At 60.5% G+C, this 57671-nt stretch carries 46 protein-coding genes (2 of these 46 running past the window's edge); 16 read left to right on the top strand and 30 right to left on the bottom strand.

Going from position 1 to position 57671, the window contains the following annotated elements:
* A protein-coding gene (locus ACYZTY_RS13455; RefSeq protein ID WP_461958900.1) for a type I secretion system permease/ATPase crosses the window boundary here: on the bottom strand, nucleotides 1-1226 show its 5' portion. The gene continues 496 nt to the left of window position 1, outside the view; 1226 of the gene's 1722 nt are visible here — the first part of the coding sequence; the start codon lies at nucleotides 1224-1226; the stop codon falls past the left edge of the window.
* A gap of 336 nt (nucleotides 1227-1562) precedes the next feature.
* A complete protein-coding gene (locus ACYZTY_RS13450; RefSeq protein WP_461958899.1) occupies nucleotides 1563-2240 on the bottom strand; it encodes a dTMP kinase in 678 nt (225 codons plus the stop codon).
* A 459-nt stretch (nucleotides 2241-2699) separates the two neighbouring features.
* On the opposite strand from ACYZTY_RS13450, the gene ACYZTY_RS13445 reads away from it, so the two are divergent.
* Both ACYZTY_RS13445 and ACYZTY_RS13440 read left to right on the top strand, forming a co-directional pair.
* Nucleotides 2700-4142 (top strand): DUF3300 domain-containing protein, encoded by a 1443-nt coding sequence (locus ACYZTY_RS13445; protein WP_461958898.1) that lies wholly within the window; start codon nucleotides 2700-2702, stop codon nucleotides 4140-4142.
* A gap of 26 nt (nucleotides 4143-4168) precedes the next feature.
* Nucleotides 4169-5056, top strand: coding sequence for a DUF2950 domain-containing protein (locus ACYZTY_RS13440; protein WP_461958897.1), 888 nt, complete (start codon nucleotides 4169-4171; stop codon nucleotides 5054-5056).
* Between the two features lie 78 nt (nucleotides 5057-5134).
* On the opposite strand, the gene ACYZTY_RS13435 is transcribed toward ACYZTY_RS13440, so the two are convergent.
* The 6 genes from ACYZTY_RS13435 to ACYZTY_RS13410 form a co-directional block, all read right to left on the bottom strand.
* Complete coding sequence (locus tag ACYZTY_RS13435) at nucleotides 5135-6916, bottom strand: acyl-CoA dehydrogenase C-terminal domain-containing protein (protein ID WP_461958896.1); 1782 nt, start codon at nucleotides 6914-6916, stop codon at nucleotides 5135-5137.
* A 7-nt stretch (nucleotides 6917-6923) separates the two neighbouring features.
* The gene (locus ACYZTY_RS13430; protein ID WP_461958895.1) at nucleotides 6924-9443 is read right to left on the bottom strand and encodes an efflux RND transporter permease subunit; all 2520 of its coding nucleotides are present in this window, start codon (nucleotides 9441-9443) and stop codon (nucleotides 6924-6926) included.
* A gap of 15 nt (nucleotides 9444-9458) precedes the next feature.
* Entirely contained in the window at nucleotides 9459-10547 is a 1089-nt protein-coding gene (locus tag ACYZTY_RS13425) for a WD40/YVTN/BNR-like repeat-containing protein (RefSeq protein WP_461958894.1), read from the bottom strand.
* A gap of 149 nt (nucleotides 10548-10696) precedes the next feature.
* Nucleotides 10697-12055 (bottom strand): DUF1329 domain-containing protein, encoded by a 1359-nt coding sequence (locus ACYZTY_RS13420; RefSeq protein WP_461958893.1) that lies wholly within the window; start codon nucleotides 12053-12055, stop codon nucleotides 10697-10699.
* A gap of 41 nt (nucleotides 12056-12096) precedes the next feature.
* On the bottom strand, nucleotides 12097-14109 hold the full coding sequence (locus ACYZTY_RS13415; RefSeq protein ID WP_461958892.1) for a DUF1302 domain-containing protein: 2013 nt from the start codon (nucleotides 14107-14109) through the stop codon (nucleotides 12097-12099).
* A gap of 126 nt (nucleotides 14110-14235) precedes the next feature.
* Nucleotides 14236-14802, bottom strand: coding sequence for an RBBP9/YdeN family alpha/beta hydrolase (locus ACYZTY_RS13410; RefSeq protein ID WP_461958891.1), 567 nt, complete (start codon nucleotides 14800-14802; stop codon nucleotides 14236-14238).
* 355 nt (nucleotides 14803-15157) lie between these two features.
* Here ACYZTY_RS13410 and ACYZTY_RS13405 point away from each other — a divergent pair, with 355 nt between their 5' ends.
* A complete protein-coding gene (locus ACYZTY_RS13405; RefSeq protein WP_461958890.1) occupies nucleotides 15158-16207 on the top strand; it encodes an AraC family transcriptional regulator in 1050 nt (349 codons plus the stop codon).
* A 126-nt stretch (nucleotides 16208-16333) separates the two neighbouring features.
* Here the strand turns inward: ACYZTY_RS13405 and ACYZTY_RS13400 are convergent, their stop codons facing one another.
* The 8 genes from ACYZTY_RS13400 to ACYZTY_RS13365 all read right to left on the bottom strand — a co-directional run bounded on the left by ACYZTY_RS13400 (nucleotide 16334) and on the right by ACYZTY_RS13365 (nucleotide 24709).
* Complete coding sequence (locus ACYZTY_RS13400; protein WP_461958889.1) at nucleotides 16334-17344, bottom strand: YeiH family protein; 1011 nt, start codon at nucleotides 17342-17344, stop codon at nucleotides 16334-16336.
* Nucleotides 17341-17667, bottom strand: a complete 327-nt coding sequence (locus ACYZTY_RS13395; RefSeq protein WP_461958888.1) for a Rieske (2Fe-2S) protein — start codon at nucleotides 17665-17667, stop codon at nucleotides 17341-17343. Before ACYZTY_RS13395 ends, ACYZTY_RS13400 begins: the two co-directional genes overlap by 4 nt.
* Entirely contained in the window at nucleotides 17664-18326 is a 663-nt protein-coding gene (locus ACYZTY_RS13390; protein WP_461958887.1) for a DsbA family oxidoreductase, read from the bottom strand. Before ACYZTY_RS13390 ends, ACYZTY_RS13395 begins: the two co-directional genes overlap by 4 nt.
* A complete protein-coding gene (locus ACYZTY_RS13385; RefSeq protein ID WP_461958886.1) occupies nucleotides 18323-19642 on the bottom strand; it encodes an MFS transporter in 1320 nt (439 codons plus the stop codon). The genes ACYZTY_RS13390 and ACYZTY_RS13385 overlap by 4 nt, the downstream gene beginning before the upstream one ends.
* A gap of 90 nt (nucleotides 19643-19732) precedes the next feature.
* Nucleotides 19733-20785: a beta-keto acid cleavage family enzyme gene (locus tag ACYZTY_RS13380; RefSeq protein ID WP_461958885.1), complete on the bottom strand. Its 1053-nt coding sequence runs from the start codon at nucleotides 20783-20785 to the stop codon at nucleotides 19733-19735.
* Between the two features lie 86 nt (nucleotides 20786-20871).
* A complete protein-coding gene (locus tag ACYZTY_RS13375) occupies nucleotides 20872-21720 on the bottom strand; it encodes a TauD/TfdA dioxygenase family protein (protein WP_461958884.1) in 849 nt (282 codons plus the stop codon).
* A 14-nt stretch (nucleotides 21721-21734) separates the two neighbouring features.
* Nucleotides 21735-22715: a quinone oxidoreductase family protein gene (locus tag ACYZTY_RS13370; protein ID WP_461958883.1), complete on the bottom strand. Its 981-nt coding sequence runs from the start codon at nucleotides 22713-22715 to the stop codon at nucleotides 21735-21737.
* A gap of 218 nt (nucleotides 22716-22933) precedes the next feature.
* Nucleotides 22934-24709, bottom strand: coding sequence for a SulP family inorganic anion transporter (locus tag ACYZTY_RS13365; RefSeq protein ID WP_461958882.1), 1776 nt, complete (start codon nucleotides 24707-24709; stop codon nucleotides 22934-22936).
* 305 nt (nucleotides 24710-25014) lie between these two features.
* On the opposite strand from ACYZTY_RS13365, the gene ACYZTY_RS13360 reads away from it, so the two are divergent.
* Nucleotides 25015-25659, top strand: a complete 645-nt coding sequence (locus ACYZTY_RS13360) for an MliC family protein (RefSeq protein ID WP_461958881.1) — start codon at nucleotides 25015-25017, stop codon at nucleotides 25657-25659.
* A 15-nt stretch (nucleotides 25660-25674) separates the two neighbouring features.
* On the opposite strand, the gene ACYZTY_RS13355 is transcribed toward ACYZTY_RS13360, so the two are convergent.
* From ACYZTY_RS13355 to ACYZTY_RS13300, 12 genes are all read right to left on the bottom strand, one after another.
* Complete coding sequence (locus tag ACYZTY_RS13355) at nucleotides 25675-26115, bottom strand: CBS domain-containing protein (RefSeq protein WP_461958880.1); 441 nt, start codon at nucleotides 26113-26115, stop codon at nucleotides 25675-25677.
* A gap of 30 nt (nucleotides 26116-26145) precedes the next feature.
* Nucleotides 26146-26532, bottom strand: a complete 387-nt coding sequence (gene nirD / locus ACYZTY_RS13350) for a nitrite reductase small subunit NirD (protein WP_461958879.1) — start codon at nucleotides 26530-26532, stop codon at nucleotides 26146-26148.
* Nucleotides 26532-29093 (bottom strand): nitrite reductase large subunit NirB, encoded by a 2562-nt coding sequence (gene nirB, locus ACYZTY_RS13345; protein WP_461958878.1) that lies wholly within the window; start codon nucleotides 29091-29093, stop codon nucleotides 26532-26534. The genes nirD and nirB overlap by 1 nt, the downstream gene beginning before the upstream one ends.
* Nucleotides 29094-29428: 335 nt before the next feature.
* Complete coding sequence (locus ACYZTY_RS13340; protein ID WP_461958877.1) at nucleotides 29429-30769, bottom strand: glutamine synthetase family protein; 1341 nt, start codon at nucleotides 30767-30769, stop codon at nucleotides 29429-29431.
* Between the two features lie 20 nt (nucleotides 30770-30789).
* Nucleotides 30790-31344, bottom strand: a complete 555-nt coding sequence (locus tag ACYZTY_RS13335; RefSeq protein ID WP_461958876.1) for a helix-turn-helix domain-containing protein — start codon at nucleotides 31342-31344, stop codon at nucleotides 30790-30792.
* A gap of 25 nt (nucleotides 31345-31369) precedes the next feature.
* On the bottom strand, nucleotides 31370-32659 hold the full coding sequence (locus ACYZTY_RS13330; protein ID WP_461958875.1) for an NAD(P)/FAD-dependent oxidoreductase: 1290 nt from the start codon (nucleotides 32657-32659) through the stop codon (nucleotides 31370-31372).
* A gap of 68 nt (nucleotides 32660-32727) precedes the next feature.
* On the bottom strand, nucleotides 32728-33870 hold the full coding sequence (locus ACYZTY_RS13325; RefSeq protein ID WP_461959314.1) for a patatin-like phospholipase family protein: 1143 nt from the start codon (nucleotides 33868-33870) through the stop codon (nucleotides 32728-32730).
* A gap of 145 nt (nucleotides 33871-34015) precedes the next feature.
* The gene (locus tag ACYZTY_RS13320; protein WP_461958874.1) at nucleotides 34016-34480 is read right to left on the bottom strand and encodes a MaoC family dehydratase; all 465 of its coding nucleotides are present in this window, start codon (nucleotides 34478-34480) and stop codon (nucleotides 34016-34018) included.
* Between the two features lie 21 nt (nucleotides 34481-34501).
* Entirely contained in the window at nucleotides 34502-35233 is a 732-nt protein-coding gene (locus ACYZTY_RS13315; protein ID WP_461958873.1) for a hypothetical protein, read from the bottom strand.
* Nucleotides 35230-36318 carry an AI-2E family transporter gene (locus ACYZTY_RS13310; protein ID WP_461958872.1) on the bottom strand — a complete coding sequence of 363 codons (1089 nt, stop codon included), beginning with the start codon at nucleotides 36316-36318 and terminating at the stop codon, nucleotides 35230-35232. The genes ACYZTY_RS13315 and ACYZTY_RS13310 overlap by 4 nt, the downstream gene beginning before the upstream one ends.
* Nucleotides 36319-36396: 78 nt before the next feature.
* Nucleotides 36397-37032, bottom strand: coding sequence for a response regulator transcription factor (locus ACYZTY_RS13305; RefSeq protein WP_134421877.1), 636 nt, complete (start codon nucleotides 37030-37032; stop codon nucleotides 36397-36399).
* Between the two features lie 4 nt (nucleotides 37033-37036).
* Entirely contained in the window at nucleotides 37037-39313 is a 2277-nt protein-coding gene (locus tag ACYZTY_RS13300; protein WP_461958871.1) for a PAS domain-containing sensor histidine kinase, read from the bottom strand.
* Nucleotides 39314-39543: 230 nt separating this feature from the next.
* Between ACYZTY_RS13300 and ACYZTY_RS13295 the strand changes: the two genes are divergently transcribed.
* From ACYZTY_RS13295 to phaR, 6 genes are all read left to right on the top strand, one after another.
* Nucleotides 39544-41166: an acyl-CoA synthetase gene (locus ACYZTY_RS13295; RefSeq protein ID WP_461958870.1), complete on the top strand. Its 1623-nt coding sequence runs from the start codon at nucleotides 39544-39546 to the stop codon at nucleotides 41164-41166.
* Nucleotides 41167-41288: 122 nt separating this feature from the next.
* Complete coding sequence (locus ACYZTY_RS13290; RefSeq protein WP_461958869.1) at nucleotides 41289-41615, top strand: DUF485 domain-containing protein; 327 nt, start codon at nucleotides 41289-41291, stop codon at nucleotides 41613-41615.
* Nucleotides 41615-43285 carry a cation acetate symporter gene (locus ACYZTY_RS13285; RefSeq protein ID WP_461958868.1) on the top strand — a complete coding sequence of 557 codons (1671 nt, stop codon included), beginning with the start codon at nucleotides 41615-41617 and terminating at the stop codon, nucleotides 43283-43285. The genes ACYZTY_RS13290 and ACYZTY_RS13285 overlap by 1 nt, the downstream gene beginning before the upstream one ends.
* 63 nt (nucleotides 43286-43348) lie before the next feature.
* A complete protein-coding gene (locus tag ACYZTY_RS13280) occupies nucleotides 43349-45121 on the top strand; it encodes an acyl-CoA dehydrogenase C-terminal domain-containing protein (RefSeq protein ID WP_461958867.1) in 1773 nt (590 codons plus the stop codon).
* 129 nt (nucleotides 45122-45250) lie between these two features.
* Nucleotides 45251-46519 (top strand): OprD family porin, encoded by a 1269-nt coding sequence (locus ACYZTY_RS13275; RefSeq protein ID WP_461958866.1) that lies wholly within the window; start codon nucleotides 45251-45253, stop codon nucleotides 46517-46519.
* A gap of 235 nt (nucleotides 46520-46754) precedes the next feature.
* The gene (gene phaR, locus ACYZTY_RS13270) at nucleotides 46755-47276 is read left to right on the top strand and encodes a polyhydroxyalkanoate synthesis repressor PhaR (RefSeq protein ID WP_461958865.1); all 522 of its coding nucleotides are present in this window, start codon (nucleotides 46755-46757) and stop codon (nucleotides 47274-47276) included.
* Nucleotides 47277-47313: 37 nt separating this feature from the next.
* Here the strand turns inward: phaR and phaP are convergent, their stop codons facing one another.
* Complete coding sequence (gene phaP, locus ACYZTY_RS13265) at nucleotides 47314-47883, bottom strand: TIGR01841 family phasin (RefSeq protein ID WP_461958864.1); 570 nt, start codon at nucleotides 47881-47883, stop codon at nucleotides 47314-47316.
* A 242-nt stretch (nucleotides 47884-48125) separates the two neighbouring features.
* On the opposite strand from phaP, the gene ACYZTY_RS13260 reads away from it, so the two are divergent.
* Nucleotides 48126-50591 carry a DUF3141 domain-containing protein gene (locus ACYZTY_RS13260; protein ID WP_461958863.1) on the top strand — a complete coding sequence of 822 codons (2466 nt, stop codon included), beginning with the start codon at nucleotides 48126-48128 and terminating at the stop codon, nucleotides 50589-50591.
* 184 nt (nucleotides 50592-50775) lie between these two features.
* Here the strand turns inward: ACYZTY_RS13260 and ACYZTY_RS13255 are convergent, their stop codons facing one another.
* Nucleotides 50776-51813: an AraC family transcriptional regulator gene (locus tag ACYZTY_RS13255; protein ID WP_461958862.1), complete on the bottom strand. Its 1038-nt coding sequence runs from the start codon at nucleotides 51811-51813 to the stop codon at nucleotides 50776-50778.
* Between the two features lie 438 nt (nucleotides 51814-52251).
* Between ACYZTY_RS13255 and phbB the strand changes: the two genes are divergently transcribed.
* The 5 genes from phbB to ACYZTY_RS13230 form a co-directional block, all read left to right on the top strand.
* Nucleotides 52252-52998 carry an acetoacetyl-CoA reductase gene (gene phbB, locus ACYZTY_RS13250; RefSeq protein WP_461958861.1) on the top strand — a complete coding sequence of 249 codons (747 nt, stop codon included), beginning with the start codon at nucleotides 52252-52254 and terminating at the stop codon, nucleotides 52996-52998.
* Between the two features lie 57 nt (nucleotides 52999-53055).
* The gene (locus ACYZTY_RS13245; protein ID WP_461958860.1) at nucleotides 53056-54234 is read left to right on the top strand and encodes an acetyl-CoA C-acetyltransferase; all 1179 of its coding nucleotides are present in this window, start codon (nucleotides 53056-53058) and stop codon (nucleotides 54232-54234) included.
* A 98-nt stretch (nucleotides 54235-54332) separates the two neighbouring features.
* Nucleotides 54333-56036: a class I poly(R)-hydroxyalkanoic acid synthase gene (phaC, locus tag ACYZTY_RS13240; RefSeq protein WP_461958859.1), complete on the top strand. Its 1704-nt coding sequence runs from the start codon at nucleotides 54333-54335 to the stop codon at nucleotides 56034-56036.
* 339 nt (nucleotides 56037-56375) lie between these two features.
* Nucleotides 56376-57029, top strand: coding sequence for a hydrolase (locus tag ACYZTY_RS13235; RefSeq protein WP_094467459.1), 654 nt, complete (start codon nucleotides 56376-56378; stop codon nucleotides 57027-57029).
* A 66-nt stretch (nucleotides 57030-57095) separates the two neighbouring features.
* Nucleotides 57096-57671: the beginning of an OprD family porin gene (locus ACYZTY_RS13230; RefSeq protein WP_461958858.1), read on the top strand. 735 nt of this gene lie beyond the right edge of the window; 576 of the gene's 1311 nt are visible here — the first part of the coding sequence; the start codon lies at nucleotides 57096-57098; its stop codon lies off the right edge, out of view.

Below are 57671 nucleotides of genomic sequence, written 5' to 3'. Positions count from 1 at the left end.
CCAAGGTGCGGGCCCAGGGCGTCGTGGGACCATTGACTGATCTCGGCGTCGTCGAGGCGCACCGACCCGCCCATGGCCGGCCATACCCCGACCAGCGCCTTGGCCAGCGTTGATTTACCACTGGCGCTGGGGCCAACGACGGCGAGCACATCACCTTTGGTCAGGCTGAAATTGATGCCCCTCAGGATCGGTTGCGAGGCGCCGGGCGGGCCGACATACACCTGATCCAGGCGTAGCGCGCCGGTGGGCGGTGGCAACGACATGCGCAGGCGCTCGCGCGGTTGCTGAGCAAGCAGTTGGCCCAGGCGCTGGTAACTCTGGCGGCCAGAGTTGAATTGCTTCCACGAACCAATGGCGATTTCCACGGGTGCCAGGGCACGCCCCAGCAGCAGCGACATCGCAATCATCATGCCCGCAGATAATTGGCCTTCCAGCACCAGCAGCGCGCCCAGGCCCAGGGCCAGCGACTGTCCGGAGATACGCACGAAGCGGGTCGTCGCGGTGATACGCGCGCCGCGGTCGCTGGCATGGGACTGGGCGGCAATGATGCGTTGCTGCAGCAGGCTCCAGCGCTGGCGCAACGGCCCGAGCATGCCCAGAGCCCGGATGACTTCGGCATTTTGTAGCGTGCTGTTTACATAGATCGACGACTGCACGCCCAGGCGATTGGCTTCGTCCAGGCGTGTGCGAGTCGCTAACTCGCCCCACAGCGCCAGGCCGATCAGTATCAGCGCCAGAACCAGCGTCAGTACACCGAACCAAGGATGAAAGATGAACGCCACCAGCACGAAGATGGGCAACCACGGTGCATCCAGCAAGGCGATCAGGCCCTGGCCGGTGATTAACTGCCGTAGCGTTGCCAGATCGGTGAGCACCTGCGCCGGGTTCGCGTTGTGCTCACGCAGGCTGCGGGCGAAGGCGGCGTCGAAAATGCGCTCGCCCAGGGCCTCGTCCAGCCCGGCGCTCATGCGAATCATCACCTCGCCGCGTGCCCACTCGATCAGGGCGCTGAACATGAACAGTCCCAGGGCGATCAAGGTGAGCATGAATAAGGTGGTTTCGTTGCGACTGGTGAGGACCCGGTCGTACACCTGCATCATGTAGAGCGACGGCACCAACACCAGCAGGTTGATCACACCACTGAACAGCGCCAACGACCAGAACACACGGCGATAGCTTAATAAAGCGGCATCAATGTCATGCCGTGGATCGAGAAGCAAACCCATAGAGTGTCGCCCGCAAAAGGAATGGTCGGTCCAAGACGCAATCCATCGCGAGCTTTTTGCCCTCAGGCATTGGAAAAAATAGACGTAGTCTGACGTGCCGCTATCAGAGACGATCCTCGTCGCTAGGCGTGAAATACTGACAGCGCAACCTCGGGTTAGTGCGGGCCGGGTTGTTGGGGGTGACGGGCGGGTATGTTGCACAACGCCACGAGGGAGAAAGCATGGAAGACCGCGACATCTTCGGAGGTTCCTTCAAGTTACCAATCCCCGATCACTGTTCGAGCCAACTCAATACCCCGGCTCCAGTGCGGCGACAAATCACCCCCTTCTATCCTGCTAACGATCTATATCTCCGGCTATCTCAACTGCATCAAGACCTGCGCAACGAACTTCGTCTACGGAGCATCGAAGGACTCTATAAATTTCAGAAACCACCTGCATCGTTGCGTCTTCGATCGTTCCTTCATTACGGCATAAGACCCAGCCGTGATCCGCAATCGCTTGCTCGAATGCCTGGGTACAAGCGACCTGTTCTTCCAGCTTATGGATCACAGTACTGCTCAGCCCACGTCCTCGTGCCGCGGCCCTCGCCCATGAAATTTCAGGGGCGGTGACAACCCCGACATGCAGGTCTGGCACTCGCACGTTTCGATCGATGTTCAATTGCAGAATCTCTGCAAACGGGACTATCCGGCGAAACGCGGCATCGGACGGGTACCAGCGATCTATCAAGATGATGCTGTCTGGTGGCTGTTTGGTCAGCACGTGCCGGGAAATCCAGGTACGGCTATCAGCAAGGCGCTCACAAACCCGCAACTCCAAATCCCGGGTGGGATTTCTGACGAGCTTGTTAACAAGGGCCATTGTTTCACCCCTACAGGGATCGCTTTTCTTCTCGCAAAGCCGGATCACCTTCTTGTTGTCTGCCCTCAGTACTTTCGTAACGGCTTCCAACAGTGTGGTTTTGCCGGTTCCCTTGGGCCCATCTAGAGAAACAAACAGCGGACGATTCATTCTTCACATAACGATTGATATACGGTTTTTTTTTGCCCTGTTCGTTCGCTGGAACCGCTTGGCGCGACTACGCGAATCGAGTGGAGGGACCTTATGTACAGACATTGATGAACACTCTAACCCGGATTCTGGCCAACGGGTCTCAACATCCAGGGTAACAACCGCTTATGAACATCGGTCGTCGCCCATAAGAATAGTGCTGTGTCAGGGCGGCACTTCTGTCACAACCCGACCCGCAGCAAAGGACAGACCGCTGGTCGCATCAGTTTCCTTCCTCAAGCCGTTGCCTGTGGGCGCACAGATCCAAAACTACACTTCGCTTGATAAAGCGGCTGCACTGAACTCATGAAAAAAAATATGTTTGCTACCCTTAGTGGGAAGTATCGAAGCAACCTGCTTTCACCGTCCCGACATTGACCCAGTCATTCCAAACCTGCCCGGCCACAAAGAGGTAAGGCAATGCGTATTTCGTTATTTTACGCGGTGTCAGTCGTACTGGTTTTAACGGGGCCTTCGTGTCTGGCGCAGACACCGGACGCGCCCGCAAACGTTGCTGAAACAGCGCCCGTCACGACAGCGGGCAAAGACGCCGTGTTTACCCAGGAACAGCTTGATCAAATGCTGGCTCCCATTGCGCTCTACCCCGATCCATTGCTTGCACAGGTCCTCATGGCGACCACGTATCCCGGGGAAATCGCCGAAGCGGTGACCTGGTCTAAAGCTCACCCCGACGCCAAGGGCGATGAGGCGGTCAAACAAGTGGCGAGCCAGCCTTGGGACCCAAGCGTTCAGGCGCTGGTCGCCTTCCCTCAGGTCCTGGTAACGCTGGGGCAGGATCCCGTGTGGGTGCAGCGTCTGGGTGATGCTTTTCTGGCGCAACCCGACGATCTCATGAACGGCGTGCAACGCTTGCGTCGTCAGGCACAAACAGCAGGCAACCTTCAGAGCAACCAGTACCAGAACGTGACCGTTCAGGCGGCACCCGCGCCCGCTGCTTCGGCCCCTGCCCCGGCCAATAGCACCTCCACCATCATCATTCAGCCCTCTGATCCGCAGGTGGTGTACGTTCCCACCTATAACTCGACAACAATCTACGGCACCTGGCCCTACCCTGCTTCGCCGCCCGCGTACTACCCACCGCCACCCGCGTATTACCCCGGTCAGGCTTTGATGGCCGGGCTGGCGTTTGGTACCGGTGTGGCGATCGTCGGCTCGTTGTGGGGTAATTGTGACTGGGGCAATAACGACGTAGACATCGACGTCAACCGCTACAACAACATCAATCGAAACAATCAAATCACCAATAACAAGTGGCAGCACAACGCCGCTCATCGCGATGGCGTCCCCTATCGGGACAATCGCAGCCGCGAACAATTCGGCCGGCAACTGGACGGTGCCAATCGGCGCGAAGCCTTTCGGGGTGACGATGCACAGCGAGCCCAGGCTCGTGAAAAAGCCCGTGGTTCCATGGACAGGGCCGGTATCGAAAGACCTGCCACCACTAATCGCGAAGCCCGTGACCGAGCTCGCGCAGCCCAGTCTGGAAACTCGGCAGGCAATCGAATGCAGGCGGGTACGGACAGACAGAGATCGCCTGACAGAGGCCAAGGCACTGAGAGAAACACTCGGGATAATCAGCCGTCAGGCAGACAAAACGCTCAGGTCAATCAACGCAGACAGGACTCCGCACAGCCGCGCCAGGCTGCGCAAAATCGCTCTTCCGCCGGCAGCGCCCGCAACAATGCATTCGCCGGCGCGCGCTCGCCGTCCCAGTCCAACGCACAAGCCAGCCGTGGCCGGGCCAGTCAGGTTTCTGCCCAACGCCCCAGCGCCGCGCGATCTGCCGGTCATCAGATCAGCAGGCCGTCCAGTGCACCACGTTCAAGGGGGGGCCGTCGTTGAAAAACCAGTATCGAGTCAAGTCACTCATGGGCAAGCTTTATCCCATAGTGGCGATAGCGGCCGGTGTGGCATGGTCGTGCATGGCTACGGCGCAGCAATCCTTTCCAACGCCGGAAAAGGCCGCTGAAGCGTTCGTCGAGGCACTGGGCACGGAACACGCTGATCAGGCTCGCCTCACCGAGTTGCTGGGTGATAAATGGCACAGTTACATCCCGCGCGAAGGTGTGCAGCGCAGCGATGTCGACGCGTTTTTGAAGGAATACCGCGAACAGCATCGCATTGAAAAAACCAGCGACAAAAAGGCGCTACTGGCGGTGGGCAGTAGCCACTGGACATTGCCCATTCCCCTGGTAAAAGTCGAAAACGGTTGGCGCTTCGACATCAAGGCCGGTAACGCAGAAATCCGGGCTCGGCGAATCGGTCGCAACGAACTCGACGCGGTGCAAGCGGTGCTGACGTATCACGATGCCCAGATGGACTACGCATCAGTGGATCGCGACGGTGACGGCGCACTCGAATATGCGCAGAAAATTTTCAGCACGCCCGGCAAGCACGACGGGCTCTATTGGGCAGAGGACGATAGCGACCAGATCAGCCCGTTGGGACCTTCGTTCGGCAAAGCCATTGCCGGGGAAGATTGGCATGGTTACCACTTTCGTATCCTTGAAGGCCAGGGGCCTTCAGCCCCTGGCGGAGCCTTCAGCTACCTCATCGGTGACAAGATGAGCCGTGGTTTTGCACTGATCGCCTGGCCGGCAAAGTACGACGACACCGGGGTGATGAGCTTCATGATCAGCCATGAAGGACAAGTATTTGAGAAGGACCTGGGACCCAATGGCGCCAAACTGGCCCAGTCGATGAAGCGCTTTGATCCAGACGACAGTTGGAAGGCGGTGAAAACAGATCCCGAATAGCCGTTTTACCCGGACCCCACCGGTGATGGTCGGCGAGGCCCGCTGGCGCACTTCAGCTCGACTCCCCTCCCGGATGAGTTACTTGAACTGCTCGGCTTGCAACGCATAAAGGCACTCGCTGCCTGCCTTGGCCGAGGCGCTCAACGAGTGAATGCGCGGTAGCAGACGGGCGAAGTAAAAACGCGCGGTCGCCAATTTGCTTGCGTAAAAATCATCCGTCGAGTGCGTGCTCATGGAGGCCTTGGCCATACGCGCCCAGAGGTAGGCATACGCGGTGTAGCCAAAGACATGCAGGTATTCGACCGAGGCCGCACCGATTTCATTCGGGTTGTTCCGCGCTCTATCAAGCAGCCACTCAGTGAGCTCATCGAGGGTGTCCACGGCCGTATTCAACGGCCTGGTGAACTCGCCGAGGTCAGCGCAGGCATTGGCGGTGAAGTGACGGATCTCCGACGCGAACAGCCGGTACAACGCCCCGTTGCTGGCGACAATCTTGCGCCCGACCAAGTCCAGCGACTGGATACCGTTGGTGCCTTCGTAGATCTGGGTGATGCGCACATCACGCACCAATTGCTCCTGGCCCCACTCGCGAATATAACCGTGTCCGCCGAAGATCATTTGGCCGTGCAAGGTGCTTTCCAGGCCCATGTCGGTGAGGAAAGCCTTGGCTACCGGGGTCAGCAGTGCCACCAGGTCCTGGGCACGACTGCGTCGGGTCGCATCCTCGCTGTACTTGGCGGTATCCAGTTGCAGCGCGACATAGCTGGAAAACGCGCGGCCGCCCTCGTTCAGTGCTTTCATGGTCAGCAACATACGCCGAACGTCCGGGTGAGCAATGATCGGGTCGGCGGTTTTGTCCTTGTGCTGCGCACCCGTTGGCGCACGGCTTTGGAGGCGGTCAAGAGCGTACGCGACAGCGTTCTGGTACGAGCGCTCGCCTTGGGCCAGGCCCTGGATACCGACGCCAAGACGCTCGTAGTTCATCATCGTAAACATCGCCGCCAGGCCTTTGTCCGGTGCGCCGACAATCCAGCCGGTGGCGCCGTCAAAGTTCATCACGCAGGTGGCGGAGGCCTTGATCCCCATCTTGTGTTCGATGGAGCCGCACGACAATGCGTTGTTTTCGCCCAGCGAACCGTCGGCATTGATCAGCACTTTCGGCACCAGGAATAGCGAAATACCTCTCGGCCCGGATGGCGCATCTGGCAGTCGTGCCAGTACCAGATGGATGATGTTCTCGGTCAGATCGTGCTCGCCGCCGGTGATGAAAATCTTGCTGCCACTGATTTTGTAACTGCTGTCGGCCTGTGGCTCGGCACGTGTGCGAATCAGGCCGAGGTCGGTGCCAGCGTGGGCTTCGGTCAGGCACATCGAACCGGTCCAGCTGCCGGCGTACATTTTTGGCAAGTACTTGGCTTTCAGTTCTTCGCTGGCGTGGGCGTTGATTGCCAGACAGGCGCCAGCCGTCAGCATCGGGTACAACCCAAACGACAGACTGGCCGCGTTGACCATCTCTTCGACCTGCGCGCCGATGACCTTGGGCATGCCCATGCCACCGAACTGCGGATCGCCGCCCACCCCCACCCAACCACCTTCGGCGAAGGCTTGATAGGCCTCGGCAAAACCGTCGGGGGCGGTGACCGAGCCGTTGCTCCAGGTGCAGCCCTGTTCATCGCTGACGCGATTCAAGGGGGCGATGACTTCATCACTGAACTTGCCGGCCTCCTCCAGGATGGCGGCGGCGGTTTCGTCATCAATCACTTCGACAAGGCCGGGCATTTTGGCCCACAGCCGGGACACCTGGAAAACCTCGTTGAGTACGAAGCGCATGTCGCGCAGGGGAGCTTTGTAATCAGACATAGTTGGCTTACTCGGAAGTCGTCAGGGCATGGGGCATGCCGGGACGTTCAGTGGTTTCGAAGTTGTCGGGTGCCGTGACAGGCCCACGTTCGGATGACCGCTCGCGCAGCAGAAAGTAAGAAAGGGCCGGGATCAGAATCAGCGCGCCCAGCATGTTCCACAGGAACATGAAGGTCAGCAGGATGCCCATGTCGGCCTGGAACTTGATCGGCGACCAGACCCAGCACACCACGCCTGCCGCCAGGGTGATGCCGACCAATCCCACCACCCGACCGGTAAACGACACGGCGTTGCGGTAGGCCTGAGTCAACGGCAATCCCTGGCGCTGGTAATGCAGCTGCACGCTGAGCAGGTATAAGGCGTAGTCGACGCCGATCCCCACCCCCAGTGCGATCACGGGCAGGGTCGCGACCTTCACCCCGATACCCATGGCGACCATCAGTGCCTCGCAGAGGATCGATGTCAGGACCAAGGGCAACAGGGCGACCAGCGTGGCACGCCAGCTGCGGAACGTGATCAGGCAGAACAACGTGACCGCCGCATAGACGTAAAACAGCATGGTGTGATTGGCCTCGCGCACCACAATGTTGGTCGCTGCCTCGATCCCCGCCGACCCGGCCGCCAACAGGAACTGGCGCTCATCGCTGTTGTTCTCACGGGCGAATCGTTCGGCGATTTCCACCACAGCATCCAGGGTCTCGGCCTTGTGATCCTTGAGGAAGGTAATCACCGGCATCAGCGAACAATCGGTGTTGAACAGCTCCGGGGAATTGACCGAGGCCTGTTGCGCGGCGTAGTTCAGGACGTCCTGGTTGCGCTGGATGCTGTTGAGCTTGGGATTACCTTCGTAGGACCCGGCCGTGATCTGGCGCACCGCATTGACCAGCGACGCCGTCGCTTGCACCCCCGGGCTCTGTTGCAGTTCCCAGGCCAGACGATCGGCGAGGATCAGCGTCTTGTAGTTCAGGCAGCCTTCCGGTGCGGTCTTGATCATCACCGCGAACAGGTCGCTGGACAGTGCGTAATGGCTGGTGATGTAGGCGTTGTCACGGTTATAGCGAGAATCGGCGCGCAGCTCTGGCGCACCGCTTTCCAGGTCGCCAATCTTCAATTGCAGGCTGACCATGAAGCCGCCAACGCCCATCAATACCGCGACCAGCACGGCGCCCGTGGCCCACTTGGCCGTGGTGAAGCGGTCGAGAAAGTCCCACAGTTTGCCGAAGCCCTTGTGCACATCGGCGCGGGAATCGATTTTCAGTGCGCGTTCGGCCGCCTTGGCACCGACACCGACGTAAGACAACGCGACCGGCATCAACAACAGCGAGGTGAAAATCAATACCGCCACACCGATACTGGCGGTAATGGCCAGGTCGCGGATCACCGGGATGTCGATCAGCATCAGTACCGCGAACCCGACGGCGTCGGCCAACAGCGCGGTGACCCCGGCAATGAACAGGCGGCGAAAGGTATAGCGGGCGGCAATCAGCTTGTGGGTGCCACGGGCGATGTCCTGCATGATCCCGTTCATTTTCTGCGCCGCGTGGGACACACCGATGGCAAAGATCAGGAACGGCACCAGCACCGAATACGGATCGATGGCATAACCCAGCCAGGCGACGATGCCGAGCTGCCAGACCACGGCGATCAGCGAGCAGCCGACCACCAGCAAAGTGCTGCGCACACAACGGGTGTAGGCGTAAATAATGACCAGCGAAGTGACCACGGCCAGGCCGAAAAACATCATCACCTGGATCAAGCCGTCGATCAGGTCACCCATCAATTTGGCGAAACCGATCACTCGGACCTTGTACTGGCCCTTGCCCTCCTCCCCTGACTTGCGCGCGGCGCTGTCACCGGCGAATTCGATCTGGTCGCGCAATTGCTCTTCGAGCACCTGCGAAAAGGCGTGGTAGTCGATGCGCTTGCCGCTGGCCGTGGCCTTGTCCAGCAACGGCACGATCAGCATGCTCGACTTGAAGTCGCTGGCCACCAGACTGCCGACGATGCCGGCGCGGGAGATGTTCTGGCGCAACTGTTCGATTTCTTCCGGCTTGCCCTGATAGGTATCGGGCATCACCGGGCCACCCTGGAAACCCTCTTCGGTGACTTCTGTCCAGCGCACCGCCGGGCTCCACAGCGACTTCATCCACGCACGGTCGACGCCTTCGGTGAGGAACAAACGGTCGTTGACCTGTTTGAGCACGTCCAGGTAACCGGGGTCGAAGATATCGCCCTGGGTGTTCTCGACCACCACCCGCACCGAGTTACCCAAACCGCGCAACGACTGGCGGTTTTCCAGGAAATTCTTGATGTACGGCTGACTCTGCGGAATCATTTTTTCGAAGCTTGGGCGCAGCTCCAGGCGCGTCGCGGCCATGTAGCCCAACACCACGGTAGCCAGCGCCATCAGCAGCATGAACAGCGGCCGGTAGTTGAACACCAGCCGTTCCAGCAGGTTGCCGGATTGGCGGTCAAAGTCCCGCAGATCGCGGATCACCGGCATGGCATCTTGTTTGATATTGCCCATGTCTGGGTTCTCGCTCTAAAGGTTCGGGGACTTGTTCACGGACAAAGTCCGCACACCACGGCTGCCAACCACCACCAGCGCACCGTCGGTGGAGCGCGCGACGCCCGTGACCGGTGCCGGTTCGATTTGCTGCATGAAGCGCATTTGCGCGCCGCTGCCCTGGCTGACCAGCCTCTGTCCGCCCTGGGTAAACAAGCGGTAATTGCCCTGAGCATCGATGATGCCGGCGGTGATGCTGACGTGCAGGCCGCTGTCCAGTGCTGCCCAGCTTTGGCCGCCATCCGTACTGCGCAGCACATTGCCGCGCAGGCCGTAGACCAGCACTTCGCCGGGCTTGCCGAGAACGCCAAAAAAGCTCCCTTGATAGGGTGTCTGCACGGCGGCGAAGCGTTGCCCGATGTCATCCCACTTAAGCAACAGGCCCTGCTCTCCGGCGATGTACAGCGCGTCGCCGGTTGAAGCGATGGCGTTGAGGTGAAAGTTCTGCGGGTTGTCGGTGCGATCCTGGAGAGGCGTCCAACTCTGGCCGCCATCCTCGGTGCGCAGGATCAAGTTGAACACCCCGACCACATAGCCGACGCGATCGTTGGCAAACCAGACATCGAGTAAGGGTTTGTCGGCGCCCTGCTCCGCCAGGCGTTCGCCTTCGGCGACCAAAACCGGCCATTGCTGGTTGTCGGGTTCGGCACTGGCCAACGCTTGGTAATGCTTGACCAGCAAGGCACCGATTTCACGACCGTCCAGCTGCTTTCGCCAGGTCATGCCGGCGTCATTGCTGTGCAACACCACGCCGTCGCCACCCACCGCCCAGCCGTCTGTGGCTGAAGGAAAAGTCACGGCATTGAGATCAGCGCTGACCGGCACCGCAGCCTGTTGCCAGTGCTTGGCGCTATCGTCGGAAAAGACAATATGGCCACGCTGGCCGACGGCGATCAGGCGGTCGCCTGCGCGGGCCAACCCGGATAACGGGCTGCTGATCGCCAGGGCACTGGCCTTGGCCGGCAGATCCAGCACGTCGACGTAAGTGGATGCGTGACCCAGGCCCTGCAACATCGCAAGCAGTGCGCCAAGCGCCAGCTGCAGGTAATTTTTGTACAAGCACATACCGCGTCCTCTTCGGAAAAACGCGCCAGAACACACATCCGTGTGCCCGACGTTCAAACCCCGCACCCGCAACGATCGGCATGCGCCGACCGTTGTGCGGTCACGCAGCCTTGCAGCGGCGGACCGAACGGACGATTTTCTCGGTTTGTTTAGCGAATCCCGCTACCGGCCAGGGATTCCGCCGACCATTGCGCCTTGGAAAGCGGATCGATGTACTTGATGCCGCCGTAAGGCCCTACGACACCGTTGATGTTGTACGAGCCGCCGACCAGGTCGTAGATCATGAACGGCGTGGAGTCCGGGACCTGCTTGTCGTAGCTCTGGCTGAGGAAGGCGAAAGAGCCACGGTACAGCTGACCACGGGCGTCGTACTGGTCGGAGGCCACAGCGGTCCAGCTGTCTTCGTCCAGGTAGAAGCGGCGCTTCTGGTAAATGTGACGGGCGCCGGCCTTGAGGTTGCCCTCGACCACCCACACGCGGTGTTTTTCCCAACGCACGTAATCCGGTGCCAGGTGATTGGCCGTGGTCAGCGACTTCGGATCCTGGGCGTAGGTCAACTTGTAGGTGTTGTAGGGCACGATCATTTCCTGCTTGCCCACCAGCTTCCAGTCATAGCGGTCCAGCGCACCGTTGAACACAAAAACATCGTCGTAGGTGCCCGCGCCGGCGGTGCCAGGGTTAGGCGTGTCGTAGGCCAGGTTCGGCGCCAGCTTGACCCGGCGCTGGCCAGGCAGGTATTGCCAGGCGCGGCGCGGTTGCTGCAGTGGGTTGGCGGCGTCTTTGAGCATCACCGCTTCGCCGGCCCGACGTGCAGGGCCGGTGTAGGACAGCTTCATCTGGTAGTACACATCGTCGCTGCGGATCGGCTGTGTCAGGTTTTCATAGATCGGATAGGAGATGTTCGCCTGTCCGGTGATCGCCAGGCTCGGCACGCCAGCGGAGTCGACGTTCCAGGAGTCGTACTTGGAACTGATGTTGACGCCCTGATAACGCAGCAGGAAGTTCCACATCGCTTCATTGCCAGACTGCGGGATCGGAAATGGCACGCCAGGCAGTACGTTGTCGATGGCCAGCCCGCCTTCGAGAGACTTGGCGCCAGTGGCATTTTTTACCCCGTTGTCCAGCACGGCCTTGGGCAGTGTGACGGTGCGATGAGTCGGGTAGACGTTGACATGGAAGCTGGGGAAACGCTTGGCCAGTTCTACCGTGGTCGCGGTCAGCGCGCCCTTGTATTGGTCGACGTTCTTGCCGTCGATCACCAACAGAGGTTTCTCGTCGGCGAAAGGGTCCGGGCGCATGCTGTCACCGGCCTTGAACGAAGCTGGTGGCGTGGTCAGGCCGCCGGTGTAGGCGGGAATCGAGCCATCGGCGTTCCCGGCTTTTTCAGCGCCGACCAGCGTCAGGCTGCTGCCCAGCTTTGCGGCTTCGCCTTCGGATACAGCGGCCTGTGCCTGGGCGGCGATGGCCATGGCCAGTGATGCGGCCAACACGGTGTGCATGAATTTCATCTTGTTATTCTCCTGCTTGCGCTGAGCAAGCCAGTGGTGAATCAAAAGGTGGTTTTCATCGTCAGGTAAACAGCGCCACGGTCCGCCGTGGTCGCGCCGCCACCTGAAAATGCTGAGTAACCACCGGCGTAACACGCGTAGTTTTCATTACCGCTGAACGCGTTGGGTGTGGAACCGTCACCGCTGCTGGCGTTGGCCGCGCCAGTGCTCGAACCGCTGACGTTGCACTTGTCGGTTTTGCCGAAAGCGTCCACGTACTTCAGATCGACGAAGTACTTGTTGTACACAACGGCACCGATGCCCACGGCATAGTTGCCCGTGTCTTTGGCACCGCCACCGGAGACCGGTGACACGCCGTCGAGACCGACGTTGACGGACATCGGCGCGTTGAGATCGACGCCGGGGAACACCTGATACCAGGTCGGTGTGAAGTTGATCGCGAGGCCCCAGTTGTCCCGGGTCGGCGCGTCGATACCGCGATAGGTGTCCTTGCCTTTGTAGAGTGCCTCGTTCTTGCTATCGAGCTTGAGCAAGTTGCTGTAATACAGCTCGGCCAGCAGGGTCGCCGAATCGAACACCGGGGTTTTCGGCAGGGTCATCAGGCCGTTGAGCGTCCAGTGCAACGTGTCACCGGTGGCGCCCATGCTGTCGCCCTTTTCCGGGGTGTCATAGATCACGCCAGTGGCGGCCGTGCGCGCCGGCAACAGTCCCAGGCCGGCGCCCAATCCCAGTGGGCTCGTCGAGCTGACAATCGCCGGAATACTCGCCAGCGGCATGTTGTGACGTATGTTCAGGTCCGACCCCACGCTCACACCACCGACATCTTTGGAAAGGCTCAAGCCGACGATGTGAATGTTGTCCGCATACGCCAGTTGATAAGTGCTGGTGCCCAGCGAGTTGAGCGTGTTGACGACAGCAGGCACTTGCCCGGCCGGACGCGTTCCGTTCGGGTTGGCCGACGTCAGTCCGGTGGCGTTCAGCCAGGCTTGCGGCAGGATTTCCGACGTGTTGCGGTAGTAAACGCCGAGGGTGCCGTCCAGCCAGGCAGGCGACCACTTGGCCATGACGCCCCAGTCGCCGCGTTTGTCCGGCGTCAGGTCATGCCCCCGACGCACGTTGGTCAAACCATTGCACGGCGCCAGACCACAGCCCAGCGGGCTGCCTGGAACCACGGAGTTGGTGTTGCCGAGCAGGAACGACTGCGCACCGAAACCGACGAGGTCGGAACCGCCATAGTAGGTGCCGGCTTCCGGCAGTCGGGCGGCATCCCAGTCGAGGAAATACTGGGCTCCCACTGTCAGTTCGGGATTGATGGTGAACGACATCGACAGCTGGTTACGCGGGACGAACAGCTCTTTGGCTTCAGTACCCGGCGACGCGGCGAGTTTGGCCAGGTCGAGGCCGGACTGGCCGTAGCTGACCGAGTGCACCGGATTGAGAAGGGTCTCGCCCCAGAACACGTTGTGCTGGCCAGCCTTGACGCTCAGCAACGACTCCTCGCCCACTTCGGTGCTGTAGAACACGAAGGCATCAAGAATTTCGCCGGAAGGACCGGTGTAGTAACGCTGGGCGTAGTTGCTCAAGTGCGGGCTGCCATTGCCCACGTTGTCACCGGTGACGCCGGCAAGACGCGGATCGTTGGCAACCAGGCCCGAGCGTGCATCGTTGCCGTTGACGAACGGGTTGGAATTCGAACCGGTGTTCTCATACGCCTTGTCGTACCAACTGGCGGCGCTGACACGAAAACCCATGTGGTTCTGGTAGACCACATCCATCTCGGTCAACAGGTCGACACGGTTGGTGATGTTGGTGCCGGACCTGCGAAAGTTGTAGTCACCGTCGTTGTTGTTCGGTGTTCCCAACAGGCGCTTGTCGGCGCTTTCAGTGCGCACACCGTAGTTGTACTTGACGGTGTTATCCAGACGCGCGGTCCAGTCCGGGTTGCCGGTGTCGAGCTCTATCGCCTGGGCGACTGGCATGCTTGCAGCCAGAATGGCCATCGCCAACACGCTGTAAGACGATGGTGCGAACCCGTGACGCTTGGTGTTGTGCATTGCGTTGTCTCCGCCTTTTTGTATTTGTTTTAAGCGCAGCTTCCCTCACGCACGCCCTTGTTCCAGGGGTTTGCGTTTCAGGAATGAGGGTAAATGCCGGCAGGCTTGCGCCAGCCGACGCCTGAACTAGCGATCCAGCTCTTGAATCAGGGCTTCGGCTTGCGGCCAATGTCCATAACCTGCTGCCGGATTGAGATGGCCAACTTCGCCCAGATTGAGCAGTTCGCTACCCCAGCCGTCTGCCATGCGCGTCACAGCGTCAAGGCTGGCGAGATGATCGTTGGTGCTGCCGACCACCAGGCTGCGAAATGGCAGCGGGCCAGTCGGCAGAGGATCCCAACCATTGGTGCGCAGGGACTCGGCAGACGGGTAGCCTTGCGGCCACTGGGCATCGAGGTCCGGCGGCGCAGCCAGCAGCGCGCCTTTGATTGGATGGCTGTGCGTTGCTGCCCAGTGCGCGACCATCAACACGCCGGCACTGTGAGCCACCAGAATCACCGGGCCATCGATCTGCGACAGTTCGTGCTGGATCGCCTCGACCCGCTTGCCGCAGTCGAGCTTGTCGGTCTGAAGCGGCGGCACACTGCACACTTTGCACAGTCTGGCTTCAAGCAACGTTTGCCAATGCTCGGCAACGTGCTCGCGCAGGCCCGGTACGATCAGAATGGTTGCGGCAGTTTGCAGTTTGTCCACGTCAACACCTTCGCTTTCACGGTGACTCGACTGACTCTGTGGTCAGCGCTTTCTTGTAGGACTGACATTAAAGAGCGCCCACCCCAAGCGCTTTTCATTGGACGTCATGCACTTTTCTTTTGATGACACGTTGGGGGGTGCTGGACGGTGCACGACCGCTGGTCAAAAAATCCCACAGGTCCGTTGCAGGCCGCTGTAATCAATGGATGCAGGCCGACTGACGCGTTTGAATATGATGTTTGCGGGCTGCGCAGGCGCGCCGTCGTCGATGACATCGCAACTGTTCAAGTGACGAAGTGCTGGATATAGTCGCCACGCTGATTTCCACCGCAACTGGCCCAGGAAGGTCCTTCGCATGACCAAGCTCGTTCGCGCCGCTGTCTTGACCAACTACCTGGAGGTCACTCAGTACCTGTCGTTCAACCCGCGAGATGTACTGGCAGCCGTCGGCTTGAGCAAGGCCCAGCTGCAAGCTCCTGAACACCGGATCCCTATTGATTCCGCCGTGCGGCTGCTGGAAGACTCGGCGGCCGCCAGCGGTTGCCAGACCTTCGGCCTGGGCATGGCCGAGTCGCGCCAGCTTTCAGACTTCGGCGTGGTCAGCCTGCTGCTCAGCCATCAGCGCACGCTGCGTGAGGCTTTGCAGGTGGTGGTGAACTACCGGCACCTGATGAACGATTCGCTGGCCATCTTCATTGAAGAGGCTGGCAAGATGGTGATCATTCGCGAAGAGGTGGTCACCGAGAGCCCCATGCCCAGCCGGCAAGCCAATGAGCTGGCGATCGGCGTGATGTTCCGGCTGTGCGCGGCCCTGCTCGGTTCACACTGGCATCCGTACAGCGTCAATTTCACTCATCAGCCCCCCGACAACCTGCAACTGCACCGTCGCCTGTTCGGCTGCACGCTGGAGTTCGGCAGCGAGTTCAATGGCATTGTCTGTTCCAACGCCAGCCTCGACATGACCAACCCCCATGCCGATCCGGCCATGGCGCGCTACGCCCAGAGTTACCTCGACTCGTTGCAGAGTCACGAAGGCTCGTCAATGCTGTTCGAGGTGCGTAAAGCCATTTACCTGCTGTTGCCCATGGGCCGCGCCACCATCGAGCAGATTGCCCAAAGCCAGGGCATGAACGTTCGAACCCTTCAGCGCCGGCTCAAGGACGATGGCTGCGCCTTCAACGACCTGATCAACGACGTGCGCCGCGACCTGGTGTTGCGCTACCTGGAAAACCCGAATTACTCGCTGGGCCGTATCGCCGACATGCTCGGCTACTCGATGGCCAGCTCCTTCACGCGCTGGTTCATCACCCAGTTCGGCATGCCGCCCGCCGTCTGGCGCGCCGCGCAAAAACAGCCAAAGGCACCGACCCCGCCGACCACCCTGCCCGACCCCGCCGACTCCTGAACACCCACAAGTACCTTCAACAAAAAAAACGGCGGCTGCTGGTGCAGTCGCCGCAAAGAACCGGTGTTTGTGACACCGGTCGGAAGCCTCGTTACGCTAGGAGTAAACGTAACAAGGCCCTGCCATTCAAGCCCCCCAGTGCAGCAACAACAGCACCAGTACGACGAGGAAGATCGTCTCTCCCACCATCAATAGAATCGGTTTGATACCCACTGACGCCAGCTCCTTGAGCTGGGTTTTCATGCCCAGGGCGCTGATCGACACCACCAGGCACCAACGCGACAACTCATTGACCGAACTCTGCACGACTGGCGCCACCCACCCGGTGCTGTTGATACAGGCCAGCATCAGAAAGCCGACGGCGAACCACGGCAACAGCGGCGGCCGCTTGCCGGTGGGGTCGGCGCCCTGCATTCGGGTGATCATGGCCGCGGTGACGATCACCGGCAGCAACATGGCCACGCGCATCAACTTGACCACCGTGGCCGTGTCGCCGGTCTCGGTCGACATGCTGTATCCGGCGCCGACGACCTGGGCGACATCGTGGATGGTGGCCCCGAGGAACACGCCGGCCACCCGGGGCGACAACGACAGCCAGTTGGCGATCATCGGATACAGGATCATCGCCAGGGTCGACAGCGCCGACACCCCGATCACCGTGAACAGCGTGGCGCGTTCTTTTTGCGGATGGTTGGGCAGTGCCGCCGCCAGCGCCAGGGCCGCCGATGCACCGCAAATCGCCGTTGCGCCACCGGTGAGCATGCCGAACAGACGCTGGAACCCCAGCGCCTTGGCCGCGACCACCGACACGCCGATGGTCACCACCACCAGAATCACCACCAGGGCAACGGGTTTCCAGCCCAGCGCAGCCATTTGTTCAAGGGTAATGCGCATGCCCAGCAGTGCCACGCCGATGCGCAACACACTGCGTGCGGTAAATTCGATGCCGGCCTTGCAAGGGCCATCACCGGCCAAAAAATTCAGCGCCATGCCCAGCAACAAAGCAAACAACATGACTGGGGCACCGTAGTGCTCGGACAAAAACGACGCGGCGGCCGCCACGATCAGACTGACGATAAACCCCGGGGCCAATTCGCGCGTGCGGCTATGGATACGGGTAAGAGCGATGGCGCTCATGGCGCGGACTCCTCGGGAACAATGACGATGAACGCCTGGCCGTTGATGATCTCGACCGGGTAGTTGTTGACTTTGACCTGCCTGGAATTGAGCAGGTAGCCGCTGTGCAGATCGAAACGCAAACCATGGGCGCAACATTGAATCACCCGCCCCTCAAGACGCCCGCCACACAGCGAGGCGCCCTGGTGGGGGCAACTGTCGTCGATCGCGAACAGGTGCCCGTCGACGTTGAACAACGCCAGGCTTTTGTCTTCGAACTCGAACAGCGCACGGCCACCGGCCTGCGGGTGTTTGCCGGCAGGTACGGGAATGCGCCGGGTCATGCCGGTTGCCGCTCGCGCTGACTTTCCTTGAGTGCTTCGTGCATGGCCCCGAGCAGCGCCTGCGCCGGCTGTGCACCGATCACCGTCATGCGGCGATCGAACTGGAAACTCGGCACGCCACTGGTCGCGTTGGGGGATCCTGCAAATGGCGTGGCGTCGCCCGTCAGGCAATCGAGTAGTGCGTCGGCATCGACGCCGCAGGAGCGGGCAATCGCAAGCAAGGTCTCGCGGCATCCAAGGTTTTCGCGTTTGCGGAAATAAGCGGCGAACAGCCGTTCGAGCAACATTTCACGCTGGGCAGCATTGCCCAGTTCGCTGACTCGCTCGAACAGGCGATGGGCGTCTGCGGTGTTGGGCATCGTCTCGATCTGGCTGAGGTCGATGGTCAGTCCAACCGCCGCGGCAGCCTGTTGTACCTGGGCCTGACGCATGGTCATGGCGTCGGCATTGCCCAGGCGCTTGCGGTAGAAATCGGCGAAGGGCTCACCTTGTACCGGCAACTGAGGCAACAACTGCACGCCATGCCACACCGTAGTGATCTGCACATCCGGATGGCGACTGCGAAACTGTACCTTTGCATGCTCCAGTTGGCGTTTGCCGATCAGGCACCAGGGGCAGATAAAATCAAAAAAAACATCAATATCTAAACGACGACTCACAACTTCACCTCTAACCCGGCTTGACTGACGGTGTCAGGCACGCGCTGACCCTGAAGACGGGCAATATCTTTGTGGTAGTGACACTTGGCGTAAAAGAACACGGCCGCCGCCGCGATACTGACCAGCGGCACCAGTTGGAAAGCGGCATGCAGGCCGATGAGGTCCGACACCCTTCCTGTGATGAACGGCCCCGGCGCCAGTCCCAGCATGTTGTTGGCCAATGTCAGCGTGGCGAAGGCCGTGCCATGGACCGAGTAATGGGTCAAATTGGCAACCATCGCCCCGGCGGGGCCCGTGGTGCCGGCGGCGATCAGCATGCCCAGGCAAATCAGAGCCAGTTGCAAAGGCCCTGCCGTGAGCGCGAACGCCGCCGACAGCAGCACGCAACTGCCCAGACAATAGGCAATGGCCAGGGCGACCTTGCGCTCCGGCGACTGGCGACATAGCCGGTCACTGAGCATGCCGCACAGGATCATCCCCGCACCGCTGCACAGCACAATGATCGCCGCGACACCGCCCGCCTTGTCCGTCGCCATGTCGTAATAACGATTGAGGTAACTGGGCATCCACACAATCACGGTGCCACCGACAAACAATTGCAGCCCACTACCCACGTAGGTGGCAATCACTGAAGGGCTGGACCACAACGTGCGCAACGGACGCTTGACCGTCGCAACCGCCTTGTCCGCGACGCGTTTGGGAGCGATGCGTGCTTCCTTGACGATGATCGGATAAAGCACCGCCAGCAGCAGGCCGAACAGCGACATGCCGGCAAACGACCAGCGCCAGCCCAACTTGGCGGCGATTGCCCCGCCCAACGCCATGCCCAAAACCGAACCGAACATGCCGCCCGCCATGAAGGCGCTGGCCAGCGTCGCCCGCAGGTGTTTGGGAAACACTGAAATCACCACGGCGATGCCGACGCTGCCGTATGCGGCTTCACCGACTCCGACCATGAAACGGGCAATGAACATCTGCTGATAGTCCTGCGCCAGCGCACAGCCCAATGTGGCGATGCTCCAAAGCAGCGCCATCAACGCCAGGCTCTTGACCCGACCGAAACGGTCCGCCAGCAAGGACAGAGGAAATGTCAGCAAGCCCACCATCAGGGCGACGATGCCGCTGAGCAGGCCCAACTGGCCGTCACTCAGGGCCCACTCGCCCTTGAGCATCGGAAATACGGCGTTGAGCACCTGGCGCGACATGTAATCGGAGATCAACAGGCCGAACGTCAGCGCAAAGACGATCCAGGCATACGGGCGCGCAACAGCGACGGCACAGTCGTCATCGTCTGCGGCGATTGGGTGAAAGGCCATTCAGCCTCCTCGAATCTCTGTTTTATTGTTGTTATCGAGCGTGTAGCCAGTCAGCGAGCGGGAGGCCATCGACCTCCCTCTCACCTTCGGTCAGCCGCGTTGTGGCACGCCTTTCTGTCCAGCCTTGCGGTTGGGGGCCATGCCGTTGGCCAGCAATGTTTCTTCGATGCTTTGGTACTGCACACCGATGCGGTAGATCTCACGAGCTTCCTTGCCGCTGGCGATTTCACGACCCAGTTCGTGGGCAATGCGTACGGTTTGCTTGATCTGCGCCACGGAGCCGAAACGGTCACCCTTGTGATCAATGATAGTGTCTTCATTGCCTACGCGCGGGTGCATACCCATGGCCATCGACATGGTGTTAAACGGCATGACGTTCTTGAGTAGCGACTCGGAGGTCAGGGTGCAACCGTCCGGCGCGCGGTGAATGAAGTTGAAGAAGTTGAACGGGTTGGGGCCATCGAAACCGCCACCGATACCGATCCAGGTCAGGTTCAGCGGTCCCATGTACACACCCTTTCGCACCAGACGCTCAAGCGTCTCCATGGCGTGCATGCCGGTCAGCTGAAAATGTGGCTGCACGCCAGCGGCTGTCAGGCGTCGCAAGTGCTCTGCAACCCACGCCGGGCCCGCCGGCACGGTCATTTCGCTGTAGGCGGCCTGATAAAGCGGGTTCGCCAGGGACGTGCCTTCCAGGTATTCCGGGTACAGCAGTTCCATGATGTTCATCTGGGTGGTGTTGATCGCCACCGTCACCTGATCAGGCTTGGGCGTCAGCTCGGCCAGCATGTGGCGCGTGTCGTCCGACAGCCACTTGGCCGCTTCACCGTCGCTTTCAGGGGCGAAGGAAATCGAACCGCCGACCTGGATGATCATGTCCGGAACGGCTTCACGCACGCCGGCGATCAGTTCGTTGAACTTGGACAGGCGCTTGGAGCCCTTGCCGTCCAGCTCACGTACATGCAGGTGCAGGACGGTGGCCCCGGCTTCATAGCAATCGACCGCTTTCTGCACCTGCTCATCCATGGTCAGGGGGATGTCTTCAGGAAAATCTTCCGGCATCCATTCCGGGCCGTACGGGGCCACGGTGATGACCACTTTTTCCATGTTTTCCGGGTGCAGGGAATCGTCAAAAAATTGCATGAGGTACTCCTGTTTTTATGGTTTTCCACCCAGCCGGGAACCTGCCCGGAGGGCGCATTTACGAGTTCGAATGCAGAAGGGGTCGGTCAGAACGTCTTGTCACCGATGATCCCGGCACGTTCCATCTTGCGATGGCACGGCGGATAGTCCATGACGGCGTAATGCTGGGTACTGCGGTTGTCCCAGATGGCGATGCTGTTCGGCTTCCAGCGCCAGCGCACCTGGTATTCAGGGATGTACGCCTGGCTGATCAGGTAACGCAGCAGCTCGCCGGCACCCGGGTTGGCGTCCTGTCCGAAGCGCACCCGGTCAGGGGTGTGGTAGTTGCTGAAATGGGTCGCGAAGGCGTTGACGAACAGCACTTTCTCCCCGGTTTCCGGGTGGGTGCGCACCACCGGGTGCTCGGCATCCGGGTACATCGCCTTGAGTGCCAGGCGTTTCTCGATCGGCATCGCCGCACCGAAGCTCGCTTCAATGCTATGGCGGGCGCGCAGGTCGGCAATTTTCACTTTCACGTCATCCGGCAACTGCGCATACGCCTCAACCATGTTGGCCCACATGGTGTCGCCTCCGACTGGCGGGCACTCCACGCAGCGCAGTACGCAGCCCATCGGCGGCGCCTCGCGCCAGGTAGCATCGGTGTGCCAGGCGTTCTCGTAGCGGTCCATCGGCTGGTCCGGGTTCTTGTAGATACGCACCAAGCCCGGATGGTCCGGATCGCTGCCGGCGACCGGATGATCCTCCAGTTCGCCGAAGCGACGGGCGAAGGCCACGTGCTCGGCACGGGTGATGTCCTGATCGCGCAGGAACACCACTCGATGCTTGAGCAACTGAGCACGAATCTCGGCGAAAAGACCGTCGTCGTGAACCGCATCAGCGAGGTTCACGCCGATCAGTTCCGCGCCGATGTTGCAGGTCAATTGTTCGACTTTCATGGCGGACAACTCCCTTAAATGACGAAAATCGACGAGCCCGTGGTCTTGCGTGACTCCAGGTCGCGATGGGCCTGTACGGCATCTTGCAAGGCGTAATGCTGGTTGATTTCGATCTTGATCTTGCCGCTGCCGACGAGGTCGAACAATTCGCCGGCCAGGGCGGCTTTTTCCGCCGGGTCGGCAATGTAGTCAGCCAGCGCAGGACGGGTCAGGAACAGTGAGCCCTTCATCGCCAGTATCACCGGATCGAAGGCCGGGATCGGTCCGGACGCCGTGCCGACGCAGACCATCAGGCCGCGCCGTTTGAGCGAATCCAGCGAACCCATGAAGGTGTTTTTGCCGACACTGTCGAACACCACGTTGACGCCCACGCCGTCCGTCAACTCACGCACGCGCTGGGCCACATCTTCGTGGCTGTAGTTGATGACATGGTCGCAGCCATGGGCCTTGGCAATTTCGCCTTTGACATCGGTGGATACGGTGCCGATGACGTTCAGACCGAGCAGTTTGGCCCATTGCGAAACGATCAGGCCGACACCGCCCGCAGCGGCATGCAGCAGAATGCTGTCGCCGGCCTTGAAATCATAAATGCGCCGCATCAGATACGACGAGGTCAGGCCGCGCATGGTCATGGCCGCGGCCGTCTCGAAACTAATGGTTTCCGGCAGCTTGATCAGCGGCGCGGCCGGGATCAGGCGCTCGGTGCTGTAGGCACCCAGAGTATTGAGGAAACCGGTGTAGGTGACGCGATCCCCCACTTGAACGTTGGTCACGCCCTCGCCAATGGCCTGGACCACGCCGGACGCTTCGACACCCATGCCGTTGGGCATCGGGATCGGGTAGGTGCCGTTGCGAAAGTAGGTGTCGGCATAGTTCAGGCCAACGGCTACCTGCTTGAGACGTACCTGGCCTGGACCGGGATCACCGACTTCGACCTCTTCATAACGAAGTACGTCGGGACCACCAGTTTCGTAGAAGCGTACGGCTTTGGCCATTTTTGTTATTCCCCAGTCTGCTTTATTGTCGAGCTGCGTCGAATTGCGCTGATTGGACTGTAGGACGACGTCTGACCAGCCGCTTCTCATCAGACGACAATGGCTTTTCATTTCATGACAGCTGGCGTGTCCTGTACGCGCCTGCGGCGGATGACTGACTCGGTGGTGCTTTCACGCTTGTCTCGTTGGTTCAACGCGATCGAGATTGGCTGAATCGCTCAGCAATCTTCCTCCTCCCCACCCATCGAATACGTCATCAGATAGCGGCTGACCGCGGCATTTATAGTGGGGAAAAACGCCTCTTCGCCAAGCCGCGCGTACAAGCCGAATCGCTTGAGCTTGTCCTTGACCGGGTCCTTCATTTCGGCGATGCACAGCTTGATCTGCGCTGCCTTTAGGGTATCCGCCAAGTCGGCCAGCATGTCCGCAGACGTCACGTCCACGCTGGTCACCGGTTCCGCCGTGACGACCAGCCAGTTCACAGGCGTCGGCGATGCCGCCAGGGCATTCAGCACACGGTCCTGGAACAACTCGGCGTTGGCAAAAAACAGCGGTGCATCCCAGCGAAACAGAACCAGCCCGGGAATGACGCGCGAGTGGGGATAACGCTGGATGTCGTGGTAACCCCGGATGCCCTCGACGCGACCCAGCACCGCCGAATACGGTCGCCAGCCATCCCATAGAAATTCGATGACAGCAATCAGAATCGCGAGCCCGATGCCCTGAATCGCGCCGAAAACGGCCACGCCAATGGTGCAGGCGATCGATAGCCAGAATTCCCAGCGTTGCATGCGATAGATTCGTCGCAGGTCGCTGATCTCGATCAAGCCAATCGCCGATGCGATCACCACCGCAGCCAATGCGCTGGTCGGTAGATGCTGCAGCAGGTTCGGCGCCACCAACAGCAGCAAGGCGACACACAGGGCGCCGACGACTCCGGTCACTTGGCTTCTGGCGCCGGCGGCCTCTGCCACCGGGGTACGTGAAGAACTGCTGGAAACAGCGAAGCCCTGAAAGAGTCCAGCGGCCAGATTGGCGATGCCAAGCCCTACCATTTCCTGATTCGGGTCGACATAAGTACGCGTCCGTGCCGCATAGACACGGGAAAGCACGCTGGTGTCGGCGAACGAAATGAGGGCAACGGCGCAACCGCCGACCAGCACAGGAACAATATCGGCGGTGGTGATCCAGGGGATGGCGAACGCCGGCAAGCCTTGCGGGAGCGCGCCGAGGACGGATACGTTCGCGCGCGCAGCGAGGTCCAGCACACCCACGGCGATGGTCGCCCCTGCCACGGCGATCAGGATGGTCGGCAGGCGCTTGTAGCCCCTGAGCAGCAGGATGACCGCCAGAGTGGCAGCACCGACCATGAACGTCACCCCGTTGGTCTTTCCCTCCATGATCGCGGTGGCGATTGCCCACAGGTTTCTCAGTGGTCCGTCGGTTTCGATGGAAAAACCGAAGAGCTTGGGCAGTTGGCTGATCAACACGGTCAGCGCTATCCCGTTCATGTAACCGTAGCGGATCGGTTTGGAAAGCAGCTCGGTGATGAAGCCGAGACGTGCCAATCCGGCCAGGATGCATACCGTCCCTGAGACAATCGCCATCATGCCCGCTAGTGCCACAGCACGCTGCGGATCGCCACCGGACAGTGGCAGGACGACGGCGAGGATAACGGCAACCAATGAGGAGTCCGGCCCCAGCACCAGAATCCGGCTCGGCCCGAACAATGCGTAAGCGATGAGCGGGACGATGGTTGCGTAGAGCCCATAGATACCGGGAATGCCCGAAGCTTGCGCGTAAGCGATACCGACGGGCACCAGCATAGTGGTCAGCACCAGGCCGGCCACGATGTCGTGCCGCAACCAGGCTAATGGGTATTCGCGCAGCGCATGGAGCCCCGGCATCCAGCGCCCCCACCTCGTCTGATCGCCCGCCTTCACTCGCACAGCAATCCGACCCGGCTCCGGAGGTGAGCTATTGGAACCGTTCATAGGTTTGGCCTCCGTGTCGGATAAGCCTGAGACGGTTGAAGAAAGGTAATGGCGCTTGAAATCGGTAAAAAAAGCATAGCTGCTGGGAGAACGTTGCGTGCCCTCCTCCTGCCATTCAGCCATCTCCGGGCGGAGTGGTCAGCGGCGTGACATAGGACGTTGAGCGACATCCGCCGCCAGGCGGACATGGCAAGTTCTGAGCGCTGACTTACACTGCGTACACCCTATGCAAACGAATGACTGTGCAACGGATGATAGGTCCCACGGCAATCCGGGCATCACGAAATGATCTGGTTGAAGCCAGCATGAAAACGGTCACGGCCCCTTTCACCTGTCTGCTCGCTGCCTGCCTGTGCGCGGCGGCGAGTCTCTGTGCGAATGCAGCGTCCCCTCCCAGCATCGACTGCGCTCAGGCCAAGGCATCCGTCGAGAAGCTGATCTGTCGCGATCCGCAACTGACGCAGATGGATATCGAACTGACGCGTCTTTATCGCCTGGCGCTTACGGATGAACGTTCAGTTCCGCCCCCGGACAAAGTCATGATCGACCAGCAGTTCTGGATCGATGCCCGCAATGATTGTGCCCCTGGGCCGGAACTAAAGACGTGCATCATCCGCAGTTATGCCGAGCGCGCGCACCAGCTGCGCCAAGGCTCGGCCATCGTTCGAACCAAGGACCCGGACCGACTCACCGAAGGCCCGCTGGCGTTTCGTTGCGCAGGGCTAAACGCGCTGATTGCCGCCACCTTCTTCAACACGCAGCCGGGTGTCGTTTACCTGAAATGGGCGAACACCGCGATCACCCTGACTCAGGTGCAGAGTGACTATGGAACCCGATACACCGGCAAGGACAACCAGGGCACCTACAGCTTCTTGCAAGACGGTGGCGCGGTGCTGTTTCAGAAGCCTGGCTCACGGGAAATGAGCTGTACGGTTGAGCCGACCGGCTGATGGCTTTGGCGCAACTCAGTGCCCGCGAATGTAATGCTCCAGCTGCCGAATCAGATCGGCCTGCTCGACGATGGCTTCCTTGACCAGATCGCCAATCGACAACAGGCCGATCAGTTCGCCATCGTCCACCACCGGCAAATGACGCAAATGACTGTCGGTCATGACCGCCATGCAGCGTTCGATGCTTTGCTGACTCGGCGCAGTCACCACCGGTGCGCTCATGATGTCGCGCACCGGCGTACCCACCGAAGAGCGCCCCTGCAAAACGACCTTGCGAGCATAGTCGCGCTCGCTGATCACCCCGACCACCTGCCCGTTTTCGATGACGGGAAGTGCGCCGACGTTCTTTTCGGCCATGATCTTCAGGGCCTCCAGCACCATTTCATCCGGCGCGATACTATGCACCTGACGGTTTTGCACGACCTTGAGTTTGAGCAGTTGTGCGGCTGTTTTCATATATGGCTCCGATTCTGTGGCGCAATGCCGTCAATGACCTTTAACCACTCCGACTTCCACCACCCCGCCGTTCAACCGCACCGGCCAGACCCGCAAACGCTGTTGCGGGTATTCCAGGCAACTGCCGTCCTCAAGTCGGAAATGCTGTTTGTAGATCGGCGAGGCAACCACCAGATCGCCCTTGATGCTGCCGATCAACCCGCGACCGATAACATTCGCCCCGGATTGCGGATCGTGGTTGTCGATGGCGTACAGGGTCTTGCCCTCGGCTCCGGGCAGGTAGAACAACGCCACTTGCGCGCCGTCGAGCCACACGACCACGCCCGAGTTGCTGACCAGGTCCTGTTGTTCGCACACGGTTTGCCAGGCGTCGGTGGTTTCCAGGGAAGCGATGCGGTGGGTAGTGGGCTGGCTCATCAGGCAATCTCCTCGGTAACAGGGATAAGGTTGAGTTCGGCGGCCATGATCGGGCGTCGTTGGCCGCGCTCCTGGACAAAGTGGATGTCCGGGTCCGGCCGTTTATCGTTGACGAAGGTACGGAAACGCTTGAGTTTTTCCGGGTCTTTGAGGGCGTTGGCCCACTCGCATTCGTAGCGGTTGACCACCAACTGCATCTGCGATTCGAGTTCTTCACCCAGGCCGAGGCTGTCGTGGATGATCACGTCCTTGAGGTAATCGAGGCCGCCCTCCAGGCTTTCGCGCCAGACCGAAGTGCGCTGCAATTTGTCGGCGGTGCGGATGTAGAACATCAGGAAACGGTCGATGTAGCGGATCAGGGTTTCATCGTCCAGGTCGGTGGCGAACAGCTCGGCGTGACGCGGGCGCATGCCGCCGTTGCCGGCGATGTAAAGGTTCCAGCCTTTCTCGGTGGCGATTACGCCGACGTCTTTGCTCTGGGCTTCGGCGCACTCGCGGGTGCAACCGGAGACGGCGAATTTGAGTTTGTGCGGCGAGCGCAGGCCCTTGTAGCGATCCTCGATAGCCAAAGCCATTTTCACGCTGTCCTGCACGCCATAACGACACCAGGTGCTGCCGACACAGGACTTCACCGTGCGGGTGGATTTGCCGTAGGCATGTCCAGTTTCGAAACCGGCTTCGATCAGCTCGGCCCAGATGTCCGGCAACTCGTGCAACTGCGCGCCGAACAGGTCTATCCGCTGGCCGCCGGTGATTTTGGTGTAGAGGTCGTATTTCTTTGCCACCACGCCGATGGCGATCAGTTTGTCGGCGGTGATCTCGCCGCCGGGAATGCGCGGCACCACCGAGTAAGTGCCGTTTTTCTGCATGTTGGCCATGAAGGTGTCGTTGGTGTCCTGCAGCGGCACCAGTGAGGCGTCCATGATCGGCTGGTTCCAGCACGACGCGAGGATCGAGCCCACCGCCGGTTTGCACACGTCGCAACCGGTGTGGCCACGGCCATGCTTGGTCAGCAATTCTTCGAAGGTGATCACCCTTTCTACCCGCACCAGCGCATAGAGTTCCTGACGGGTATAGGCGAAGTGTTCGCACAGGCTCTTGTCGACGCTGACACCACGGGCAATCAGTTCATGCTCGAACACTTGCTTGAGCAACCCGGCACAACCGCCGCAACCGGTGCAGGCCTTGGTTTGCGACTTGAGCAGGCCGAGGTCGGTGCAGCCGCCGTCGATGGCCGAGCAAATGGAGCCCTTGGTGACGTTGTGGCACGAGCATACCGTGGCCGACTCGGGCAACGCGCCCGGGCCGAGGGTCGGTGCGCCTTCGGAGGACGGCAGAATCAGGCTGGCGGGTTCCGCTGGCAGCGCAATCGCGTTCTGCATGTATTGCAGCAGCGTGTCGTAATAGCTGTTGTCACCGACCAGCACCGCGCCGAGTACCTGCTTGCCGGTTGCATCCACCACCAACCGGCGGTAGCTGGCGGTGGTTTCGTCGATGAACTGATAACTGCGCGAGCCCGGGGTGCTGCCGTGCGCATCACCGATGGAGCCGACATCAACGCCCAGCAGCTTGAGCTTGGTCGACATGTCCGCGCCCATGAATGGCTCGGCAACTTCGTTGCACAGCAGGGCGGCCACACCGCGCGCCATCTGGTAACCCGGGGCGACCAGGCCAAAAATGCTGCCATTCCACGCAGCACACTCGCCGATGGCGTAGATGTGCGGATCGCTGCTCAGGCATTGGTCGTCGATCACGACGCCGCCACGCGGGCCGACTTCCAGCGAACACTGGCGGGCCAATGTGTCTTGGGCGCGAATACCGGCGGAAAACACGATCAGGTCGGTTTCAAGAAACTCGTCATTGGCGAAATTCATCCGGTAGCGATAGTCCTCGCCGGCGCTGATCGATTGAGTGCCGCGCGACAGGTGCACACCAACGCCGAGTCGTTCGATCTGCGACTTGAGCGCACGACCGCCCTGCTCGTCCAGCTGCACCGGCATCAGGCGCGGGGCAAACTCCACGACGTGGGCTTCCAGGCCGAGGCTTTTCAGGGCGTTGGCGGCTTCCAGCCCGAGCAAGCCACCACCGACGACCACGCCACGTCGGGCATTGGACGCAGCAGCACGAATCGCATCGAGGTCTTCAAGGGTGCGGTACACCAGGCGCGAATCGCCCTCGGCGCCTTCGATTGGCGGCACGAATGGATAGGACCCGGTGGCCAGGACCAATTTGTCGTAAGCGACGCATCCTTGCGCGGTGATCAGCTGGCGCCGGGCGCGGTCGATTTCCAGGACCGGCATACCCAAGTGCAAGGTGACGCCAGGCGTCTGGTACAGCGAGGCGTCACCCAGGGCGAGCGACTCGGCATCACGACCGGTGAAGTATTCGGAAAGGTGCACGCGGTCGTAGGCACGCATCGGCTCCTCGCTGAACACGTGCAGCTGATAGTGATCAAGGGCGCCGCGCTCGATCAGCTGTTCGACACAATGGTGTCCGACCATGCCATTACCGATCACGATCAGCGTTTGCAGCTTGTTCAACGCGGCCACATTGGAATTCATAAGAAGCACCCGGCTAAAGCCCATCACGGTTCAAAAAGCAAAAAAAAACGCCTGAAACCTTGCGGTTCCAGGCGTCTTTGCCTGTTCTTTTGCGGTGTTGAAACCAGACGTCTCTGCCTGACCCACCGATGTTGCCCACGAATCGATCGTCGTTGACCGAGGGGGCTGCCCACTCGACTGCGTTCACGGTGGGCCTGATCGATGTAATGCAGCGATTGTGCCAAGCGCTGAATATCAGTGTTTCAAGGCTTCCTCTGGGGCTTCAAGGGCATGAACGGTGCGGCTTCTGCCTTGGCTTAGTGCATGGCGCAGCACAAAAGCTTTATAAAAGTGCATTACAGGTACCAGCGATACTCCCGCGCACTGATCTCCTGCATGAACGCCAGATGATCCTGGCGCTTGTTCTCGCAATAGACATCGATGAACTCCGCGCCCAGCCCTTCGCGCAGGTGCGGTTGATGCTGCAGGGCGCGCACCGCTTCGAGCATTTCCAGCGGGAAGTCGACCCCGCTGTTGCGGTCTTCGTTGAGCGGCTGGATCGGTTCGTTGCCCGCTTCCAGGCCATGTTCCAGTCCCACCAGAATCGCCGCCAACACCAGGTAGGGATTGGCATCGGCGCCGGACAGGCGATGTTCAATGCGCAGGTTTTTTGCATCCGATTCCGGAATGCGCAGGCACGCATCACGATCCTCAAAGCCCCAGCTCGCCCGCGTGGCGATGTTCGTCGTGCCGCCCAGACGGCGAAACGCGTTCTGGTTGGGCGCGAAGATCGGCATGCAGTGCGGCAGCAGTTCCAGACAACCCGCCACCGCATGACGCAGCGATTGCTGCTGGTTCGCCGCGAGGATGTTGTTGCCGGCAGCGTCGTAAAGGCTGACATGCACATGCATGCCGCTGCCCGGGTGCTGCAAGTAAGGTTTGGCCATGAAACTGGCGCGGTAGCCATGTTTCAGGGCCACGCCCCGGCTGCTGCGACAAAACAGGGCCGCCCAGTCCGCCGCACGCAAACCATCATCGAGATGACCGAAATTGATTTCGAACTGGCCCGGGCCGAGTTCGGCGGTGATCACCGTGGTATCGATGCCTTGAGCCCGCGACGCCTCGACCATGTCATCGAGCACCGGGGCAAAGCGTGACAGGCGCTCGATGTGCATGTTCGGTTGATCATCGGCATCGTCGGTCAGGCCGTCGCGGGGAAATTGCGGCAGCCCGTCGCGCAGCTTTTTATCGAACAGATAGAACTCCAGTTCGAATGCCACCACCGGATGAATGCCTTTGCCCGCGAGCCTGTCCAGCACCTGCGCCAGCACCTGGCGCGGCTCGAAAACGATCGGATGTTCGGTGCCGTCCGAAGTGATCAGCATTTGCCCCAGCGGCTGTGCTTCCCAGCTCACCGGTTTGAGTGTGCCCGGCACCAGCCGGCGCAGCGCATCCGGGTCGCCGTCGTTAAAGCAGTAATCGCCAATCTTGAACAACCCGCCTTGCACGCCCAGCAGCACACAGTTCTGCGGCAGTTTCAGCGCGCTGCCGGCCGCAACCTTTTCCAGCATGTCCACGGGATAGCGCTTGCCGTAGAAGTGCCCCGGAATGTCCAGGGAAATCAGGTCGACATAACGTACATCGGGGTAGCGTTGGCGGAAGGCTTGCACTTCGGCCAGCAGATCAGCGTCCATCATGGTGGGTCCTATTGTGGTTATCAGGTGTAAACCCAAAGCACTCGTGTGAGGTGCTCGGTGAGGTTGCCGTAACGGCAACGGGTATGGCTGTCGAACTGAAAGCTGTCGCCGGCCTGCAAGGTGACGCCATCGTCATCGCCCAACCACAGCGTCAACTCGCCTTCGAGCACGTAGCCGCCCTGCTCCGAGCTATCAGTCAGATGCCGTTCGCCGCTGCTGGCGCCGGCTTCGAGGTGACTTTCGAGCATGGAAAACGAAGCGCGCATTTTCGGCGACACCAGGATGTCGGTAATGCCATTGGCGTAGTACAGCGTGCGGCGTTCATCCGGGCGCGTGACCCACGGCAGTTCCTTGGGTTTCGGCAGGCTGTAGAAGTAGGTCGTCGGCACGCCCAGGGTTTCGCTGATCGCCGTCAGGTCCGCCACGGTGGGCCGTGACAGGCCGCGTTCGACCTGCGAGAGAAAGCCCACGGAACGACCGATCTGGTCGGCCAGGTCCTTCAAGGTGTATTTCTTGTGCTTGCGCAGATCGTGAATAAGGATCGCCAGCGCAGCGATTTCTTCTTGCTTGTTCATGCCTGGATTTCCGCCAAATAATTCATCAAATGCTGTCGCGCAGTCGATACCACGCCTTGCCGATGGCTTCCAGCGGCGCCGCCAAGTGTTTCCCGCCTGGGAAGCTGGGGTTACTCAAGCCCTGATACAACGCCAGTTCATCGCTCTGGCCAAGAATCGCGTCGGACACGGCGCGGGCGGCGGCCAGCGTCGGCAGCACACCATGCCCGGAGTAGCCCTGAAGCCAGTAGCGATCACCCCATCTACCAATGTCCGGTGTGCGTTTGAGCGTCAGGTCGATATGCCCGCCCCAGGCGAATTCCAGTTCTACGCCTTTGAGCTGCGGGAAAACCCGTTCCAGAAACGGCCGGGTCGCACCGGCAATGTCCTTGGGCATGCCACCCAGATAGGTGCAGCCACCGCCGAACAGCAGGCGGTTGTCCGGCGTGCGACGGAAATAGTCGAGAACGAACTGGTTGTCGGTGACGCAGACATTGCTTGGCAGCAGCGCAGTCGCTTGCTCTGCCGTTAGCGGTGCGGTGGCAACTTGATAAGTCCCCACCGGCAACACGCAACTGGCCAGTTGCGGGTCGAGCCGGTCGAGATAGGCATTGCAGGCCAGCACCAGCACATCTGCGCGAATCGACCCGCGTTCGGTGTTCACCAGGAACTGACCACCCTCCTCTCGATAACTCAAGGCTTTGCTTTGCTCATGGATACGGCCGCCCGCCCGTTCGATGGCGGCGGCCAGGCCGAGGGCCAGTTTCAGCGGATTGAGGTGAGCGCCCTCGGGGTCATAAAGCCCTGCCTGGTAACGGTCGCTGGCCACCCATTCCGGCAACTGCTCACGGCGGATGAACTGCAAGCCATCGTGGCCCCACTTGTGACTGGCTTCGCGCTGCCATTCGGTCAGCAGACCGACCCGACGGGGCATGACCGAGGTCCATAAATGGCCGGCGCGATAGTCACAGTCGAAACCATGGCGAGCCGGCAGTTCACGCAGCTCTTGCGCCGCCCAGCGCATGCCGTCCCACAACCGTCGCGCACGTTCATAGCCCAGCGCTGCTTCCAGCGGAGGCATGTCGCACGACCAGCCAAGAATGGCCTGACCGCCATTGCGCCCCGACGCTGCCCATGCCACCCGGCTGGCTTCCAGCAGCGTCACGCGCTTGCCGGCCAACGCCAGGCGCAACGCGGTATGCAGGCCGCTGAAGCCGGCACCGATGATCACCACCTCGGCGTTTTGCTCACCAGTCAGGGCCGGTCGGGTGATGAAGCGATCAGCGCAACTGTGGGCGTAATAACTGGCGACATGCTGCGTGGACTGTTGAAACATACAAGCCTCATGAAATTATGTTTTTATAATTTCATGAAAAACTACAGCATAAATTTCATTCAGACAACTCACCCGTTCGGCGATTTATGCCAGGGATAGCCTTTCGCGCTGAGTTGAAAGGCGTAATCGAACAGCCGCTTCATGTACTCGCCATCGAATTTCTGATTGCGCGGAAAATGAAAGTCGGCGCCGATGTACGCCAGATTGAAGTCCGCCCCATCCTGCTGGGCGATGCGGTAAATGCGATCGAGGTCGCTGATCCCCTGAGTCTGGATCAAGGTGCTGATGGCGCGCCCGCCGATGCTCAAGGTTCGGCGCTTGGTGCCGGACCATTGCGGCACCAGTTTGCCGTTGCGAATGACATAGAAATGCCGCTCCCGACGTATGCGCGCGCCGGTTACGCTGTTCAGCGCCACCACGGTGCCCGGCGGGTAAAGGAACACTTGAGTGAGGACACCTCCGTCCACGTGCATTTCCTGAAACTGTTTGCCGTCGACCTCCACATCGATCATCACCGGTGAGACGGCGCCGGGAATGCTCATCGACGCGATCATGATGTTGCGAAACAGGTGCAGCGCTCCCGGTGCTCCGCTGGAAGCAATCGCGCCCATGTTCCAGGTCACGGGACGCCCGGCATCCAGATCGGTGGTACCGATCATCAGCAGTCTTCCCTTGGCGTATTGCGCGGCGATAGCCGCCAGCACGTCGGCGGTGATGTACTTGGCAATGAGCCGCGCCAGTGGCTTGCTGTCCGCGATTCCGTCGCTGGCCAGGCGGGTCAGCATACTTCGCGAATGGAACACGTCTTTGGGACCGATTGCACTGCAGATCCCCAGTATGACGCTGTCGTACTCAGGCCCCAGGTAAGCGAACGGGGCGACCAGGGCGCCCGCGCTGATGCCGGTGACGACCTTGAAAGCAGGTCGGCTCCCATGCAAGGTCCAGCCCGCAATGATGCCCGCCGCGAAGGTGCCGGCGTCGCCGCCCCCCGAAATGGCCAGGTAATAGCCCCGTGGCAGCATGTCGGGCGGCAACGCTGAGTCGGCGAGCGCCTCGACCTCTCGATCGTTGGCTAAAGTCGCGTCCCGAATGAACAGCGTCAGGTCCTGATCCAGCCAATAGCGCGCATTCGGGATGCCCGGGATGACCGCTTGTTCCGTCAGCGCTTGCGGCACCGCGTCACGGCGTTGCAGGCAGCCCTCACGCAGCATGTTCATGGTTGAGGCGCTGGGCCTGGGCAGAAATGGTTTCAAAACGCCTCCTCCGGTCCCTGCCATCGACAGAGCACGCGCTCGACTGACTCATGAACTTGACCTCAGCCATCATGCACGCGCCCCACACACCCATGACTACTTTTCAGTCGGGCGGTGGTCTCCTGAACACCAGCAGTTTGCCAGTGGCTCGTTGTACCACCTTGTCATTCTGGTTGAGGGTTTCCATGAACATCGTCACCACGCCCCGGTCGGGCTTGGTGCTGGACGGGTCGATGGCCTGCACGGTGCATTGCAGGCGCAACAGGTCGTCGGGGTAGGTTGGTGTCGGCCAGCTCAGCTCGATGCCCAGCCCGATGATGCCGTCCGCCAGCGGTACGCTTTCCACCAGCAGCTTCATGGTCAGGGCGGCCGTGTTCCAGCCGCTGGCGGCCAGGCCACGGAACAGGCTCAGCTCGGCGGCTTCAGGGTCGAGGTGAAACGGTTGCGGGTCGTACTCCTGAGCGAAGGCCAGCATCGACGCTCGATGGACGCGCAGGCTGTCGCTTTCGAACTGCTGACCCAGGCTCAGGTCATCAAGGTAGAGTTTTTCCCAGGCATGCACGGTCATGATTCATCCCTCCGAAGAGTATTACGAATAGCCGAGTTCGCTGAGATCGATAGCCACCAGCAACGCATCCTTGTTAGCCTGGCCGTCCTCTGCGCGTCGGTAGGCACGCCGCTTGCCGGGCATTCGCAGCCCGTCAGCTTCGATGTAGTCAGACACATATTGGGCGGCCGGCATGCCACCACTCACGTCGACGTTGTAATCGTGTCGACGCAGCAGGAAGTCTTCGCCGAAGTAGAAATCCTGTACGGCGCTGTGCGTGGCGATGCTTTCGGGGAAATGCACCCGCAAGCGACGCCAGCGCTGTGCGGCCTCTTGCCAGGGTTCGATTTCCTCGGTCACCACACCCGGCAACGTGAACAGGAATGGCATGGTCAGGTAGGACCAGAGCGCATAGCCGTTGAAGTACGCGCGATGCAGTGGATCCCAAGGGCTGTTTTCGTCGTGGTCGCGGAAAGATTCCCGGGGCGTCTGGCGCTCGGCGATCACCGTACCGTCCGTGGTTTCGATGGCGATTCTGTCGGGTGAATAGGCTGTCCGTTTATCCGGGCCACCAAAGGGAGTCACCGAGGCTTTCTGTTCATGCAGCCAAACGGTCATCTGGCGAGGGGCGCTGTCCTGGGTCAGCCCTTTCGCGCCCCAGAGCGAACCTCCGGTCACCAGCGTGGCGCGGACGGTGTCGAAGCTGTTCCAGCGGTCCAGACCACCATGGGCGGTCAGCACCTGATCCAGCAGTTGATGATCCTGCGCACTCATAATGGCGGCCCTCCTCCCTCCGGCGGTCGATCCTGCACCCATTGCCAGAATAATTGATAGCCAACGGCAAGCACTACCGGGCCGATGAACAGCCCGATGATGCCGCTGGTGACCATGCCGCCCAAGGCGCCGATCAGCACCACCGGCATCGGCACGTCGACACCGCGTCCTAACAGCAAAGGTTTGAGGACGTTATCCACCAGGCCGGCAATGAACACATAGATAGCGAAGATAATGGTCGCCGTGCTGGCCCCTTCGGTGGCAAAGACAAAGCCAATCACCGGCAGCGTAATCAGCGAGACCGGCAACTGCATGATGCCGAGCAGCAGCACCGCGAGGGCCAGCAAACCGGCGCCGGGGATGCCCTTGAAGACAAAGCCGAGGCCCACCAGCAGCATCTGGATGAAGGCGATGCCGACCACACCCAGCGCGACCGCGCGAATGGTGGCGGTGCACAGTTCGGCGATTTTCGGGCCCCTGGCCGGACCGCTGACTCTCGAGGCAATCTGGACCGCGGCGCGTCTGCCACCTTCACCATGGGCCATGAAAATTCCGGCAATGATCAAGGCGAAGATGAAGGTCAGGAATCCCATGCCGACACCGGCCAGTTTGCCCAACAGGCCCAGGCTGGCGTGTTTGATCTGCGGTACGTATTTCGCGGTCAGGTCGGGAAGATTGGTTGAGGCCTGTAGCCATAGATCAGAAAGCGGCTGGCCCACCAGTGGCCAACTGGCGACTGACTCGGCCGGTGGCGGAATGTGAAAACTGCCGCCCTTGACGATTTCCATCGCGTGTTCGACCGAGTCGGCAATCGAGGTGCCCAGCAGGTAGATCGGCACCATCAGGATGACGATGGCGATCAAAATGATCAGCGTCGCCACGTGCCCCGGTTTGTGCGTCCCCCGAATCCGTTCTTGCAGCGGATAGAGGGTGATCGCCAGGATCAGCGACCACAGCATCAAGTCGCGGAAGGGGCTGAATATCTCGAAGCAGAACAGCACCAGGACGGCGATCAGCCCTGCACGAATCAGTACATCAAGCAGCGTGCGAGTGAGCGTTTTTTCGGAAAAGGACGTGGGCTCCACGGATGCCTCCTTGCAGATCACTGCAACGGTAGCGGGTCGGTTAGCCCAGCATAGACGCTCAATACCCGGCGCGAATCCTCATCGCAGTTTCAGCGGGTCGACCAGTTCGGCGGCAATGGCCATGCCGACCAGGTCCGGCAGGGTATTGGCCTGCATGCGCTTCATCACGCGCGAGCGATACAGGTCGACGGTTTTTGCGCTGACGCCCAGTTGCTCGGCGATTTCGCGGGTGGTGTAACCCTGCACCAGCGGCAGCAAGACATCGCGCTCGCGTGGTGTCAGTGTCAGCAAGCGTGCCTGCAAGGCTTCATGGCCCTGGTTGCCCGAACGGTTGGCCGCGCAGTTGCTGAGCGCCTGTTGCACGCTGTCCAGCAACAACTGCTCGTTGTAGGGTTTCTCGATGAAGTCATGGGCGCCGGCCTTGAACGCGCGCACCACAATCGGCACATCGGCATGCCCGCTGACGAATATGATCGGCAGGTTCAGCTCACGTGCGCGCATCTCTTCCTGGACGTTCAAACCGCCCATGCCGGGCATGCGCACATCGAGCAGCACACAGGCATCGAGCGTGGCGTCACAGGCACTGAGAAACTCCACGCCACTGGTGAACGGCAAGGCCTTGAGCCCGACCGATTCCAGTAACCAGACCGTTGAATCAAGCATGCCCTGGTCATCGTCGACCACATACACCACGTGCTCCGTCACACCTGCCATTGCATTATTCCTGTTGTTGTTTTGTTGGGCCGGCAAGCGGCAAGCGGCAACTCATCAGCAGCCCGACCGGTTGGCGCCGGGCCTGCAATTCACCGCCAAAACCTTCGATGATGCTGCGGCTCATGGACAAGCCAAGGCCCAGCCCTTCGGCCTTGCTGGTATAGAACGGGGTAAAGATCTGCTCCAGTTCGGGCTCACTGACGCCCGGTCCCTGGTCTTGCACGCTGATTTCCACGGTTGCACCAATGCCCTGCTCCGCCGCCATCACGATCAGCGAAGGTTGCCCCGGATGTTGTTCGCGGTTGGCGTCGATGGCATTGCGCAACAGATTGAGCAGCACCTGCTCCAGCAACACCCGGTCGGCATAAACGGGCGGCAGATTATCCGGCAGTCGATCCTCGATTGTCACTTGGCAATTACTCGCCTCCCAGGCACACAAACGCACGGCCTCGCGGGCGACGTCGGTAAAATTCAGCGCCTGCATGCGGCGCTGGCCCTTGCGCAGAAACGCCCGCAGACGCTTGATCACTTCCGAGGCATGCGTGGCGTGATGGGTGATGCGTTGCAGCCCTTGGGCCACTCTTTCGGCGGCCTGGGGATTGGAATCGAGTGTGTGTAAATAGCGCTGACTGGCATTGGCATAATTGACCACAGCGGCCAGTGGCTGGTTGATTTCGTGGGCAATGCCCGAGGCCAACTCGCCCAGCGTGACCAGCCGCGCGGTGTGCGCCAATTCGTCTTGATGGCGGCGCTGTTGCACCTCGCGCAGTTCACGCTCCGTCATGTCCCGCGCCACCAATGAGTAATAACGCTCGCCGCCGGCCGAACGGTGCGCCAGCAACACCAGCGACACCGGCACTGAAGTGCCGCCACCAGGTGGCTGCAACCGCGCATCGGTGCTCCACACGCCGTCGCGTTCGGCGCTGCTCCAGCCGTCACGTTGCAGGCGCGTCAGGTCGGCGCTGGAAAACAGTTGCGCCAGGGCCGGCATCGGTTGTTCCTCGTCGATGCCGAGGATGCGCCGCGCCGCCGGGTTGAGGTAAGTCACTTGCCCGTCAGGGTCGATGAACAACACCGGATCGGTGTTGGCCTCGACGACTTCGGCCAGGCGCCGCTTGTTCTCTTCGGCTTGCACGCGGGCGGTGATGTCCCGGGATACGCTGACCACTTCGACCACCGCGCCGGTGTAGGTTTCACGAATCGCCCGGCTGGCGGTTTCGAACCACAAGTAATGCCCGGCACGATGGCGAATGCGGTAGGTCATGGTGTGATAACCGTCCTGCTCCAGAGCGTCTCGCGCGCGCTGGACCAGGTTGGCCAGGTCCTGACCATGGAACAGGCCCTGGGCCATTTGCCCGCGCAACTCTTCAGGCCAGTAACCGAGCAATGTCCAGGACGCCGGCGAGGCATCAAGAAAACGCCCGTCCGGGGTGTGCCGGGAAATCAGGTCGGTGGTGTTCTCGATGATCAGTCGGTACAGCCGCCGTGCCGTGGCCGCTTCACGTTCGGCCCGCACTTGGACCGTGGCATCACGACAACGGGCGAGCACGCGGTTGTCCTGGGGATCGGGGATAAACGTCCAGATCAGAATCTGCGCCTCGAACTGAGCTTCCACCCCTTCGATGGCCCGTTGCTGGTCAAGGCAGGCGCGCACCAGCACCCGGTGATTCACCGGCAAAAAGCCCAGCACTTCGGTCAGTGATTTTTCCGCGAGCAACGCCAGCAGCGCCGCATTGAACTCCAGCGGCCGGCCCTGCGCATCGAGCAACAGACTCGGTTGTGGGTCGTGACCCAACAGCGGTGACCCCCGCAGCATGCCGTTGACGCTGCTGAGCAAGGTCGTCAGCAAATCCTGCACCCAACCGAGCCAGTCAAGGCTCACGCCGTCACAGACTTCCACCAGCAACAGGCCTGCCTGCCCCGACTGCAAAGCCAGATCAAACACCTGGCCATGGCTGATCGCGGCCCGGCGCAACCGGCCGGACAACCAGCAATCGAGCTGCCGCACTTGCGCCAGGTCCAGCCGCCCGGTCTCGACCAGCCGATCAAACAGCAGTTGATCGCTGGCCAGCGACGGATCGCCCAGACCCGGAGGGAAATGCTGCGCCGCGCCCTCGTGGCTGTAAATCCGCGCAGTGGGTTGCCAGCTCAGATAAACCGCCCGGCGCACCTCGGGACATTCCTGCAACGCACGGCACAACGCATCAGCCCGGGCGGCCAGGGACACGCCTTCGCGTTGCAGGCGTAACCAGCTGTGCAATCGAACGGGGGTCAGGGTCATCACGGGGCCGCTTTGTCGGGGGAGCCAAGAATATACCGGCTCTAGAGGTATCGCCGCATTCATTTGGACGCCGAAGAATAAAATATAGTACAACTACTATACTGCGTAGGTTGTACTTCCATATGCATGGCAGATTGTTATATAAAGCAGGCCGGACATAAAGGATGACCTCAGCGGCTACGCTGAACAGGCCATCCATAGAGCTAACAATCAGCCACCGAGTACCCGTCATGTCGATCTATGAACAAGGGCTAGGCCCTTCGGCTGTCAATCATATTGCCTTGTCTCCGCTCAGCTTCATCGAGCGCACCGCCAGCGTTTACCCCCACTACCCGGCCGTCATCCACGGCTCGATTCGTCGTACCTGGGCGCAGACTTACACCCGCTGCCGACGTCTGGCCTCGGCGCTGGCCGGTCGCGGCATCGGCAAAAACGACACGGTGGCGGTGATGCTGCCTAATATCCCGGAGATGCTTGAAGTGCATTTCGGCGTGCCGATGATCGGCGCGGTGCTCAACCCGCTCAACGTACGCCTGGATGCCGAAGCCATTGCCTTCATGCTGCAGCATGGCGAGGCCAAGGTGCTGATCACCGATCGCGAATTCCACGACGTGATTCACGCGGCCATCGGCATGCTTGATCACCCGCCGTTGGTGATCGACGTCAATGACCCGGAATACGGTGAAGGCCAGGCCGTCAGCGACCTGGACTATGAAGCGCTGCTGGCCGAAGGCGATCCGGATTTCGACTGGCAATGGCCGGCCAACGAGTGGCAAGCCATCTCGCTGAACTACACCTCCGGCACCACCGGCAACCCCAAAGGCGTGGTTTACCACCATCGCGGCGCGTACCTGAACTCGCTGGGCAACCAGATGACCTGGGCCATGGGCAACCATCCGGTGTACCTCTGGACCTTGCCGATGTTCCATTGCAACGGGTGGTGCTACCCGTGGGTCATCACCGCAATGGCCGGCGTGCATGTGTTCCTGCGCCGGGTCGATCCGCAGAAAATCCTCACCCTGATCCGCGAGCATCAAGTGACGCACCTGTGCGCTGCGCCGATTGTGCTCAATGCCTTGGTCAACATGCCGGAATCGGCAAAAGCGGCCATCGATCACCCTGTCAATGCGATGGTCGCCGGCGCTGCACCGCCAGCCAAAGTGATTGGCGCCGTCGAAGAGATGGGCATCAAGGTCACCCACGTCTATGGCCTGACCGAAACCTACGGCCCAGTGACGCTCTGCGCCTGGCATGCCGAATGGGATGAGTTGGCGCTGGATGAACGAGCGCAAATCAAATCCCGTCAGGGCGTGCGCTACCCGACACTCGAAGGCGTGATGGTCGGCGACTCGAAGACGCTGGAACCCACCCCCCGCGACGGTCAAACCATCGGCGAGATTTTCATGCGCGGCAACACCGTGATGAAGGGTTACCTGAAGAACCCGACCGCCACCGCCGAAGCCTTCGAGGGCGGCTGGTTCCATACCGGCGACCTGGCGGTGTGTCATCCCAACGGTTATGTCGAGATCAAGGACCGGCTCAAGGACATCATCATTTCCGGCGGCGAGAACATTTCCACCATCGAACTGGAAGGCGTGCTGTATCGACATCCGGGTGTAATGGAAGCGGCCGTGGTTGCCCGTCCCGATGAAAAATGGGGCGAAACCCCTTGCGCCTTTGTCACCTTGAAGGCGGATCACCAGGACGTGCGCGAGGACGACATCATCAGTTTCTGCCGTGAACACCTGGCCGGTTTCAAAGTCCCGCGAACGGTGATCTTCACCCTGTTGCCGAAAACATCCACCGGCAAGATCCAGAAGTACGTTCTGCGCGACAGGGCCAAAGCGCTCTAACCCGAACCGACGTTTTACCCATCAAGCGGCAGGTGCCTTTACCTGCCGCTTCGGGTTCGTGCAGGCCGAATTCGGCTCTGCCCTGCCCCCGGACACATAACAAAAACAAGGTGGAGCCACCCATGATCGACATCCATTCAACCGATACCCAACGCTGTGAACGCATTCGGAGCAACCCGAAATTCCTTCAATTGGTGAGCAGCCGTTCGCGCCTGGCCTGGTCGCTGAGTGCCGCCGTGCTGGGCACTTACTACGGGTTCATGCTGGTGGTGGCGTTTGCCCCGCAGTGGCTGCATGCGCCGATCGCCGAACATCGGATGTTGACCCTGGGCATGCCGGTGGGCGCGGCGATCATCATTTTTTCCTGGCTCCTGACCGGTTGGTACGTCTACCGCGCCAATACGCGCTTCGATGCGCTGGGTGCCGCCATTCTTGAGGAGAGCAAGTGATGAACCTGTTCCGTAAGCTCATCCTCGCCACTGCCGGTCTGTTGCCGGCCTCCCTCGTCCTCGCCGCCCCGACCGTGGGCGCGGTGGACAAACAACCGCTCAACCTGCATGCCATCGGCATGTTCTTCGTCTTCGTGCTGGGCACCCTGGCGATTACCTGGTGGGCCGCGCGGCAAACCAAATCCACCTCGGACTTCTACACCGCAGGCGGTGGCATTACCGGGTTCCAGAACGGTCTGGCGATTGCCGGCGACTACATGTCCGCGGCCACGCTGCTGGGGCTGTCCAGCCTGGTGTTCGCCAAAGGCTACGATGGTTTCATCTATACCATCGGCTTCTTCGTCGGCTGGCCGATCATCACCTTCCTGATGGCCGAGCGCCTGCGCAACCTGGGCCGCTACACCTTCGCCGACATCGTTTCCTATCGACTGGACCAGAACAAGGTGCGGATCTTCGCCGCGTTCGGTTCGCTGACGGTGGTGTGCTGCTACCTGATCGTGCAGATGGTCGGCGCCGGTCAGTTGATCAAGTTGCTGTTCGGTCTCGACTACCCGGTTGCCGTGGTGATCGTCGGTGCGTTGATGCTGGTCTACGTGATTTTCGGCGGCATGATCGCTACCACGTGGGTGCAGATCATCAAGGCTGTGTTGCTGCTCGCTGGCGGCACGACCCTGGCGGTCATGGCCATGTCGCAATTCGGTTTCAGCTACGAAACCCTGGCAGACAAAGCGGTCCAGGCCCATGCCAGTGGCTGGAACATCATGGGCCCCGGCTCAATGCTCGCCGACCCGATCAACACCGCTTCGATGTCCCTGGGCCTGGTGTTCGGGATTGCCGGTCTGCCGCACATCCTGATGCGTTTCTTCACCGTGCCTAACGCCAAGGAAGCGCGCAAGTCGGTGTTCTACGCCACAGGCTTCATCGGCTTCTTCTTCCTGGTTGTCTGCACCCTGGGCTTTGCCGCGATGGTGATCATCGGCACCGACCCGCAGTACTACGTCAACGGTGAAGTCGGCGGCGCCTTGATCGGCGGCGGCAACATGGTCGCCATGCACCTGGCCAAAGCGGTCGGTGGCAACCTGTTCTTCGGTTTCCTCTCGGCCGTGGCCTTTGCCACCATCCTCGCGGTGGTCTCCGGGCTGGCGCTGGCAGGTGCTTCGGCGATATCCCATGACCTCTACGCCACGGTGTTCAAGAAAGGCAAAGCCAGCCAGAAACAGGAAATGCGCGTGACCCGCATGGCCACGGTGGGCCTGGGCATCATCGCGATTCTGTTGGGCATTCTGTTCGAGAAGATGAACGTCGCGTTCCTCGTAGGCCTGACCTTCGGCATCGCCGCCTCGACCAACTTCCCGGTGCTGATCATGGCCATGTACTGGAAAGGCCTGACCACCAAAGGCGCAATCATCGGCGGTTTCGCCGGCCTGATCTGCGCTTTGGTACTGGTGATCCTGTCGCCAGCGGTCTGGGTCACCGTGCTCGGCCATGCCCACGCGATCTTCCCGTACGACCACCCGGCGCTGTTCTCCATGCCGCTGGCGTTCTTCGTGATCGTGGTGGTGTCGAAACTCGACCGCAGCGTACGCGCCGACAAGGAACGTGATGCCTACGCCGACCAGTTCGTTCGCGCCCAGACTGGCCTCGGCGCCGCCAGTGCTTCCGCTCATTGATTGAAAGGGCACGGCCCGCCGTTGCGGCGCCGTGGCCATCGCACACCTTTTGAGGTTCACGTTATGCCCGAATTCAACGCCCCGCTGCGCGACATGCGCTTTGTGCTGCATGAAGTGTTCGACGCCCCGGCCCTGTGGGCCCGCCTGCCAGCCCTGGCCGACAGCGTCGACGCCGCCACCGCTGACGCCATTCTGGAAGAGGCGGCGAAAGTCACCTCGCACCTGATTGCGCCGTTGAATCGCAGCGGCGACGAAGAAGGCGCCCAGTGGCTTGATGGCCAGGTCAGCACGCCGATCGGTTTCAAACAGGCTTATGCCACCTACATCGAAGGCGGTTGGGTGGGCTTGTCCGGTAACGCTGATTTCGGCGGCATGGGCATGCCGAAAATGCTCGCCGTGCAATTCGAAGAAATGCTCTACGGCGCCAATTCAAGCTTCGCCCTGTATTCGGCGTTGAGTTCCGGCGCCTGCCTGGCGCTGGATGCCCACGCCAGCGAGACCTTGAAAAACCTCTACCTGCCGCCGATGTATGAAGGCCGTTGGGCCGGCTCCATGTGCCTGACCGAAGCCCACGCCGGCACTGACCTGGGGATCATCCGCACCCGCGCCGAACCTCAGGCCGACGGCAGCTTCAGCATCACCGGCAGCAAGATCTTCATCACCGGTGGCGATCAGGACCTGACCGAAAACATCGTTCATCTGGTGCTGGCCAAACTGCCGGACGCGCCGGCCGGGCCGAAAGGCATTTCGTTGTTCGTCGTGCCTAAAGTGCGGGTCAACGCCGACGGTTCCCTCGGCGAGGCCAACGCCGTGAGCTGCGGTTCGATCGAACACAAGATGGGCATCAAGGCCTCGGCCACCTGCGTGATGAACTTCGACGGCGCCAGCGGTTGGCTGGTCGGCGAAGCCAACAAAGGCCTGGCGGCGATGTTCACCATGATGAACTACGAACGCCTGTCCATCGGCATTCAGGGCATTGGCTGCGCCGAAGCGTCCTACCAGAGTGCCGTGGCTTACGCTCGCGAACGTGTGCAGAGTCGCGCGCCGACCGGTGCGATTGCCCCGGACAAAGTGGCGGACCCGATCATCGTTCACCCCGACGTGCGCCGCATGCTGCTGAGCATGAAAGCCATGACCGAGGGCGGCCGCGCCTTCGCCAGTTATGTCGGACAGCAACTGGACCTGGCGAAGTTTTCCGACGACGCCAAGGAACGCGACAACGCCCAAACCCTGGTCGCGCTGCTGACCCCGGTGGCCAAGGCTTTCTTCACCGACACCGGTCTGGAAAGCTGCATCAACGGCCAGCAAGTGTTCGGCGGCCATGGCTACATCCGCGAATGGGGCCAGGAACAATTGGTCCGTGACGTGCGCATCGCACAGATCTATGAAGGCACCAACGGCATTCAGGCCCTGGACTTGCTTGGACGCAAAGTACTCGCCGATAGCGGTGCTGCGCTGCGCCAGTTTACCGGTGAGATCCGTCATTTCGCCCACCAGCCCGATGCGCCCTACTCCGTCCAGTTGTTCGATGCCGTGCAGCGTCTGGAAGACCTGAGCGACTGGCTGCAGGATCAGGCCGCGACCAATCGCAATGAAGTCGGCGCAGCTTCGGTCGAGTATTTGCACCTGTTCGGTTACGTCGCTTACGCCTGGCTTTGGGCGCGCATGGCACAGGTTGCCAAGCAAAAGCTGAACGAGGACCAAGGGTTCTACGGGGCGAAAATCGCCACCGCCGATTTCTACATCCATCGCCTGCTGCCGCGCATTTTGAGCCTGGAGCAATCCATTCGCGCGGGCAGCGCTTCCTTGTTTGGCCTGAGCGCCGAACAGTTCTAACGATTGAACCGCACGCGGCGCCACGCTCCTCTCGATTCGGTGTTCGCGTTTTTTTATTGATAAGCCCTCGCCCATTTGGCGAGGGCCGCGGGACCTGTCTTTCCATAATAAAAACAAAGGGGCTTCATCATGGACCGCAACACCCGCACCCTCGCTACCCGACTGTTGCTGGCCGGCGGCGTCATCAGCCTCTCGGCCCCCGCCGCTGCTGACTTTGTCAAAGACAGCAAGGCCAGCCTCGAGCTGCGCAACTTCTATTTCAACCGTGATTATCGTCAGGACAACGCCGCCCAATCCAAACAAGAGGAATGGGCCCAGGGTTTCCTGCTGCGCTATGAGTCAGGCTTCACCGACGGATTGATCGGCGTCGGTTTCGATGCCATCGGCCTGGTCGGCGTCAAGCTCGATTCCAGCCCTGATCGGGCGGGTTCCGGCCTGCTCAAACGGCATGGCGACACGAGCAAAGGCGCGCAGGACGAGTACGGCGAACTGGGTTTGACCGCCAAACTGCGCGCCTCCAAAAGCACGCTGAAACTCGGCACGCTGCTGCCGAAACTGCCGACGGTACTGGCCAACGATTCACGGCTGTTGCCGCAAACCTTCAAGGGCGGTCAATTGACGTCGCTGGAAATTGAAGGCCTGACTGCGGATGCCGGGCGGCTGTCCCAGGTCAATCAGCGCGACTCCTCCGACTACGAGGACATGGGCATCACCCGAACCGGCGCCAAAGGCATCACCACGCGGCATGTCGACAGCGACAGTTTTGATTTCGCCAGCCTGAACTACAAATGGACCAGCAACCTCGCCACAGGCTACAGCTACGGTCACCTCGACAATTTCTACAGCCAGCACCTGGTGAACCTGACCTACGTGATGCCGGTGACGACGGGCCAATCGTTGAAGACGGACCTGCGCTTTGCCCGCTCCACGGATGATGGCGGCAGCAATGTCGACAACAATGCCATTGGCGCGATGTTCACCTACAGCCTTGGCGGGCATGCGCTGGGCCTGGGTTATCAAGGCATGAGCGGCGACACCGGCTTCGCCTACGTCAACGGCACCGATGCGTTCCTGGTGAACTTCGTGCAGATCGGCGACTTCGCCAGCAAGGATGAAAAATCCTGGCAAGCGCGTTACGACTACAACTTTGCGGCCATGGGCGTGCCCGGGCTGACCTTCATGACCCGCTACATCACCGGCGACAATATCGATTTGGGCGGCAACCGTCCGGAAGGCAAGGAATGGGAGCGGGATACCGACATTGGATATGTGGTGCAAAGCGGTCCGCTGAAAAATGTCGGGGTGAAATGGCGTAATGCGACGGTGCGTTCGACTAACTTCGGCAGTGACCTAGATGAGAACCGCTTGATCGTCAGCTATACGTTGCCGATCTGGTAAATCGATACCGGTTTTACAAGGGGGGACTCGCTTGGCGGCGCAGTCCTCTTTTTTTCTTCAGGTTTTGCGGTGTGTTGGTGAGCCTGCTCGCGAGCAGGCTGGCTCCTACAGTGGATCTTCAGTGCTTACAAGTCCCCTGTAGGAGCGAGCCTGCTCGCGAAGGCGGCCTCAAGGGCGCCAAAGATGAGAGTAGGTTAAGATGCCTGCAAACCAGGCTCGCCACGAGACGCCCCGCATGCCAGATAACAGTCGGAACACGCCCCGCCTGATCAAGAAATACCCCAATCGCCGACTGTATGACACCCACACCAGCAGTCATTTGACGCTGGCGGACGTCCGCCAATTGGTCGTCGATAAAGTTGCGTTTCAGGTGGTCGATGCCAAGAGCGGCGAAGACCTGACGCGCAGCATCCTGCTGCAAGTAATTCTGGAAGCCGAAAGCGGCGGTGAGCCGATCTTCACCAGCGAGATGCTGATGGGGATTATCCAGTTCTATGGTCCGTACCAGGGCGTGCTCGGCAGCTACCTGGACAAAAGCATCCAGACCGTCATCGACATTCAGTCGCAGACCGGCGCGCAGTCGTCCGAAGCCTGGAGCGACTTCATGCATCAACAGGCCCCGGTCATGCAGGACCTGATGCGCCAGTATGTCGACCAGTCCAAGGCGTTGTACCTCAATACCCAAAACCTGTTCGGCATGTTTGGCGGCAAACCCGGCACCGATAACGGGCCGAAAAAAAATGGCGATGGGGAATAAACCCATCGCCATTTTTGTGCTGCTGGCCTGATTTGACTTACTTGTTACCGCTGGTGGCCTTGGCGCTTGCTTCTGGCGCTGCTTTGGTGGCAGCGGCAGTGGCGGCGTCAAAATTGCTCTGAGCCACATCGGAAGCCTGTTTCACGGCTTTCTGTGCGCTTTCAAACACGGTACCGGCATTCGCCAGGCCCGACTTGAACGCAGCGACTACAGGCTCGGAGCCGGCCGGTGCATTCTTGCTGATCGCTTCAACAAACTCATTCACCTGCTGGGTGCCCGCCTCGACCTGACTCGACGTCAGTTTGGCGATGTCCGACTGCGTGCCCACGATCAGCGCTTGAACCTGACGATTGAACTCGGCCAGACGTTCGGTCTGCGCGCTCGGCTGGGTGAACGACGCCTGCAAATCAGCAAAACCTTGTGGATCACGCACGGCCAACAATTTGCGCACGCCTTCGAAGTGCTCTTCGGTGGAGTCGCGCAGTGCCTTGAACTGCAACTGGCTCAGCTGTTCAACGCTGGCGAAGACTTTGCCGCTGATTTGCTGCAAAAGATCGAGGTTGGCTTTCTGAGCGGTTTGCAGTTTTTCCGAATTGAAAAAAGACATGCTTGAATCTCCTGGTACTGGAAGGCCCTGATGGACCTGAGGACGCGATAGCGATCCTGCCAGACATCGCGTTAGCCTTGATATTGCAGTGCACAAAATCATTTGGCAACGTCTATTTTGTGCGGCGCACAATAAAACCCCGTCCTCGGCTGATATTCCCTATACACTCGTGAAAATCGGATGACCGGCCTGGCTTCTATCAGTCAGGGCGACGTTCCCACGCACTGCGTCAGGAGTTCACGATGGGTCAGGAAGAAAATATTGCGCTGCAAGATGAAGGGCTTTCGTCACCGACCGGTTTGTTCGAACACCTGAACCATCTGCAGCGCCTCAACACCCGCAACGTGCTCGACGCCGTGCAACAGCGCCAGGCCAAAACCTACGCGCCTTCAAGCCTTGGGCAACTCAGGCAGCCGACGGCCGCTGACTGGCAGGAATACCTCACGGACGTGGGTCAACGCAGCGTGCTGTTCTGGGACACCTTGCGTCAACGCGGCGACAACACCCTGGCCCACGAGCGCGCCGGGTATCCGCTGCTGCTCAAGTTCAATCATGAAACCCTGGTCGCCGGTGAAGACCTGCCGCGCCCGGTCAACTACTCGCTGCTGCAGATCCTCGCGGGCCCCGGCCAACTGCTCGACAGTAAAAAACAGCCGGTGATCATCATCGACCCTCGCGGCGGTCACGGCTCGGGGATCGGCGGTTTCAAACAGGATTCGGTCATCGGCGAAAGCCTGCGAGCCGGCCATCCCACCTACTTCATCTCGTTCAGCCATTCGCCACGCCCAGGGCAGACCCTTGCAGACATTGTTGAGGCCCAGGCGCGCTTCATCGAAGAGGTCAGCGCCCGACATCCCGCCAGCGCCAAACCCGTGGTGATCGGCAACTGCCAGGCAGGCTGGGCATTGATGGGCCTGGCCGCCACCCGCCCGGAATTGCCGGGATTGATCATCGTCAATGGCGCGCCGCTGTCGTACTGGGCCGGCGTCAATGGCCGCAATCCGATGCGCTACACCGGCGGTTTGCTGGGTGGCGGCTGGATGGCGCGGCTGGGCAGCGACCTGGGTAATGACCGTTTCGACGGCACTTGGCTGGTGAGCAATTTCGAAAGCCTCGACCCGGCCAACACCTGGTGGGGCAAGTACTACCACCTGTTCAGTGAAGTTGACAGCGAGGCCCCACGCTTTCTGGACTTCGAGCGCTGGTGGGGCAGTCCGACCCTACTCAATGGCGAGGAAATCGAGATGATTGTCGACGACCTGTTCATCGGCAATCAGCTGTCCGGCGGCCTCGGGCGCAAGAGCAGCGGGCTCGACCTCAAACGCATCGAAGTGCCGGTGGTGGTGTTTTGCTCCTATGGCGACAACATCACCTCGCCGCAGCAGGCGCTGGACTGGATCACCGACGTCTACCCCAGCGATCTGGCCCTGCAAAATGCCAGTCGCACCATCGTTTACTTGCGGCACGCGAGTATCGGTCATCTGGGCATCTTCGTGTCCGGCGAAGTCGCTCGGCGTGAACACCGAGAGCTGTTGGGCGCGGTCGAAGCGATCAATGAACTGCCGGGCGGGCTGTATGAAATGCTCATTGATGACCTGCCGGAGCTATCAGACACACCGTACGCCGTGCGCTTCGAGCGCCGGCGTATCGCCGACATCCACGGTGAAGTGCAGCCGCCCCGTGATGACGATCGCGAATTCGCGCTGGTCGAGCGTGCGTCTGATTTCAACAACACGCTTTACGACGGATTTGTACGGCCGTGGTTGCGCCAGTTGATCAACGAACCGGCCGCCGAACTGATGCGCAAGGCACACCCGTTTCACCAGCAACAGGTGATGTGGAACAGTTTGAACCCGGCACTGTGGTGGCTGGCAGGCAGTGCCGCCCACGTGAGCACGGATCGTCAACCCGCAAGCCCGGCCAATCCATTGCTGGCCTGGCAGGCATTGTTTTCCAACCAGATACAGGACGCGTTGAACGGCTATCGGGACCTGCGTGATGCCGCACAGGAAATGTGTTTTTACGGCGTGTATGGCGTACTCAATAGCCTCGCCGGCAATGCACCGGGGCGCAATCTTCAGGCCCATGCCGAGCAGCACGATAAAGTCTTGATCGAACGCCTTCAGGACGCCCTGCCCCTTGGCGGTCTGATGGAGGCCTTGATCCGGATCTTGTTCCTGCTGGGCCGTGACAGCGATGAACCGGGCAAGCAAAGCGTCGAGAAGCTGATCCTGCAATTGCAGGTGCTGCTCCAGGATTACAGCGCCGAGCCGCTGGACCTGCGCGAAACCCTGCGCCTGCAAAAACTGCTGGTCGCCACCCACCCGCAGGAAAGCCTGCACAGCCTGCCCCTGATGCTGTCCGAGGTCGAAGAACGCCAACAAGTGTTGGCGGCCGTTGCCAATTTGCTGCCGGAATTGCTGACCAGCGGCGCAGACAATCCGTTCTGGTGTGAGCTGCATACGCTGCTTGATGTGCCGCTGCCGGGTTTCAATCTGACTCAACCGCCTGGTGAAGCCGATGTTGTCGTAGAGAAAGCCCCGGCGATAACCCCGGAGCCGAAGCCGAAAACTGCGGTCGTCGTACCAGAGCCCGTCAAACGAAAGCCCCCGGTGATCGTCGCTGAGCCGATTGCCCCGGTAACGCCGACAAAAACGCGCAAACCCGCCAAGGGCAAAAAAGGCGCGAAGAAACCTCCTGCACCATGATGAACAACCTGTGGGAGTGAGCCTGTGTGTGGCGAGGGAGCTTGCTCCCGCTGGGTCGCGAAGCGGCCCCAGAAGCTTTGCGACTGCTTCGCAGCCGAGCGGGAGCAAGCTCCCTCGCCACAAAGCCCCCCTCCCACAAGGGATTCGTTGCTTACAAAATGCTCAAGCTCTGACGAACACCGCGTCACACCGGCGCGGCTTCCTCGATTTCAAACGATTCATCGGAGCGATACTGACCCGGTGTCATGCCAAACCAGCGGCTACAGGCTTTGTTAAAGCTGCTGTGATCATGAAAACCAAGGAGATACGCGACATGCTTCATGTTGAAGTGAGAGTGGCGCAGGTAGAAATCGGCCAGTTGCCGGCGCACCGCGTTCTGCACATCCTTGAATTGCGTCCCCTCCTTTTCCAGGGCGCGTTGCAGCGTGCGCTTGCTGATGTTCAACGCCGCCGCGATCGACTCCATGTCGCACTGCCCCTGACCCTGACTCAAGCGCTCGGTAATCAGCGCGCGAGTCCTGCCGACAATGCAAAAACCAAACAGCAGGTCCAGTTGCGCCTCGGCAAAACTGTCATGCAGCACCGCCAACGCTTCATTGGCCATGCTCAACGGCCGCATCAGCTCCTGCCCGTCAAACAAAATGCTGTCGTAAGGCGCGTCGAAATGCAGATCGCAGCCAAACAGCCGACGATGCTCGGAGATGTCTTCAGGTTCGGGATAAGTGAACTCAACACTCAAGGGATGCGGTGCGTCGCCGCCCAACAGCTTGCGGCAGAAACCCAGCAATGACGCCAGACCGGCATCGGTGTACTGGCGCGGTTTAATCGAACCGTGCTGCTGATGGTCGAGCCCGGACAGGCGGTAATGTTGCTGTTCCGAGGTAAAGAAAAGGCTGAACCCGGTGCCAATCAACGGACTGAAACGAACCAGGCGTTCAAGGGCTTTTTTCAGATTCAGGCTGGACATCATGGTGTAGCCGACGATCTGAAAGCTGCCGGGGTGGAAACTGCCATAGGCCCGTAAGCCAATGTCCGGATCGCCCGAGGCCTGAGCGGCCAGTTCCCATAATCGATAGATGGCCTTTCGCTCGCAAAACGCTCCTGGTTTGTCCGCGAGATTAATATCCAGTCCAGCCTCCCGACACAGACTGGCAACATCCAGTCCTTGAGCCGAGAGCGTATTTACCAGCACGCTGGCATAGCCTGAACTCATTCTATACATGGCGTCCTCAATGACCTGTGGAACCGAACATCCTGTCCGGAGCCATGACTGATCTGCGGTGAATCAAATACTAACGGGGGGTTCCATTGCCAATATTGATCCCAGTATAGGTAACTCTCATTTTTAGCCACTGTTCCCGGTCATTCGTCGCCTTGTAGCAGCTGACGAGCAACGCGAGACTACGTTCGGCTGCGAAGCAGTCGTAAACCCTGAATGCACGGTCCACCTGACACACTGAAGCGCATGACTTCACGACTGCTGCGCAGCCGAACGCAGCCTCGCGTTGCTCGGCAGCTGCTACAGGCCAGCGGTGAAGGGGCGATTTGCACATGGCACCGATGGACACCACACCGTCACCTCCCAACACTTCCGCATCCCCCGCCAATACCGAACAATCCTTCCATCTTGCAACGCAAAAATATAAAAGGAACGGAGCTTATGAAGTCGCTTGGTCGTATTGCGTTGGTCACGGGTGGTATGGGTGGGATTGGCACTGCGATAAGCCAGCGCCTGTACAAGGAAGGATTCAAGGTCATCGTCGGTTGCAGCGCTGATTCCGCCCGCAAGAACGACTGGATTGCCGCTCAATTGGCGGCGGGTTATCAGTTCGAGTGCATCTACGGCGACATCACCGATTGGGAGTCGACGCGCAAGGCATTCGAGATGGCGCGGGAACAATTCGGCCCGGTCGATGTGCTGGTCAACAACGCCGGCATCACTCGTGATGCCTCCTTTCGCAAGCTGACGCCCGAGGACTGGAACGCGGTCATCGGCACCAACCTGACGGGCCTGTTCAACACCACCAAGCAGGTGATTGAAGGCATGTTGGCCAAGGGCTGGGGACGGGTGATCAACATCTCCTCGATCAACGGTCAGCGCGGCCAGTTCGGCCAGACCAACTACAGCGCGGCCAAGGCCGGCATCCATGGCTTCACCATGGCCCTGGCGCGGGAAGTGTCCGGCAAGGGCGTGACCGTCAACACCGTCTCCCCGGGTTACATCCAGACCAGCATGACCGCGGCCATCCGCCCGGACATTCTCGACACCATGATCGCGGCAACCCCCGTCGGGCGCCTCGGCCAACCCGAAGAAATCGCCTCCATCGTCGCCTGGCTGGCGTCCGATGAATCGGGCTACAGCACCGGCGCCGACTTCTCGGTGAACGGCGGCATGAACATGCAGTAGACCGATCAGGGCAAGGACGCCCTGCTCCCGCTCGACAAAATCTTAATGAGGTCACGCATGAACGAAGTCGTAATCGTTGCCGCTACTCGTACCGCCATCGGCAGTTTTCAAGGTGCCCTGTCCGCGATTCCAGCCACTGAACTGGGCGCCGCGGTGATTCGCCGTCTGCTGGAAGAGACCGGTCTGGACGGCGCGCAGATCAATGAAGTGATCCTCGGCCAGGTGCTCACCGCAGGCTCCGGGCAAAACCCGGCTCGCCAGACGGCAATCAAGGCCGGCCTGCCGTTTACCACCCCTGCCCTGACCCTGAACAAGGTCTGTGGCTCGGGCCTCAAGGCTGTGCAACTGGCCGTTCAGGCGATCCGTTGCGGCGACGCCGAACTGGTGATTGCCGGCGGTCAGGAAAACATGAGCCTGGCGCCTTATGTGCTGCCCAAGGCACGCACCGGTCTGCGTCTGGGTCATGCGCAACTGCAAGACAGCGTGATTCAGGACGGTTTGTGGGACGCCTTCAACGATTACCACATGGGCATCACCGCGGAGAATCTGGCTCACCAATACAGCATCAGCCGCGAAGCTCAGGACGTCTTTGCCGCCGCTTCGCAACAGAAAGCGGCCGCTGCCGTTGAAGCGGGTTACTTCAAGCGTGAAATCACCCCGATCCTGATTCCCCAGCGCAAGGGCGATCCACTGGTGTTCGACACGGATGAACAACCGCGCCCGGACAGCACGCTGCAAGCCTTGGGCAACCTCAAACCGGCGTTCCAGAAAAACGGCAGCGTGACTGCCGGCAACTCGTCGACCCTCAACGATGGCGCCGCCGTGTTGCTGCTGGCCAGCGCCGCCAAAGCCCTGGCCCTCGGCTTGCCGGTACTGGCACGCATCAAAGCTTACGCCAGCGCGGGCGTGGATCCATCGATCATGGGCATCGGCCCGGTCCCGGCCACCCGACTGGTTTTGGAGAAGGCCGGCTGGAGCCTGGACGACCTCGACCTGATCGAAGCCAACGAAGCGTTCGCTGCGCAATCACTGGCGGTCGGCAAAGAACTCGGCTGGGACACCAGCAAAGTCAACGTCAACGGTGGCGCGATCGCGCTGGGGCATCCGATCGGTGCATCGGGCGCACGGATTCTGGTGTCGCTGGTGCACGAGTTGATTCGTCGTGACGGCAAAAAAGGCTTGGCCACGTTGTGCATCGGGGGTGGTCAAGGGGTCAGCCTGGTCATCGAACGCTAGAAGAAACACAGGACTGCCTGCTTGGCTGCTGACGCGGTGCCGAATTCCGGCACCGCGGTTTTTTTCTGCCCGGTTTACCGATGTGGGCAAGGAGTTCCATGGACAATAACGCGCACACTTTCAACACCTTCTGGTCCGGCCAGGTCCCGTTCATTGCCTCCTTTGCAGTGCAACAATTACGCCTGTGGGTCAGCACCAATCCGTGGTTCACCGGCCAGGCCTACGACGAGTGGTTCGACCTGCCGCGCACCACCCTGGAAAGCCTGCAAGCCGACTATCAAACGCAATGGGGTGATCTGGGCCAGCGTCTGCTGACCGGCCAGCCGTTCTCCTTTGAAGATCGACGTTTTTCCAGCGGCAACTGGAGCACGCCGCTGTTCGGCTCCCTCGCGGCGTTCTACCTGCTCAACGCCGGTTTCCTGCTGAAGCTGCTCGATAAGCTACCGATCAAAGACAAAAAACCCCGCCAGCGCCTGCTGTACCTGGTGGAACAAGCGATTGCCGCCGGTGCCCCCAGCAACTTTTTGGCCAGCAACCCCGATGCCTTGCAGCGCGTCGTCGATACTCAGGGCGGCAGCCTGTTTACCGGCCTGTTGCACCTCGCCAGCGACCTGCAAGAAGGCAAGATGCGTCAGTGCGACAGCGGCGCCTTCACCGTCGGCGTCGATCTGGCCAATACGCCCGGCGAAGTGGTGTTCGAGAACGAACTGTTCCAGCTGATTCAGTACTACCCACAAAGCGAAACCCAGTATCGGCGCCCGGTGTTCATCGTCCCGCCGTCGATCAACAAGTACTACATCCTCGACCTGCGTCCGGACAACTCGATGGTTCGCCATCTGCTGCAACAGGGCCACCCGGTGTTCCTGATGTCGTGGCGCAACTTCGATCAGGCGCACGCCGGCACTACGTGGGATGACCTGATCGAAACCGGCATCATCAAAGGCCTGCAAGTGACCCGCGAGATCAGCGGCGAGCAACGCCCCAACTGCGTGGGTTTCTGCATCGGCGGCACGCTGTTGAGTTCGGCGTTGGCCGTACTGGCGGCGCGCGGCGACAAGGACATCGCCAGCGTGAGCCTGTTGACCACCTTCCTTGACTACCTCGACACCGGTCCCATCGACATCTTCGTCGACGAGCAACTGGTGGCCTACCGCGAACGCACCATCGGCGGCCTGGAGGGCCCCATCGGCCTGTTCAAGGGCGAGGACATGGGCAATACGTTCTCGCTGCTGCGGCCCAACGATTTGTGGTGGAACTACAACGTCGACAAATACCTCAAGGGCCAGAAGCCGATCCCCCTCGACCTGCTGTTCTGGAACAACGACAGCACCAACCTTCCGGGGCCGATGTATTGCTGGTATCTGCGCCACACCTACCTGCAAAACGACCTGAAATCCGGCGAACTGGACTGCTGCGGGGTCAAACTCGACCTGCGCGCCATCGATGCACCGGCGTACATCCTGGCCACCCATGACGATCACATCGTGCCGTGGCGCAGCGCTTATGCCAGCACCCAATTGCTGTCCGGGACCAAGCGCTTTGTGTTGGGTGCCTCAGGGCATATCGCCGGGGTGATCAACCCGCCGGCCAGGGAAAAACGCCATTACTGGACCAACAATCGGGTTTCGAAGAATCCTGAAACCTGGTTCATGAATGCCCAGGAGCATGCCGGTAGCTGGTGGAATGACTGGTTCGTCTGGCTGGCAGACCAGGCCGGCGAGCGCCAACCTTCGGTGCTGCACACCGGTAACACGCACTACCCGGCGCTGGAATCTGCACCCGGACGTTATGTGATGCAATGACAGACGGCCCGCCTACCTTGTAGCAGCCTGCGCCGGCTCTGTAGCAGCTGTCGAGCTTGCGAGGCTGCGTTCGGCTCGGTCCGCGCTCGGGCGCAGCAGTCGTAAAACCTGAGTACGCGGTGAGCCTGACGCACCGCATTGTCTGACCTTACGACTGCTGCGCCCGAGCGCGGACCGAGCCGAACGCAGCCTCGCAAGCTCGACAGCTGCTACAGAAGCGGCGTTCCGAAAAGCTCCCTCGCTCCCCGCAAAAAAGCGCCAAACACAGCACACCGACTCAATATCGCCGCCCGAATCTACGCAACCATGGCCTCCTCACTCACCCGTAAGGACTCCGCCATGGCCATCGCCAAAGCCGTTCCCGGCAAAACCCTGCTGACCCCGACCGACCACACCCTGATCATGATCGATCACCAGTCGCAGATGTCCTTTGCGACCAAGTCGATCGACGCCGTCACCCTGCGCAACAACGCCGCACTCGTGGCCAAGGCCGCGCGAGGCTTCAAGGTTTCGACCATCCTGACCACCGTCGCCGAGAAGAGCTTTTCCGGGCCGATCTTCGACGAAATCAAGTCGGTGTTCCCGGAACACAACGTCATCGACCGCACCAGCATGAACACCTGGGAAGACGAGCGCATCGCCGTCGAAGTCAACGCCTTCGGCAAACAGAAAATCGTCCTCGCCGGCCTGTGGACCTCGGTGTGCATCGTCGGCCCGGCGCTGTCGGCCATCGACCAGGGTTTCGAGGTCTACGTGATTGCCGATGCCTGTGGCGACGTCAGCACCGAAGCCCATGAAATGGCCATGCAGCGCATGATCCAGATCGGCGCGCGTCCGATGACTTCGCTGCAATACTTGCTGGAACTGCAGCGCGACTGGGCACGTACCGAAACCTACGAAGAAACCGTGAAAACTTCGATTGCCAACGGTGGCTCCTACGGTCTTGGCTTGATCTACGCCAAAACCATGTTCGGTGCTTCGGAAGGCCATTAAGCGGTTATCCAATAAAAAGCGAGCGACTGCGGACATTCCGCAGTCGCTGCTGCGTGGTGATTGACGATGACGTTTCGCAAGCAAGACCTTCCCCTTTGGTTGTCGTTGCTATTCGCCGGGACAGCCTTGGCTGATGAACCCGCACAAGGGTTTCTGGACGGCGCGACACTTGAAGTGCTCAGCCGCAACTTCTACCTCAACAGCGACTACCGGACCCCTTCCTCGACAGGAAAAAGCCATAAAGCCGAATGGGCTCAAGGCTTTATCAGCGCTTTTGAATCTGGTTTCACACCCGGCACACTTGGCTTTGGCCTGGATGCCCACGCCTTTCTGGGATTGAAGCTGGACGGCGGCAAAGGACATTCCGGGACAGGATTGCTGCCCGTGGATGCTGAAGGCCGCAGCGAAGACAATTATTCCAGTGGTGGCGGCTCACTGAAAATCCGAGCCTCGCAAACCACCCTGGCCTTCGGGGAAATGATGGTGGAAACCCCGGTATTCGACACCGCGGACAAACGCCTGCAACCGGAGTACGCCACAGGATTTCTGCTCAACAGCCACGAAATCGATGATGTGAATCTGGTAGCCGGTCATTTCACAGCGTTCAAGAATCAGGACAGTTCTTCGGGCAAGGGCAACTTC

The sequence above is a fragment of the Pseudomonas sp. LB1P83 genome (assembly GCF_054897885.1).
The sequence above is the reverse complement of the archived record's forward strand: the minus strand, read 5'-3'. Positions and strand labels throughout refer to the sequence as shown.

Coding starts and splice junctions, on each gene's coding strand:
- ACYZTY_RS13450 (WP_461958899.1), bottom strand. CDS start 2,240: ATGAATCGTCCGCTGTTTGTTTCTCTAGATGGGCCCAAGGGAACCGGC.
- ACYZTY_RS13445 (WP_461958898.1), top strand. CDS start 2,700: ATGCGTATTTCGTTATTTTACGCGGTGTCAGTCGTACTGGTTTTAACG.
- ACYZTY_RS13440 (WP_461958897.1), top strand. CDS start 4,169: ATGGGCAAGCTTTATCCCATAGTGGCGATAGCGGCCGGTGTGGCATGG.
- ACYZTY_RS13435 (WP_461958896.1), bottom strand. CDS start 6,916: ATGTCTGATTACAAAGCTCCCCTGCGCGACATGCGCTTCGTACTCAAC.
- ACYZTY_RS13430 (WP_461958895.1), bottom strand. CDS start 9,443: ATGGGCAATATCAAACAAGATGCCATGCCGGTGATCCGCGATCTGCGG.
- ACYZTY_RS13425 (WP_461958894.1), bottom strand. CDS start 10,547: ATGTGCTTGTACAAAAATTACCTGCAGCTGGCGCTTGGCGCACTGCTT.
- ACYZTY_RS13420 (WP_461958893.1), bottom strand. CDS start 12,055: ATGAAATTCATGCACACCGTGTTGGCCGCATCACTGGCCATGGCCATC.
- ACYZTY_RS13415 (WP_461958892.1), bottom strand. CDS start 14,109: ATGCACAACACCAAGCGTCACGGGTTCGCACCATCGTCTTACAGCGTG.
- ACYZTY_RS13405 (WP_461958890.1), top strand. CDS start 15,158: ATGACCAAGCTCGTTCGCGCCGCTGTCTTGACCAACTACCTGGAGGTC.
- ACYZTY_RS13400 (WP_461958889.1), bottom strand. CDS start 17,344: ATGAGCGCCATCGCTCTTACCCGTATCCATAGCCGCACGCGCGAATTG.
- ACYZTY_RS13395 (WP_461958888.1), bottom strand. CDS start 17,667: ATGACCCGGCGCATTCCCGTACCTGCCGGCAAACACCCGCAGGCCGGT.
- ACYZTY_RS13385 (WP_461958886.1), bottom strand. CDS start 19,642: ATGGCCTTTCACCCAATCGCCGCAGACGATGACGACTGTGCCGTCGCT.
- ACYZTY_RS13380 (WP_461958885.1), bottom strand. CDS start 20,785: ATGCAATTTTTTGACGATTCCCTGCACCCGGAAAACATGGAAAAAGTG.
- ACYZTY_RS13375 (WP_461958884.1), bottom strand. CDS start 21,720: ATGAAAGTCGAACAATTGACCTGCAACATCGGCGCGGAACTGATCGGC.
- ACYZTY_RS13370 (WP_461958883.1), bottom strand. CDS start 22,715: ATGGCCAAAGCCGTACGCTTCTACGAAACTGGTGGTCCCGACGTACTT.
- ACYZTY_RS13365 (WP_461958882.1), bottom strand. CDS start 24,709: ATGAACGGTTCCAATAGCTCACCTCCGGAGCCGGGTCGGATTGCTGTG.
- ACYZTY_RS13360 (WP_461958881.1), top strand. CDS start 25,015: ATGAAAACGGTCACGGCCCCTTTCACCTGTCTGCTCGCTGCCTGCCTG.
- ACYZTY_RS13355 (WP_461958880.1), bottom strand. CDS start 26,115: ATGAAAACAGCCGCACAACTGCTCAAACTCAAGGTCGTGCAAAACCGT.
- nirD (WP_461958879.1), bottom strand. CDS start 26,532: ATGAGCCAGCCCACTACCCACCGCATCGCTTCCCTGGAAACCACCGAC.
- nirB (WP_461958878.1), bottom strand. CDS start 29,093: ATGAATTCCAATGTGGCCGCGTTGAACAAGCTGCAAACGCTGATCGTG.
- ACYZTY_RS13340 (WP_461958877.1), bottom strand. CDS start 30,769: ATGATGGACGCTGATCTGCTGGCCGAAGTGCAAGCCTTCCGCCAACGC.
- ACYZTY_RS13335 (WP_461958876.1), bottom strand. CDS start 31,344: ATGAACAAGCAAGAAGAAATCGCTGCGCTGGCGATCCTTATTCACGAT.
- ACYZTY_RS13330 (WP_461958875.1), bottom strand. CDS start 32,659: ATGTTTCAACAGTCCACGCAGCATGTCGCCAGTTATTACGCCCACAGT.
- ACYZTY_RS13325 (WP_461959314.1), bottom strand. CDS start 33,870: ATGCTGCGTGAGGGCTGCCTGCAACGCCGTGACGCGGTGCCGCAAGCG.
- ACYZTY_RS13320 (WP_461958874.1), bottom strand. CDS start 34,480: ATGACCGTGCATGCCTGGGAAAAACTCTACCTTGATGACCTGAGCCTG.
- ACYZTY_RS13315 (WP_461958873.1), bottom strand. CDS start 35,233: ATGAGTGCGCAGGATCATCAACTGCTGGATCAGGTGCTGACCGCCCAT.
- ACYZTY_RS13305 (WP_134421877.1), bottom strand. CDS start 37,032: ATGGCAGGTGTGACGGAGCACGTGGTGTATGTGGTCGACGATGACCAG.
- ACYZTY_RS13300 (WP_461958871.1), bottom strand. CDS start 39,313: ATGACCCTGACCCCCGTTCGATTGCACAGCTGGTTACGCCTGCAACGC.
- ACYZTY_RS13295 (WP_461958870.1), top strand. CDS start 39,544: ATGTCGATCTATGAACAAGGGCTAGGCCCTTCGGCTGTCAATCATATT.
- ACYZTY_RS13290 (WP_461958869.1), top strand. CDS start 41,289: ATGATCGACATCCATTCAACCGATACCCAACGCTGTGAACGCATTCGG.
- ACYZTY_RS13285 (WP_461958868.1), top strand. CDS start 41,615: ATGAACCTGTTCCGTAAGCTCATCCTCGCCACTGCCGGTCTGTTGCCG.
- ACYZTY_RS13280 (WP_461958867.1), top strand. CDS start 43,349: ATGCCCGAATTCAACGCCCCGCTGCGCGACATGCGCTTTGTGCTGCAT.
- ACYZTY_RS13275 (WP_461958866.1), top strand. CDS start 45,251: ATGGACCGCAACACCCGCACCCTCGCTACCCGACTGTTGCTGGCCGGC.
- phaR (WP_461958865.1), top strand. CDS start 46,755: ATGCCAGATAACAGTCGGAACACGCCCCGCCTGATCAAGAAATACCCC.
- phaP (WP_461958864.1), bottom strand. CDS start 47,883: ATGTCTTTTTTCAATTCGGAAAAACTGCAAACCGCTCAGAAAGCCAAC.
- ACYZTY_RS13260 (WP_461958863.1), top strand. CDS start 48,126: ATGGGTCAGGAAGAAAATATTGCGCTGCAAGATGAAGGGCTTTCGTCA.
- ACYZTY_RS13255 (WP_461958862.1), bottom strand. CDS start 51,813: ATGTATAGAATGAGTTCAGGCTATGCCAGCGTGCTGGTAAATACGCTC.
- phbB (WP_461958861.1), top strand. CDS start 52,252: ATGAAGTCGCTTGGTCGTATTGCGTTGGTCACGGGTGGTATGGGTGGG.
- ACYZTY_RS13245 (WP_461958860.1), top strand. CDS start 53,056: ATGAACGAAGTCGTAATCGTTGCCGCTACTCGTACCGCCATCGGCAGT.
- phaC (WP_461958859.1), top strand. CDS start 54,333: ATGGACAATAACGCGCACACTTTCAACACCTTCTGGTCCGGCCAGGTC.
- ACYZTY_RS13235 (WP_094467459.1), top strand. CDS start 56,376: ATGGCCATCGCCAAAGCCGTTCCCGGCAAAACCCTGCTGACCCCGACC.